The organism is Aestuariivirga sp. (assembly GCF_041738905.1).
In the GTDB taxonomy this organism is placed as follows: domain Bacteria; phylum Pseudomonadota; class Alphaproteobacteria; order Rhizobiales; family Aestuariivirgaceae; genus Aestuariivirga.
The window spans coordinates 1-55,470 of record NZ_JBGSOZ010000219.1 but is presented as its reverse complement, the minus strand read 5'-3'; the positions used below and the strand labels follow the sequence as shown (position 1 = coordinate 55,470).

The following is a 55,470-nucleotide window of genomic DNA, read 5'->3' as shown; positions in this document are numbered from 1 at the left end:
CAGCGGTCGCGGCGGCTCGAAGACGTAGAAATGACGGTTGAAGGGGATTTCATAACCCGTCTTCGTCTTGTCTTGATCGATCCACGCGTCCGCCGCATGAGGCAGCACCTCGCGGGCGAAGTAGGCCTCCACATCCTCGGAGAGCGGCACGTTCTCTGTGTCCCGCAAGCTGGCGTCCGGCTGGGGCTTGCCCTTGAGCTTGCCCTTCTCTCCCTTCACGATGTTGCCGTTCCCGTCACGCAGGGGCCGCTCCACCGTGATGGTGCGATAGCCGAATGCCTCGTTGGGGAAGATGCGCGAGAGCGGTGCCAGCTTCACCTTGCCGCCCTCCGGGGCATGAGGGGCCGTCTCACCTTGCTCAACCACCTGCTGGGCGATCTGCTTGCCGTCCTTGTCCAGCACGGTTGCCAGCCGCGCTTCCACGAATGCGCCGAACAGCCGGGTGACGATGCCGATGTGCTCCTCGCTCATCTCCTTGCGCTTGCTCCCCAGGCTCTTCCGCATCTTCTGCCAGAAGCCGCTGGCATCGATGAGCTGCACCTTGCCCTTGCGGGCCTCGGGCTTGCGGTTCGAGACAATCCACACGTAGGTCGAGATGCCGGTGTTGTAGAACATGTCGGTGGGAAGCCCGATGATAGCCTCCAGCATGTCATACTCCAGCACATGCCGCCTGATCTCGCTCTCCCCGCTTGCCGCCCCGCCAGTGAACAGCGGAGAGCCGTTGAGCACGATGCCGAAGCGCGAGCCGCCGTCCTTCGCGGGCCGCATCTTGGACAGCAAGTGCATGAGGAACAGCAGCGAGCCATCCGAAACGCGCGGAAGCCCGGGGCCGAAGCGCCCGGCGAAACCCTTCTTCTCGTGCTCGTCCCGCACCTGCTTCTCGACCTTCTTCCATTCCACCCCGAAGGGCGGGTTGGAGAGCATGTAGTCGAACTTCGTGGCCGGGTGGCCGTCATCCGAGAGCGTATTGCCAGCGACGATGTTGCCGACGTCCTGCCCCTTGATGAGCATGTCGGCCTTGCAGATGGCATAGGAGGCGTCGTTCAGCTCCTGCCCGTACATGACGAGGCTGGCCTTGGGGTTGAGCTGGGTGAGGTACTCACCCGCGACCGACAACATGCCGCCGGTGCCAGCGGTGGGGTCATAGATGGTGCGGACCACGCCCGGCTTGGTGAGCACGTCGCCATCCTCCACGAAGAGAAGATCGACCATGAGGCGGATGACCTCGCGGGGCGTGAAGTGCTCTCCCGCCGTCTCGTTCGAGAGTTCGGCGAATTTGCGGATGAGCTCCTCGAAGATCGCTCCCATCTGGGCATTGTCAACCGCCTTGGGGTGGAGGTCGATCTGGGCGAACTTCTCGGTGACCTGATAGAGCAGCCCGAACTTCGCCAGCTCCTCGACTTGAGCCATGAACTTGAACCGGTCGAAGATGTCACGGACGTTGGCCGAGAAGCCCTGAACGTAGGACTCGAGGTTCTCGCGGATGTGATCCGGGTCGCCCATGAGCTTGCCCATGTCCATCGGCGTGATGTTGTAGAAGGACTCGCCCGACTTCTTGAGCAGGAAGGGATCGAGGTTGACCCCCATCGCCTGCTTCGCCTTGGCCTCGGCCAGCACGGCCCCCTTGGTGGCCTCCAGAACGCAGTCCAGACGTCGCAGCACAGTGAACGGCAGGATGACCTTGCCATAGTCGGACTGCTTGTACTCACCCCGCAGAAGGTCTGCGACGGACCAGATGAAGGCGGACAGGGATTGATTGTTCATAGGCACTGCGACTCCTGACGAAGCGGCAGTGTCTCCCAATGCTGGACGATGGGCAAGCGAGAGAGAAAACAAGCCATTGTTGCTGGCTTGCCCCAAGCCAGCCATTCGCAATACCGGCGCTCTTGGGTACCATGTTGGGTACCAAGCTTGGGTACCAGCTTCCGCAGATACCAGACTAAGCTACTGGCAAGAAACGAGAAATCAAGGCTGTAAGAAAGATGGCGCTCCCTGCGGGAGTCGAACCCGCCTTTGCAACGTGAGAGGCTGCCGTCCTAACCGATAGACGAAGGGAGCTCTCCGAGGAATGAGCTTCCTATATATGGGCCGCCGGAGAAGTGCAAGCGCGGGGCTGCGCCTTGTTCCGGTTCAGGTATTCGCCAACTCGGTCTGCCCTTCGGGAGCCGGATCCGGTGATAGCGCGGCCAGCTTCTGGCGCACCGCTTCGCTCCAGCGCGGGTGATTGCGCCTGTCGCAATTCAGGGCAAGATGCTTCAGGTAGGAGGGGCTGCGGTGCCGGCCTGCGCGGACCAGAGCGCGGTACTCGCGATGGTCAACCTCGCCGCGCAACAGGCTAACGATGACCTGAGACAGAATTCCCATCTCCTGCAGGGAACGCAGGATCTTGTGCGAGGCGAACGGTGTCGGGAAACCGCGCACCGCCGGCAATCCGGCAATATGCTCGAAATGCAGGAGATCGCGCTGAAGGGCGGGATCGTACAGCACCATGACCTCGCGTGCGCCGCCAAGCCTGTTCCTGACGTCGTCGCGCAGGATGGGACGCTGCGCAATGAACGCGGCCCAGTTCTCTTTCAGTGGAAAATCGGGATTGCCGATGACGGTCTGCGGGGAAACAGCGAGCACATGGGTCGCCCCGACCGCATCCGCCGTGAGCAACGCCCCATAGCCCCCCATGCTCGATCCATAGGCGACCACCCGGTCAAACTGCTTTGAATATCGCCGGATGGTGGCGCACATCCCGACCAGCCCCTCGACCTGCCACCAGTGGTTCTGCTTGGCGACGATATAGATGGCCGGAATGCCCTTGGTGATGAGGAACGGGAAACCGAACCGGCTGGGGATTTCACGGTTTCCGGAAAAACTGCTGAAGGTGATGACCAGCGTTTGGCCTTGGGCCGGGAAGTACTCGGCCGAAAGATGGGGGTCGTCGAAGAGTTGCTTTCTTTTGACCTTCGCCACTGTCACGTTCCGTCACTTCCCGTTGACAAGACGCATACCGGATTCGCTCATGCCGCAGGTTAGATCAGCCCCTTTCCCGAAGGAACCACCGCGTTTCCACCGTACCGGGTCTTCCTTCTCCATGTTTCAGGGGCCGCCGATTGCGATCCGCGAGATCACCGCATTCTTGCGGATGTCGACCACGATGATCTCGGTGCTGGTGGTGATGACCAGCCGGTCGCCGTCGATCTGCGCGGGCTGCACGGCGGTTCCCGATGCCAGCCCGAGGTTGAGCGCGGCGGGCGGTGCAACGGCCTTCGGGTCGGCCTTGCGGGTGGATTTCCAGATGATGCCGCCCACCAGCGTGAGGAAGAGCAGCACCAGCACGATCCCCATGATATAGACGACGCGCAGCAACACCCTGGCCGAGGGCGGAACGCCCGCGGAGGTATCGTTGTCCTGCTGGAGATCGGCCGTTTCACTCATGTCAGTGCCTTCAGTTACCCTCGAAACCCGCGCCACCTTGGCAGACCGCCTCGACAAGGCGCTAGCCCAGGCGTTTCCCGATGTCAGCCGGGCCCGCTTCCAGGCCCTTATTGCGGAAGGCGCCGTCACTGTCGAGGGAAAGACCGTCACCGAAGCACGCCACAAGGTGAAACCGGGAGACTCCCTGAACGTTGTCGTTCCAGAACCCACAAATGCCCAACCCCAGCCCGAGACGATGGCGCTGGACATCGTCCACGAGGACAAGGACCTGATCGTGATCGACAAGCCCGCAGGGCTGGTGGTGCACCCCGGCGCCGGCAACGAGACCGGGACGCTGGTCAATGCCTTGATCGCCCATTGCGGCGAAAGCCTCTCCGGCATCGGCGGCGTGAGGCGACCCGGCATCGTTCACCGCCTCGACAAGGACACCAGCGGCCTTCTTGTGGTGGCCAAGAACGATAAGGCCCACCATGGACTGTCCGAGCAATTTGCCGCCCACGGCCGTGACGGGCGGCTGGAACGGAGTTATCTGGCGCTCGTCTGGGGCGTGCCTGAACGGCGGCAGGGCATGGTTTCGGCCGCCATTGACCGCAGCACATCCAACCGCCAGAAGATGGCCGTCTCGCGGGGCGCCAATGCGCGTGAGGCCGTGACCCACTATGACGCGCTGGAGACCTTGGGAACACCACCCGTGGTCAGTCTCCTGCGATGCCAGCTCGAAACGGGCCGCACCCATCAGATCCGGGTGCATATGGCTCATATCGGCCATCCGCTGCTGGGCGATTCCGTTTATGGATCTGGTTTCCGCACTTCCGCCAAGAAGTTGTCGGAAACTGCACAGATGGCGCTCAAGTCATTGAATCGTCAAGCTCTTCACGCTGCCATCCTGGGCTTCGAGCATCCACGGACGGGTAAACCGTTGCGCTTCGAAAGCCCCGCGCCAGAGGATTTTGCGAACCTTCTCACGGCGCTGAGATTGAACAACACGGAAGAGTGACTATCTGTAACTAGTCCAGTGTCTTATTTTCCGCGTAATTAAGAGCTATAAACAGGACGTATTCAGGAAAGGCTTTTGAACATGGCCAAGACCACTTCTCTCCCAGCGATTGCCTCCGGCGAGGCCGGCCTGCAACGCTACTTGCAAGACATCCGGCAGTTTCCCATGCTGCAGCCGGAAGAGGAATTCATGCTCGCCAAGCGCTGGAAAGAGCATGGCGACGCCAAGGCAGCGCAAAAGCTCATCACCAGCCATCTGCGCCTGGTGGCGAAGATCGCCATGGGTTACCGCGGCTACGGCCTTCCCATCGGGGAAGTCATTTCCGAAGGAAATGTCGGCCTCATGCAGGCGGTCAAGAAGTTCGAACCCGACAAGGGCTTCCGTCTTGCCACTTACGCCATGTGGTGGATCAAGGCGTCGATTCAAGAGTTTGTTCTGCGTTCGTGGTCGCTCGTGAAGATGGGCACCACCGCGAACCAGAAGAAGCTGTTCTTCAACCTGCGCAAGGTGAAGAGCCAGATCGAAGCGCTCGAAGAGGGCGATCTCCGGCCCGACCAGGTCAAGCTGATCGCGACGAAACTCGGCGTGACCGAGGAAGACGTGATCTCGATGAACCGCCGTCTCGGCGGGGATACTTCGCTCAACGCGCATCTGCGCGACGACAGCGAGGGCGAATGGCAGGATTGGCTGGTGGACGAATCCGACAACCAGGAAGAAATGCTGGCCCAGTCGGAAGAAAGCTCGATGCGCTCCGGCCTTCTCAAGGATGCGATGGGCAAGCTCACCGACCGAGAGCGCCGGGTCTTCGAGGCCCGCCGACTGCAGGACGATCCGATCACGCTTGAAGACCTGAGCCAGGAATTCGGCGTGTCACGCGAGCGTATCCGCCAGATCGAGGTCCGGGCCTTCGACAAGGTGCAGAAGGCGGTCAAGAACGCTTCGCAGCGCCTCATGGCGCCCAAGACCATGGCGGCGGGCGCCTGAGAGCGCCCTCCTCTTCCGGCTTCTACTGGAACAAGCCCTTCTCGCGCGGTGTGGCAAAGAAGATCTGGACGGCCCAGATCTTGTTGCCGCGCTGGATCACGCCCGTTGAAACGAACTGATAGCTGCGGTTGAGCAGCACCTTCCGGTGCGTGCGGCTCTTGACCCATTGGCTGAACAGCGCCCGCGCCTTCTTCGCGTCGACTGGCGTCTTCTGGGTATCGCGCGCCGCGTTCTCGCCGAGCGACGGGTACTTCGTGACATCGCCCACATAAGCCGTCATGCGGCTCTGGAAATCATGGCCAGTCGAGGCCTTGTGGCCCATGAAGTTGTTGATCATCATGTCGGCCGCATGCGCTCTGGCCGCCTCCAGGAAGGCCGGATCGGGGTTAAGCGGTTCCTTGCCCTCCTCGGCGCGGTAGGCATTCGCCAGGGCGGCAAGGGTCTCTTCCAGATCAGGCCGGAACTGCGATCCGTCTGGCGGACTGGCATTGAGGCCTTTGGCAAAGTCGAGATAGCGGCCCGCCAGGGCCTGCGGTGCTGTCGCAACCAACGCGATCATAAACCACAGGAAACAGGCTGAAACCGCCTTGGCCCAGCTCATCTCCTCAATTTTTGACGGCATTTCAAACACTCCGTAAACCATTAAGAATCAATTAGATATCGAATGTCAGGCCCACAACAGTTTCATTTACTCTTATTTCGTTCCCATGTGGTTAGGGTTTGATTTGGGCGCGAATTGGGTATTGGGGCAGTTTGAATGGCGTTCGACGTGATAACGGCACGGTTCGGCCAGAAGGGATTGACAGCAGCGGGACTCGTCGCGCTTTGCGTTGTCGTCGGCATACTCGGTTTCTTCTTTGTCCAGACTGCCACGTCGCGCCTGCTCGATGCCGAGGCCCGGATCGATGCCTCGCGCTGGTCAAGCTATCTCTCAGCCAATGTGCGCCAGTTGAAGAAGATCGCTGGCGGAGCGACCGCTACGCGTGACGACCGCGCCGCACTCGACCGCACCTTGGCCGGTGGCTACCTTCTCTCCTACCGCATCTACGATTCCCATGGCATCCTCAAACTGCAATCGTCTCCAGAACTTGGCATTGGCCCGATCGGCCAGAAACTCGCCACGCTGGATTCCGGCTTCGCCAAGGCCTTCATCGCCGGGACACCTGCCACTTCGCTGAAAAAGGGCACTTACAAAGGCCAGCCGGTCTATTACGCCTCCGCCTTGGTACCCATCAAGCTGGACACGGCCACGATAGGCTGGCTCGTCCTCACCATTGACCAGACCGAACGCGCCCAACTCTTCTTCGCGATGGCCACCCAAGCCTCGATAGCAGTCTGCCTTCTGCTGATCGCCGCTCCCATCTTCGGCTTCTGGTATCGCGCCCGCAACCGCGCCATGATGGAGCAGACTCTCGACGACATGTCGAAGCGCGACCAGTTGACGGGCTTCATGGTGAAGCCGACCCTCCTTGACGCGCTTGACTCAAAGCTGGGCGGCGCCCGGCCCGGAGACCCGCAGCTGGCCCTGATCTTCTGTGAAATGACCGGCGCGCCCGGCATAGCTCACATCCACGGCCAGCAGGCCGAGGAACAGGTCATAAGGCAGGCCGCGGCGCGGCTACCCGGCCTACTGCCGGACAATACAATGCTTGCAAGCGCGGGCCGGGGCTCCTTCCTGGTGCTGGTCGATAAGGTCACCGACCCGATGCTGGTGCTGAACTTGGCCCGCGACATTACGCAGGGACTCACAACCCACATCGAACTCGACGGCATGAAGCTGAGCTGTTCTTGTCACTCCGGCATCGCGCTGAGCTCGACCGATGGTGACACCGCTTCCCTCCTCATGCGCAACGCCGAACTGGCGCTGCTGACCGCCCGCGAACAGGGAACACCCGGCTATGGTTTCTACAACCCCGAACTGGCGCAGGATTCGCGCCGCCGGCTCAATGTTCAGCGTGCCGTCGCCGCGGCCCACGAACAGAAGAGCTTCCGGCTCGACTTCCAGCCCGTTTACAATATCCGCACCGGCGTGCTGAACGGCTTCGAAGCACTGATCCGCCTGGAGGACAGCGAACTGGGTGCCATCTCGCCGACGGAGTTCATTCCGATTGCCGAACAGGCCGGGCTCATCAACGAGATCGGCGGCTGGGCACTTGACGAAGCTTGCCGCGTGGCCGCGCAATGGCCCCAGCACCTGATGGTCGCGGTCAACCTGTCGCCCTCGCAGTTCATGTCCGGCACGCTGATCCAGGATGTGCGCCGGGCGCTGCAGAACCACTCCCTGCCAGGCTACCGTCTCGAAGTCGAGATCACCGAAGGCACGCTCATGAACGACAGCGAACTCGTGCTGGGCCAGCTCCGCGTGCTCCGCGACATGGGCGTCGCCGTCGCCCTCGACGATTTCGGCACCGGATATTCGAGCCTGGGCTACCTCTGGAAGTTCCCCTTCTCGAAGCTCAAGATCGACCGCAGCTTCGTCAACGCGCTCGATGCCTCGACATCGGCCAAGGGCATTCTCCGCTCGATCGTGAAGCTCGGCCACGGGCTTGGCCTCACCGTCACCGCCGAGGGCATCGAGAACACCCGCCAGCTCTCAACACTCCGCGAACTGGGGTGCGACCTGGCGCAGGGCTATCTGCTCGACCGGCCGGCGCGCGTCCCCGACCTTGCCGCCATCATCCTCCGCAACTTCGCCAATGGCCTGACCCGACGCCAGCGTTACTCCGTCTCCAGCAAGTCAGCCGCATGACGCATCGCAATTTCCGCCTTTCCTTCCTCATTATTGCCGTCTAGGTTCCGCCCGCCCAACTGCAGCGGACATCATGCGCAAGCTGTCACCACCCAAGGCCATTTCCCATGCCCTCAATTCGGTATTGACCTATCGCCGCGAGGCGATGCGGATCGGCATGTTCTGGATTCCGGTGCTCATCGTGCTCGGTCTGGGCAAGATCCTTGTGGGTGCTCCTGATCCTGAAGCAACCGAGTTCGATGGGCCGATGCTTGTCGAGATCGTCTCGACCGCCATCGCCTTCGTAGCATTTTCATCGATTGCCGTGAGCTGGCACCGCTTCATCCTGCGTGACGAGGCGGGCGTGCCCTGGCGGCTCGATGGGTCCGTGCTCCGCTATGCGGGCAACTCCCTGCTCATCGTGCTGATGGTCGGCATTCCGGTCGTGCTGATGCTGCTGGTCACGGTGCTGGTGCCGCAATTGTGGTTCATCCTGTTGCCGCTCAGCCTCCTCTGCGGCACGCTGATCACGGCGCTTTCGGTCAAACTTCCGGCCGTGGCGCTCGGTCGTACCGACTTTTCGTTCGCGATGGCCTGGCAGGCGACGAAAGGCAGTTTCTGGCCATTGCTGGGCGTGTTCCTCCTCAACGCCGCGATTATCATTGGCATGTACCTGCTGACCCTTTTGGCCGTCAGCCTCATCGGAACGGTGAACATGATGGCCGGCCAGTTCGCGCTGCTGATCGCCGATGCGGGCATGGCGCTGTTCGTCGCCTTGTTCAACGCATCGGTCTTCACGTCCCTCTACGGTTTCTTCGTCGAAAGCCGCGATTTCTGATCGCAAACCTTTGATCGAGGTCAAGGGCAAGGCCGCCGTGCGGGCTCAGTCTGCTGGCTTCAGCAGACGAACGGGGAACGCACCATGTCCGACACCACTGTTATCACCGAAACAGCAGAGAAGCCCGCAGCCGGGACTGTCGCCGAAGCGTCGGCGGCACAGACCGTGGCCGAACCTGCCGAGCCGCCCCGACTGACGCCCTCGCAGCTCCGGCACAATCCGGAAGCGATCCGGCACGCCTTCGAGTCGGGTGAGTTCCCCTACAAGACGCGCCTCAGCAACAAGCTCTACGAGGAACAGACAGCCCAGCTTCAGGTCGAACTTCTCAAGGTGCAGAACTGGGTGAAGGACACCGGCGAACGCATCATCGTGATCTTCGAGGGCCGCGACGCCGCAGGCAAGGGCGGCACCATCAAGCGCTTCATGGAGCACTTGAACCCGCGCGGCGCACGCGTGGTGGCACTCGAAAAGCCCAATGACCGCGAGCGCACGCAGTGGTATTTCCAGCGCTATATCGAGAACCTGCCGGCAGGCGGCGAAATCGTGTTCCTCGACCGCTCCTGGTACAACCGTGCAGGCGTCGAGCGCGTGATGGGCTTCTGCTCGCCCAACGACTATCTGGAATTCATGCGCCAGTGCCCCGAGCTTGAACGGATGTTCGTGCGGTCCGGAATCCGTCTCTTCAAGTTCTGGTTCTCGGTCACGCGGGAAGAGCAGCTGCGCCGCTTCAACGCGCGCCAGAACGATCCCCTGAAGCAATGGAAGCTGTCGCCCATCGACAAGGCCTCGCTCGACAAGTGGGACGCCTACACCGAAGCCAAGGAGGCAATGTTCTTCTATACGGACACCGCGGACGCGCCGTGGACCATCATCAAGTCCGACGACAAGAAACGCGCGCGCCTCAATTGCATGCAGTACTTCCTGTCGTCGCTCCCCTACCCCAACAAGAACAAGAAGCTTGTCACCGGACCCGATCCGCTCATCGTCGGCTCGACCGCGCACGTGATCGGCCGCGACGAGCATATCCTGGGTAAAACCTTGAGGCCCGGCAACGGCAAGAAACGGAGCTGATTAATCCTCGAACGGGTCCTTCATCAGGATCGTGTCTTCGCGTTCGGGCGAAGTCGAGAGCAGCGCCACCGGGCACTCGATAAGTTCTTCGAGGTACTTCACGTACTTGATGGCCTGCGCCGGAAGCTGCGACCAGCTTCTGGCGCCCGCCGTCGTGCCCTTCCAGCCTTCGAGGGTTTCATAGATCGGGATCACCCGCTTCTGCGCTTCCTCAGCCGCTGGAAAACGATCGTGGCGTTTGCCGTCGAGCATATATCCAACGCTGACCTTGATCTCATCGAGCCCATCGAGCACGTCGAGCTTGGTGAGCGCGATGCCATGGATGCCGGAGGTCTTGATCGCCTGCCGCACCAGCACCGAATCGAACCAGCCGCAGCGCCGCTTGCGGCCCGTGACGGTGCCGAACTCGCGGCCACGCTGGCCGATGTATTCGCCGACATCGTTCTCCTGCTCCGTGGGGAACGGCCCCGACCCGACGCGGGTGGTATAGGCCTTGGCGATGCCGAGAACATAGCCGATGGAGGAGGGTCCAAGGCCCGACCCCGCTGCGGCCTGCCCCGCCACCGTGTTGGACGATGTCACATAGGGATAGGTGCCATGGTCGATGTCGAGCAGGATACCTTGCGCGCCCTCGAACAGGATACGCTTTCCCTCGCGCTTCATGTCGTCAAGCAGCGACCACACGGCGTCAGAATAGGGAAGTACGCGCGGCGCGATTTCGGCCAACTGCTGCACGAGGTCAGACGCTTTCACCTCCGGCTGGCCGAGGCCGCGGCGAAGCGCATTGTGATGCGACAGCAGGCGCTCGACCTTGGGACCGATGGTGCCGAGATCAGCGAGGTCATTCACGCGGATGGCGCGGCGGCCGACCTTGTCTTCGTAGGCGGGCCCGATGCCGCGGCCCGTGGTGCCAATCTTGCCCGCGCCCGCTGCCGCCTCGCGGATCTGGTCGAGTTCGCGGTGCAGCGGCAGGATGAGCGTCGCGTTGCCGGCGATGCGCAGGTTGGCGCGTGAAATGTCCACGCCTTGCGACGACAGCTTGTCGATTTCAGCGCCCAGCGCCCATGGGTCGATGACCACACCATTGCCGATGACCGAGAGCTTGCCCGGCCTGACGATACCTGAGGGCAAAAGCGAGAGCTTGTACGTGACCCCGTCGATGACCAGCGTATGTCCGGCATTGTGCCCGCCCTGGAAGCGCACCACCACATCGGCCCGCTCCGAGAGCCAATCCACCAGCTTGCCCTTGCCTTCGTCGCCCCACTGGGCGCCGACCACCGCAACATTCGCCATTCCAGGCTCCTTTCAGACACACGAACGGCCCCGAAGCGGATTTCCGCCGGGGCCGTTGTGGGCTCATACACGATTGGAGCCCGGAGGCAAACCGGAGATGTGGAAAGAGCCCTCATCCGCCCTCCGGGCACCTTCTCCCATGGCTGCGCCACGGGAGAAGGACATGGGACCGGCCTTCTCCTGTCCGCAGGATGGGAGAAGGTCCCGACAGGGGGATGAGGGCCTGTTTCTAAGTCAATTAATATTCATGCCCACGTCCACGTTCTCGGGCCAGGTGATCTTAAAGCCGTGCTTCAGCACCTTGTCGGCCTTGGGTTCGAGGTCGAAGCTCCAGGCCAGCACGCCGCGCTTCTTCTCGAAATCCTTCACCGTGGCTGGCGTCATGCCCGAGAGCGTTTCGACCACGATGTCTTCCTGAGTGGAATAAGGCATCTGGTCGAGCACGGTGACGGGGATGGCGAAATCATGGAGGTTCTTCACCGTGATGTCATAAGCGCGGATATCGGTATTGGACGTGGTGAGCAGTCCCTCCTCGCCACGTTGCCGCTTCACCTCCACGCGCTTCACCTTGATGAGGTCATCGACGCCGAAGCCCAGCTTCGTCTCCTCGCCGGGTGACAGGAGCGGAAGGTACCCCTGCCCCATGAACACACCGTCGCGGTAAAGCATGGCTGTGCCGGGCAGCAGCGGAGTGTCGCCGGAGAGCACGAAAGCCGCCGTCAGATAGGCATTGGGATCGAGCTTCGGCACGGCGCGTGCTGAGAGCGTTGCGGTGATTTCGCTGGTGGCGATCCGCACGTTCTTGGCGGTTCCCGTATTGTCGACCGACACACGGCCCGGAATGGCATAGAGCGCCTGGAACCCGGCCGCTTCGATCGCGGCCTCGATCTGCTTTGCCTTCTTGAGTTCCGGCATTTCCTCCTTTGCCGCATCCTGCGCCACATCGCCGAGTGCTTCACTCGCAGGGGCGGGCGCTGAGAGTTGGGCATCGCCCCGCCGCGCGTAGTTTGCCGATCGGCCGGTCTGATAGCCATCGATGAGCTGCGGCAGGATATCGGGCGCCGCCGTAGCGCCTACGGGCCGCGCGGTCGAAAGGGTCAAGGAAACGTCAGTCCAGTCCTCCGTGGTTGATTGCGCGACCGAGGCCCGGCGCACCAGTTCGATGGTCGAAGCCTTGTCCTTGCCTGGCGAGGTAAGACGCGCGTCATAGACCGGCTGCCAGCCCGCCGAATTGATGCGATAGCGCAGGCGGAACGTGCCGCTCACTTCGGCGGGTGCCGCCAGATGGACGGTCACCTGCATCCGCGCCTGGTCTTGCGGGGCGAGCATCGCCATCTGGTTCTGGATATCCGCGATGGCTTGGTCGATCTGGCGCTGCCGTACCCGCGCGTCGAGCACCTGCTTCGACAGGGCCTGAAGCTTGCCGCCGACAAGGTCGAGGAGCTGGCCCAGGTCATGCGCGCCGAAACTCTTCGTTTCACCCTCTTTCGATGGAGCCGTGAATGCGCCCGATGCCAGGTGCTGCATCAGGCTCTTCTGGTATTCCGCGTCCGCGATGGTCTGGTCCAGCACGCCGCGCTCATCGGAGAGGCCTTGCACCTGTGCTTCCAGCACCTTGCGCTTCGCGTCGACGTCGGAAGACGGCACATAGACGAGCTTGGCATCGACGGAGCCAATCTCGACATCGCCCACTGCATCGCCCTCGACGCGGATCGTTTCCGGCATCAGGTCGCCGGGCAAGCCATCGAACACCAGCGCATGCTCGCCCGCAGGCAGCGTGGCCGTGGCCATGCGGGTGACTTCGGCGCCCGAGGGAAACACCGTGACGGCATCGACCTTCGAGGCCGCCGGAAAACTCGCGGCAAACACCGGGGTTGCCATGGTGGTGGCCAGCAGCACGGCTGCAAGACGCAAAGACTTCATGTGATTTCCTCCGCTCGGGGCCTCGTTGGCCTCACTGTGCAGTAGGAGGCACTGGCTGCGGCGGAATCACGGCTGGCGTGCGGCGGAAGACTGACATTTGGCTGACAGGTCAAGTCAGGAAGCTGACGCCTGCCCTCGTCTAGCCTGCACCTGCTTCAAGACGAAGCCGCAACATTCAGACCGCAGGAGAACGACATGCCGAAATCAGACATCATGAACCGCCGCAAGGCTTTCCTCCGCATTGGCGCCATTGCCGTGGCAGCCTATGCGATCCCCACCATCACGACCATTTCGACGGCACAGGCCAAGCGCTCAGGCTCGGGCAGGTCCACGTCTGGCTCCTCAACTTCGGGCCGTTCCACCTCTGGCCGTTCCACCTCTGGCCGCTCGACCTCTGGCCGTTCGTCCACCTCGGGCTCGTCCACATCGGGTTCGTCCACTTCAGGCTCCTCGACTTCTGGCTCGTCCACATCTGGATCGTCCACATCTGGATCGTCCAGATCGGGCAACAACGGTTCGCGCAAGAGCCGCAACCGCCGGAAAGTCATCAAGTCCAAGAGCTGAGAAGGCTAGCTCCGCTCATGAACCTCATGGCACCAGAAAGGAGGGACCGGACGGCCGGCCCCTTCTCCTCGCCTGCCGAACCGCCTGCTTTGCAGCGGCTCGTCTTCGGAAAGACTGGCTGGGCCATCGACTTCGAGGACTGTGCCGATATCGTCGACGGCGTGAAGGCTGTGATGCGTGGATGGAACCTGAAATCGGGACCGCCTTCCATTCATTCCCGCCATGCTCCGCGGGCGCGGATCAGCCACCATGATCAGCGTTGGCACTGGACCGAACTCGGCGCGCCAAAGGCTCGCGACTGGGACCGCATTCCACCGCGCACGCCGATGCGCGTCATCACGGACGTGCATGACGCCGCCATTCACTGGTATCTCGCGCACCATCCCGGCCTTCTCTGCCTGCACGGCGCCGCCGCCCGCATCGGCCGTACTCTGGTGTGCTTTCCTGCCCGTGGCTTCACCGGCAAGTCTACCCTGATGGCGTGTCTCGCCGCACAAGGCCACCGCATCTTCGCTGATGATGTTCTGGGCCTTGAGGGCAGGACGGGCATCGGCCTTGGATTTCTGCCACGCCTTCGCGCAACCCTGCCCGCACATCTCACGGCCCGCACCAGATCCTACATCGCCTCGCATCAGGGACCGGCAGACGAAGATTGGATCTATCTCGATCCCGGCCCGGAGCTCATGGCCCCACTTGGCACCCGCGCCCGCGTCGGCAGCATCGTGCTGCTGGAGCGCAGGGACGAAGGCCGGACACAGCTTTCGCTCGCCCGCACGGTGGACGTCCTGAAGCCGCTCATTGCCGAGAATATCACCCGCAAGCAGCCCATGACTCAAATCTTCGAGCAGTTGCATGCACTGGCAAAGCCATCCGGCAATCTCGTCCTGCGCTACAGCGACCCCGACTCCGCCGCCCGCCTTCTGGGAAAGCATTTCGGCTGATGGCTTCCGTCGTTTACCGCAGACGCCGCGGCACGCTCACGAAGCTGGTGGACGGTGAGGCCTTCATCATCACGAAGTCCACCATCCAGCACCTGAACGCATCAGCAACGTTCATCTGGATGGTGCTGAGCGCGGCGGCACCCCATCGCGACATCTTGGCCATGCTGCAGGAACTCTATCCGCAGGTGCCACGCGCCACCCTGTCCGCCGATGTGCGGCGCACGCTGGGCGCCCTCAGAAAAATGCGGCTGGTCACGGGATCGAAATCTGGCAGTTGACGTTCCAGGTACCGGGTGCTTGCCTGCGGCAATTCAATCTGACCGGGAACCGCGACATGAAACGATCCGCCGCTTTGCTCACCTTTGCCTTTCTCATCGGCACCAGTGCGTCCGCACTTGCCGCCGCGACGCCCGAAGAAGCTCAGCGCCTCACCACGCTGTTCCAGGCCTATCTCGGCAAGGAGCCTGGCGTGGTGACTGTGACACCGAACGGCGATTCCTATGCCGCCCGGTTCGACGTCAAGCCGCTTTTCGCAAAGATCAAGGAACCAGGCGTTTCCGCCAGCCTCACGCCCATCGAATGGTCGATCACCGATCAGGGCGGCGGCAAGTGGAAGGTCGATCAGGACCAGTCCCTGTCCTTTGCCTTCAAGGTCGAAGGTACGGTCGACATGAAGGGCACTATCGCATCGGTCAAGGGAACAGGCGTTTTCGACGAGGCGCTCGGCACCTTCGCTTCGACTGCCGCCGACTACACGCAGATTGCCTTCGAGCAGGTGATGATCGAGAGCGGGCAGACGTCGACGGTGAAATACACGGTCGCCTCCGTGAAGTCCGAATCCACCATGACTGGCACGGCGGACGCTGCCGACGGCACGTCGAAATACACCTACGCGGATTTTCGCGAGACTGTCGGCATCACTGGGGCGGCTGATGGCTCCACGTCGCCGATGGAGTTCGCGATTGCGTCGCCGGGCGGCATGCAGGATGCGACGGTGAAGGGACTGAAGCCCAAGGCCCTCACCGATCTTGCGGCATGGCTGGTGGCGCGGCCCGGCAAGGAAGCGATCGTCGCCGAACAGGCGGCGCTCAAGGACAAGCTGCGCGCCGTGCTTCCAGTGTTCTCCAACATTTCCGGCACATCTTCGATGGATGCCCTGACCGTCAACACCATGCTGGGCAAGTTCAGCATGGACAAGCTTGACGTGCTGATCGATGCAAATGGCGTGGTCGAGAATGGCGCGGTACGCGAGAAGTTCACCTTCAGCGGCTTCAAGGCGCCGGACGGCGTCATCCCGCCCTGGGCTGCGGGCCTCGTGCCGGCGAACATGACCATTGATGTGAGCGTGGCGGACTTCAATCTCGCAGCACCAGCGGCAATCATGCTCGACAAGCTCGACCTGTCGAAGGATCCGCCGCTGCCGCCTGACATGGAGAATGAACTCCTGCAGGCCTTGTTGCCGAAGGGTGTTGTGACCATCGGCATCGGCGCCAGTGAGTTCGTCGCGAAGATTTTCGATCTCAAGGCCGAAGGCAGCATGACGGCAGGTCCCGTTGCCATGCCTGCGGGCCAGGCCCTTCTCAGGCTCAAGGGCATCGACGACATCATGGCCGCGATTCAAGCTGCTCCGCCTGAACTCGGCATGGGCCAGGTTTCACCTGTGGTGATCGTCGCCAAGGGCATGGGCAAGCAGGATGCCGACGGTTACATGTCGTGGAAGATCGAGAGCACGCCCACGGGCAGCGTCACCATCAACGGCGTCGACATTTCGAAGATGGGCGGCCAGTAAAGGCCGCCTTCGCACACTCAACCGAACAGGAAATCCGCCGTGGAGAGCGTGAACGCCGCGGCGGATTTCACGATGATCGTGCCTTCCGCCATGGTGATCGTCACCATAGTGGTGCCATTGCCCGAAATGCTGAAATCCGCCGTGCTCGCCGCCACCTGAACGGCAAACCTGATCTTGTCGGTGCCGTCCTGGTAATCGGTGATCGTGTCGGTGCCGAAGCCGCCGGCGGACGTCGGATTGGTGAACCAGAAGACGTCTCCGCCGGTACCACCGGTCATGGTATCCGATCCACGCCCGCCATCCAACGTATCCGCGCCTTCGCGCCCCGACAGCATGTCAGTGCCGTCCCCGCCATAGAGCAAGTCAGACTTGGTACTGCCTGTCAATTTGTCGTTGCCGCCAAAACCGTTGAATGTGATGGCGAAGGTGTCACCCCTGAAGATATCGTTCGCGGTCGACGAACCAAAGAACGTCTCGATCGATGTGTAGGTGTCGCCTGCGGCAGCACCGGCGTGGGTGCCAGTGGCGAGATTGACAGTTGCTCCCGTGGCATGGAGCCTGAAGTCCATTGTGTCATTGCCGAGCCCGCCGATGAATGAATCGGCGCCGCCGCTGTCCACGAGGAACAGGTCACCGTTGTCCCCGCCCTTCAGCACATTGTCGAGGCCATTGCCTTTTGCGGCGATCTTGATGACGCCGTCATAGATCAGCTTCTCGACATTTGCCGGCAACACATAGCTCAGCAGCGTTGTCCGCACCGTGTCGCTACCTCCATTCGGCAGCTCGATGACCTTGTCACCAACATTGTCCACGAAGTAGACATCATCGCCAGTGCCGCCGGTCATCTTGTCGGCGCCCGTGCCGCCGTTCAGCTTGTCGCTGCCGGCGCCGCCGTCGAGTTTGTCATTGTTGGCGCCGCCGTCGAGAGTGTCGTTGTTGGAATCGCCGAACAGCAGGTCAATGCCGGCGCCTCCAAAGATGAAGTCGTTGCCGAATCCGCCCTTCAGCACATCATTTCCCGCAAGCCCGTCGAGCACGTCGTTGAATGTCGTGCCCTGATAGGCATCGGCTTGTGAAGTTCCATCGAGATCGATTGCTGCCAGCCGCGCATCATAAGTGCGGCTGCGGATCGAAAAGCCTTCGGTATCCGAACCCGTCTGGCTGTTGTCCTGCCACGAGACGGCGAAACGGCCATCCGCCAGGACGGCGATGACAGGATTTTCCTGTTCGAAGGTCGTCTCCTTATTGACGAGAATTTCCTTGCCGACCTTGGTGCCGAGAGCGTTGAACACCTGCATGCGCACCGCGGTGAAGCTCGCGTCCTCGCCCGCCGTGCCGCTCCTGTCGGTCCATGCCACCACGAATTGTCCGTCGGGAAGGCCCGCGATCACAGGATCGGTCTGGTCATTGCTCGTGGTGGTGTTGACAATGATGCGCGGCCCGAATGTCTCGGTGATCGGATTGAAGATACGCGCGCGGATTGCACCACCCGACCCATCGCCCGGTGGGTTGCTTGTCACATAGTCCGACCACACGACCGCAATCCGTCCGTCGGCAAGTTCGGAGACATGCACATCCTGCGGATCGCCCGCATTGGTGTTCGCCAGCTTTGCAGCACCTTGTGCGGAGCCCGCAGCGTTATAGATCCGGAGATAGGTATCCGTCTGGCCGCCTGTCTCTTCCGTGCTGTCGCGATCATCCCACACGACCGCAAATCCACCGGACTTCAGCGCAATGACTGTCGATCCCGATTGGTCGCCGATATCCTGGTTGGTGTTGATGATGAACTGGTTGCCCACCGGGCTGCCATCGGCATTGAAGACCCGCGCCATGATCTGCTTGGTGGAGGAGGCGTCAATGTCCTGGTTCGTCCAGGTCACCACGAACTTTCCACTGGAGAGGACGGAGACCGACGGTTCGTCCTGGCGCAGCTGCTCGCTGACAGCATCGGTTTGATTGGCATGTATTTCGCCGCCGGATTTCGAACCATCGGCGTTGAAGATCTGAAACTTCACGCCACCATTGTTCGAATCGATGTCGCCGTTACTGTCTGGCGCCGCACTGTAGTCGGTCCAGGCGATCACGAATTTTCCATCGCCGAAGGCCGCCGCAGCGCCTTGGAATTGCGAAGAAGCGGTCGCCGTATTCGCCAGCACATCCGCCTTCAGGCGCGTACCAAATGCATCATATAAGGCAAAGCGTGTGTCGTCAGCGGTTTGAGGGCCAGCTACCCCGCTCTCGTCCTGCCATCCTACGATATACCCGCCCGTCGAAAGGGCGGTCGTGAACGGCCGGTATTGCTTGCCGTCGGCAATGACATTGACGATGCGTTCGGGACCCGATGGGACAACGGCCATAGTTCTACTCCAGAGTTCGCCCCCTCCGGTTGAAGGGCCTTCTCTTAGACCAGATCGGACGTTGCCTCAAGTAGTGTGGAAAATCGGTAGTGTCTCAGTTTGAATTTCCGGGGTGGGTTGAAAGCGGTCCTAAAGCGTCATGCCCGTGCGCCATTCCCCAAGGGTTTTGCTCATGTATACCCGCCGCAATCCCCTCTCTTCGACCCTGTGCGTCTCGGTGTAGCCGATGCGGGAATACAGCGAGAGGTTCTCCGTCATCTTCTCGTTCGTGTAGAGCTTGATCGTATGATAGCCCGCCTTGATCGTTGCATGCTCCGCAAACTCCAGCATTTGGCGACCGAGTCCCACGCCCTGTGCCTGGGGCGCAACAGCCACGTTGTCTAGCAGCATTGCTTCCTCCTGCGGGATGAGCACGAGAATGCCTTGCACTGCGCCATCTCGTTCGGCCACATGGACGTGGCCTGCATCAATCAGTGCACCGTAGTCGTCAAGCATGGGTCCGGGCTCCCGTCCGATACGCGCAATATAGGCCGTGTAAGCGGCTCGGACGATCTCTTTGACCGCTTCGAGGTCTGCGCGGGTGGCAACGCGAAGGTTGGATGTCATGATAGAAATATGTCCCAACGCATGCGTCCAAGGCAAGTTTGCAGTTGACGGGAAGCAGGTAGACGAATCCGACCGGACTTCAAAATGAGACACTACTGGAAATCAGAACTCTAATGGCTTCGCCTGCTTCACCTGCGGCAGTTTTGACAACGCGTGAAGCACGGAGGCGGGTGTCGGCTCGTCGATCGACACGAGGCAGATCGCCTCGCCGCCTTGCGCCTTGCGGCCTAGATTGAAGGTTGCGATGTTGACGCTGGCATTGCCCAGCAGCATGCCGAGCGCGCCGATGAAACCCGGCTTGTCTTCGTTGGTGATGTAGAGCATGTGCGGGCCGAACTCGGCCTCCATGTCGATGCCCTTGATCTGGATGATGCGCGCCTTGCCGTCCGAAAACACAGTCCCCGCCACCGAGCGTTCCATGGTCTCGGTCTTCACCGTCAAGCGGATATAGGTCTCATAGGCGCCGCGTTGCGTTTGCCGCACTTCGTCCACCTTGATGCCGCGCTCGCGCGCGACCACTGGCGCCGATACCATGTTCACGGTGCCCAGCATCGGCTGCAGGATTCCGGCGAGTGCAGCGGAGGTCAGTGCGCGTGTGTTCATCTCGCCCACGTCGCCCGCGTACTCGATCACGATCCCGGTAACGGGTTCTTCCGTGATCTGGCCCGCAAACGAGCCAAGCCTTTCCGCAACGCCGATGAATGGCTTGAGGCGCGGCGCCTCGTCGGCGGAAATCGACGGCATGTTGAGCGCGTTGGAGACCGCACCCGAGATCAGGTAGTCCGCCATCTGTTCGGCGACCTGCAGCGCCACGTTCTCCTGCGCCTCGCCGGTCGATGCGCCGAGGTGCGGCGTGCAGACCACGTTCTCCATGCCGAAGAGCTTGTGGCTGGTGGCTGGTTCCACCTCGAACACGTCGAGTGCTGCTCCCGCCACATGGCCCGACTTCAACGCATCGTAGAGTGCATCCTCGACGACGAGGCCGCCGCGTGCGCAGTTGATGATGCGGACACCCTTCTTGCACCTGGCAAGTGCTGCGGCATCGACGATGTTGCGCGTCTTCTCGGTCAGCGGCGTGTGCAGCGTGATGAAGTCGGAGCGGCGGAAGATCTCGTCAAGCTCGACCTTCTCGACGCCTATCTCGATGGCGCGTTCGGGCGACAGGAACGGATCGAAGGCGATGACCTTCATGCGCAGGCCCAATGCCCGGTCGGCAACGATCGAGCCGATGTTGCCGCAGCCAATGATGCCCAGCGTCTTGTTGAAGAGTTCAACACCCATGAAACGGTTCTTTTCCCACTTGCCGGCATGGGTCGAGGCATTGGCTTCCGGAATCTGGCGGGCCAGCGCCATCATCATCGAGATCGCGTGTTCGGCGGTCGTGATGGCATTGCCGAAGGGCGTGTTCATCACCACGATGCCGCGCGCGGTGGCGGCAGGAATATCGACATTGTCGACGCCGATGCCGGCGCGGCCGATCACCTTCAGCCGCGTCGCGGCCGCGATGATCTTCGGCGTCACCTTGCTGGCCGAACGGATCGCGAGGCCATCGTAATTCGGGATGGCGGCAAGCAGCGCGTCCTTGTCCTTGCCGAGGTCGGGAAGATAATCGACGTCGACGCCACGGTCGCGGAAGATCTGGACGGCGGTTTCGGACAGCTTGTCGGATACGAGTACGCGGGGAGCCATGGGGCTACTCCTGAAGTCAGAGGGAAATGGGAGGAAATGAATTAGGACGCGGTGGCCTGGGCATAGGCCCAGTCGAGCCACGGCATCAGCGCTTCCAGGTCGGATGTTTCGACCGTGGCGCCGCACCAGATGCGGAGGCCCGGAGGCGCGTCGCGGTAGGAGCCGATGTCGAAGGCAGCCTTCTCGGTCTCCAGGAGCTTCGCCATCTTCTTCGGCACGGCCTCTCCGCCTTCGAGCGTCAGGCAGACCGACGTGTTGGACCGCGTGGCCGCGGCCTTGGCCAGGTTCTTCGCGAAGTCATTGGCATCGATCCAGCGCTGGACCACCGCGGCATTGGCATCGGCCCGCGCCATGAGGCCTGCGAGGCCACCCACGGACTTCGCCCATTCGAGCGCCACGATATAGTCCTCGACGCAGAGCATGGACGGCGTGTTGATCGTCTCGCCTTCGAAGATTCCGGCGATGATCTTGCCGCCGCTGGTGAGGCGGAAGATCTTCGGCATCGGCCAGGCCGGGGTGTAGCTCTCAAGCCGCTGCACGGCGCGCGGCGAGAGGATGAGCACGCCATGCGCGCCCTCGCCGCCCAGCACCTTCTGCCAGGAGAAGGTCACGACATCGAGCTTGGGGAAATCGAGGTTCTGCGCGAAGGCCGCGGAGGTGGCATCGCAGATCGTGAGGCCGGCGCGGTCATCCGGGATCCACGAGCCATCGGCCACGCGCACGCCCGAGGTCGTGCCGTTCCAGGTGAAGACAACATCGTTGTTGAAATCGACCATCGCGAGATCGGGAAGTTCGCCATAGGCCGCGAGCAGCTTCCGCGCATCCTTGAGCTTCAACTGCTTCACGACGTCGGAGACCCAGCCTTCACCGAAGCTTTCCCAGGCGAGCATGTCGACCGGGCGCTGTCCCAGCAGCGACCACATGGCCATCTCGACAGCACCCGTGTCGGAGGCCGGAACGATGCCAATGAGATAGTCGTCTGGAACTTCGAGCACCTCACGCGTCAGCTGAATCGCCAGCTTGAGACGCGCCTTGCCCTCGCCCGATCGGTGCGAGCGGCCCACGAGTGCGTTGCTGAGGGATTGTGCTGTCCAGCCCGGGATCTTCGCGCAGGGGCCGGAAGAAAAATTCGCGCATGCCGGCTTCACGCCTGGCTTCGTCATCGTCATATTGTGCTCCATCCTTGCAGATGAACTGGCCTTCGGTGGGGAAGGCTAGCCCGGAAGCGCGTATGCCGTAATTCCGGAGCCGGCGCAAGTCCGCCAAAAGAGAAAGGTGACCGCGCCCTTAAGCCCGGTCACCCATGCTGCTTGTCTGCCGAAAGGAAGAGGGTTCAGAAGCCGACGCGCACGCCGGCCGTGAACTGATTCTCATGTGTCACATCGTCGGCCTGAATTCCGCGGAAGCGGTAGCCGAAGTCGAGGCTCACCTGGTCGACGACCTTCATCTCGACGCCCGCCATGGCCGCGAATGCGAAGCCACTGCTGTCGAAGCCATGCGTGTCGACCCAGCCATAGCCGGCGCCAGCGCCAACATAGGGCGTGAAGACCTCCGTGACCGGAATGTCATAATAGACGTTTGCCAGAGCCGTGGTGATCGACACATCGTTGTTGCCGGCGATGGCATCGAACATGCCGCCGAAATCGGCGCGGATGTCGGCGCGGATGTGTTCGCTGTAGCTGTAACCGGCGCCTACGCCGCCAACGGGCTCATAGTCGTCCCGGCGATCCCAGGACAGCCACGAATAGCCGATGTCGCCGCGGAGATACCAGCCTGAGGTGGCATAGCTCTCGGGCGGCAGATCTGCGGCATGGGAGATGCCTGTCGTTGCTGCAATCATGAACAGTGCGGCGCCCGCAGTCATTGCTTTGAACATCATACCCGAAAGCCCCTTGATTAGCCTTCAACTGATTACGTCACTTATGGTTACTGCTTTCTTAAGCGCCACGAATCGAAAGAGCGGAGCACATTGCTGTGCGCCGCCCCGTCAGATCAATCGCGGAGATATGGGGCTCAGAACTTGTAGCGCACACCCACCAGAAGCTGATGCTCCTGCGGGTCGGCCTGGTCCGTCACCACCTGGCGGTAGCGGTAGCCCACATCGGCGGCGAAATTGTCGGTGAGCTCGATCGCGGTGCCGGCCATCAGCGCAAAGGCGAAGCCATCGCGGTCCTTGCCATTCTCGACAGTGCCCCAGCCGTAACCGGCGCCCGCGCCAAGATAGGGCGTGAACATCGTCTCGGTCGGGATGTCGAAATACATGTTGCCGAGAACCGTGGTGACATCCATGTCGCGGCCATTGTTGAGCTCGAAATTGCCCGACCAGTCGACGCGAAGATCGCCGCGGAGGTTCTCGTTATACTGGTAGCCGAAGCCGCCGCCGACGGCGAGCGCATCATCGCCATTCTCGCTCCAGGCAAGCCACGACCAACCCGCGTCGCCGCGCAGATACCAGCCCATCGCCGCATAATCGGTGGCGGGAACTTCCGAATCGGCGGCCAGCGCCGCGCCCGAAACACCAGCCAGCATCGCGATGCTCAACAGTGCAGTTGTAAAACGCTTCATGGTACAAACTCCCTTGCAAACCAACGTTCTTGAATGACGAAAATCCTAGGCGGGATCCGTGTCACAACACGGGCGCCAATGAGGCCAAAACGTGATGCCCGCCCGCTGTTGCACGGAAGACACAGCGTTTTGCTCCAATTCGACATGTTCTGTTGACGGTTCACCCACCATAACGCTAGGGCTGCCTCAACATGAGGCAAACCCCGCTCCCCATTGACTGGCTGCTGCTGGCTCTGCTCGTCGTGGTGTGGGGATCTTCCTTCGCATTGAGCAAGCATGCCCTCGAATTTCTCGACGCCGGCTGGATCATGGCGCTGAGGCTCGGTGTCGCCGCAGCCGTTCTCGTGCCCTTCGCCTACGTATCGGGCCAGACGATGAAAGGCTCGTCGGCCTCATGGATGAAATTCACCTGGCTGGGTTTCATCGGAAATGCCTTTCCCTTCTTCCTCATCACATGGGGCATGCATTTCGTGACCTCGGGCGTGGCGGGCCTTCTCATGGGTGCCATTCCCCTCTTCGTCGTGGTGCTTGCCCATTTCACGCTGCCCGGCGAACGGTTGACACTTCCCAAGGCTGTGGGTTTCGTCCTCGGCTTCTGCGGCATCGTGGTGCTGATCGGTCCCGAGGCCATCTTCACCTTTTCGATGTCCGGCGATGAGCTGATCGGCGAACTGGCCGTGATTCTCGGATGCCTATGCTATGCCATCCATGGCATCAGCGCCAAGCGGCTGGGCGTGGAACATCCCGCGAAGCAATCCGCCGCCGTCTGCCTCACCGGCGCCGCCATGGGGCTGGCCTACGCGGCCCTCGCCAATCCGGGTGGCCTTCAGGGCGTTCCGGTTTCGGCTTATGGCGCCGTTGCGGGCCTCGGCCTGCTGCCCACGGCCTTCGCCACCCTGCTCGTCTACCGTCTCATGGCCCGCACCGGCCCCAGCTTCGTGTCGCTGTCCAACTATCTGGTGCCTGTCTTTGCCCTGGGCCTCGGTGCGCTTGTACTGGGTGAGACGCTGGACTGGAATGTCCTTGCCTCCCTGCTCTTGATTCTGACGGGGATCGCCATCAGCGGGATGGCACCCGCACGGGAGAAGGAAGCCCAAACATGATGCGGCATCTCGCTGCCGCAGCCCTGTCCATCGTGCTTGTTGCACCGGCCTCGGCGGACTGCGAGATCGGCAGGATCGAAGCGGCACTCGGCTCACCCGTCAATGGACTGAAGAAGCTGGAGCGCGAGGTGACGGATGTTCAGTCCACTGAAGGCGGCTTGTGGGAGAACTATCGCGAGGCCGATGGCCGCGTGCATTCCATCATCCGCATCGATGGCGGAGAGTCGGGGATGAGCGAGCGCCGCCTCAGCGTGGTAAACCGACGGACCTATGGCATCACGGTGACACGCGTCGACGACATGCGCCATGCGTTCGTTGAGGACGGCGGCCCCAATGGAACAGCTTCCCGCAGAACGGACTATTACTACTTCTGCGAGGGCAAGCTCTAGCAGCGCATTGGGCGAGCAAGTGGAATCACTTGCGAAGCGGAAAATGCTCTGGATTCAAAGGTTTCGAGCAACTTGTCGGCGGTCAATTGACCGCCGGTTGCTCTATGTGCCTCCGGAAGCCTATGCCATGTTTGACATCAAGGCCTATGCGGAAGCGGGAAACGCCGCGCAGGACGTGATGGTGCTCGACAAGGACGTGGCCGACTTCACCCAGGGCCTCGCCCGCTGAGGCTCAGGCCGCTGCCTTCGCGATGACGCCGCAGAGTTCATCCACGATGTTGCGGACGAGCTGCTCGTCGTCGCCTTCCGCCATCACGCGAATGACAGGCTCCGTGCCGGACGGACGGATGACGAGGCGGCCAGAATTGCCGAGCCGCTGCTCGGCATCCGCGATCATCTTCTGCACCTGATTGTCCTGCAGCGGTGCACCCTCCTTGAACTTCACGTTCTTGAGGATTTGCGGCAGCGGCGTGAACAGGTTGCACACCTCGCTCACCGGCTTGTCCGCCCGCTTCACTTCGGCCAGCACCTGCAAGGCCGCCAGCAGCCCGTCGCCCGTGGTCGAGAAATCCGACAGCACGATATGACCCGACTGCTCGCCGCCCACATTGAAACCGTGCGCGCGCATGTGCTCGACCACATAGCGGTCACCCACCTTGGTCCGCACGAGTGACAGCTTCTGGTCGACGAGATAACGCTCGAGGCCGAGGTTCGACATGATTGTGGCGACGAGGCCGCCGCCCTGCAATTCGCCACGGCGCGCCCATGAGGTCGCCATCAGGGCCATCAACTGGTCACCATCGACCACCTTGCCCTTGTCGTCGGCGATGATGACGCGGTCGGCGTCGCCATCGAGCGCGATGCCGATGTCGGCGCGCAGTTCCTTCACCTTGGCGCACATCGCCTCGGTATGGGTCGATCCGCATTTCTCGTTGATGTTGATGCCGTTCGGCTCATGGCCGATCTGGATGACCTCGGCGCCAAGCTCCCACAACGCGGTCGGCGCCACCTTGTAGGCAGCGCCATTGGCGGTGTCGATCACCACCCGCAAGCCATCGAGCGTCATGTCCTTCGGGTAGGTGCGCTTGGCGAATTCGATGTAGCGCGCCTGCGCATCCTCGATCCGCTTGGCCCGGCCGATCTTGTCCGGCGCTGCGAGCGCCATCAGTTTCGGATCGTCCAGCATCGCCTCGATCTCAAGCTCCTGCTCGTCGGAGAGCTTGAAGCCGTCGGGTCCGAAAATCTTGATGCCATTGTCCTGGAAGGGATTGTGCGAGGCGGAGATCATGACGCCAAGGTCGGCGCGCATCGAGCGCGTCAGCATCGCCACGGCAGGCGTCGGCAGCGGGCCAAAGAGAAACACATCCATCCCGGCGGCGAGCAGCCCGGCGGTCAGTGCCTGTTCCAGCATGTAGCCCGAAAGCCTGGTATCCTTGCCGATCACCACGCGATGGCGGTGATTGCCGCGCCGGTAGAGGTTGCCGGCGGCCATCCCGATCTTCAGAACCATCTCGGCGGTCATCGCGCCCGAATTGGCCGTGCCGCGAACGCCGTCCGTCCCGAAATATTTCCGTGCCATACTATGTCCCAACGCTCAGAGCCCGCTTCCATCCGGGTTTGCCGCGGCAAGTGCCACGGCAAGGGCTTCAACAGTTCCTTTTACATCATGAACGCGAAGAATGTGCGCTCCGTTAAGCGCAGACCACACCGCCCCTCCGACCGAGCCGTGGACGCGGTTGCCGGCCACCTTCTCGCCCGTGAGCGCGCCGATGAACCCTTTTCGCGAGAGGCCCATGAGCAGCGGCACGCCCAGCCCATGATAGAGCGTGAAGCGGTTGAGAACATCGAGATTGTGCCGGAAGCTCTTGCCGAAGCCGATGCCGGGGTCGGCAATGATGCGATGGCGCGCAATGCCCGCCGCCTCGCAGGCCGCGATGCGGGCCTCCAGCCAGTCAAACACATCGAGCGCCACATCCTCGTAGGAGGGACTGAGCTGCATGGTCTTGGGGTCGCCCTGCGCATGCATGAGGATGACCGGGCATTCCGCTTCGGCCATGGCCTCCATCGCTGCGGGTTCGTAGGTCAGCGCCGCCACATCGTTGACGATCTGCGCACCCGCTTTTAGCGCCTCGCGCATCACCCGCGCCTTACGCGTGTCGACGGACACCCTGAGGCCCGCCTGCGCCAATCCGGCGATGACCGGGATCACGCGGCGGAGTTCTTCGTCCTCGGCCACGCCGTCAGAACCGGGCCTTGTGGATTCGCCGCCGACATCGAGGATGTCGGCACCCTCCTTCGCCAGCTGCAATCCATTTGCGATGCCCCGGGCGGCCTCGGCATTGCGGCCGCCATCGGAGAAGGAATCAGGCGTGACATTGACGATCCCCATCACCAGAGGCCGGTCATCCGGCCAGCGGATCGCCGGGACCAGTCCGTCGCGGAAAGGCTCGAAGCGCCGGGTGATGGCGGCACCTTCACGCTTAACGACTTCGACCAGCGTATAGGCCATGGCAGGAAGGCCGCCGAGCAGTGCTCCGCGGCCTTCCTTGATCACTTGCCCGGCATCGGGACCATGAACGATCCCGGCCGGGCGATGATATGTCTTGCGCATCTAGGCCTGCGGCTGGGGTTCCATGCCGCCGGCACCGCCCGTCTTGGGCTGGCCCGCCGAAGGAACCGACGACGTCGGCTTCGATGACTTGCGGCTGCTGTCGTCGTCACGCTTGGGTGGCGTGCCGTTCAGCAGGTTCTTGATCTCCTCGCCGGACAGCGTCTCATATTCAAGTAGGCCCTGCGCCAGCGCGATCAGATCATGGTTCTTGTCGGTCAAGATCTGGCGCGCCGTGGCAAGCCCCTCCGACACCAGGCGCTTCACCTCCTGGTCGATCTTCTGCGAGGTCTCTTCCGAGATGTTCTGCGTGCGCGACACGGAATGGCCGAGGAACACTTCTTCCTGGTTCTCGCCGTAAGCGACCGTGCCGAGTTCATCGGAATAACCCCAACGCGTAACCATGGCGCGGGCAAGCCGCGTGGCCTGCTCGATGTCGGACTGCGCACCCGAGGTGACATTCTCCTTGCCGAAGGTGAGTTCTTCAGCGATGCGGCCGCCCATCATGATGGCAAGGCGGGACGTCATCTGCGTGAAGCTCATCGACAAGCGATCGCCTTCAGGCAACTGCATCACCATGCCGAGCGCACGTCCGCGCGGAATGATGGTCGCCTTGTGGACGGGGTCCGACTTCGGCACGTTCATAGCAACCAGCGCGTGACCGGCCTCATGATAGGCCGTCAGACGCTTCTCGTCTTCAGACATGGCCATGGAGCGGCGCTCCGCACCCATCATCACCTTGTCCTTGGCTTCCTCGAATTCGGACTGAGTCACGATCCGCTTGTTGCGGCGCGCGGCAAGAAGTGCCGCCTCGTTGACGAGGTTGGATAGATCGGCGCCCGAGAAGCCGGGCGTTCCGCGGGCGATGGTCTTGGCATCGACATCGGGCGCCAACGGCACATTCCGCATGTGAACCTTGAGAATCTTCTCGCGGCCCATGACGTCCGGGTTCGGCACCACGATCTGGCGATCGAAGCGGCCCGGACGCAGCAGCGCCGGATCGAGAACGTCGGGGCGGTTAGTGGCGGCAATCAGGATCACGCCCTCATTCGCCTCGAAGCCGTCCATCTCGACAAGCAACTGGTTCAGCGTCTGCTCACGCTCGTCGTTGCCACCGCCGAGGCCGGCGCCGCGATGGCGGCCAACTGCGTCGATTTCGTCGATGAAGATGATGCAGGGCGCATTCTTCTTGGCCTGCTCGAACATGTCGCGCACGCGGCTCGCACCGACACCGACGAACATTTCAACGAAGTCCGAACCCGAGATCGTGAAGAAGGGAACGTTGGCCTCGCCCGCGATCGCACGCGCCAAAAGCGTCTTGCCGGTGCCCGGAGGGCCGACGAGCAGCGCACCCTTCGGAATTTTTCCGCCGAGGCGCTGGAACTTGTGGGGGTCCTTCAGGAAGTCGACGATCTCCACGAGGTCGTCCTTGGCTTCCTCGACACCGGCCACGTCTTCAAACGTCACGCGGCCATGGCGCTCGGTCAGGAGCTTGGCCTTGGACTTGCCAAAACCCATGGCCTTGCCGGAACCCGACTGCATCTGCCGGATGAAGAACACCCACACGCCGATCAGCAACAGCATCGGCAGCCAGTAGATCAAGGCGTTGGTGAGGATCGAGTCGTTCTGCGCGGTGCGGAACGAGATCTGCACGTTCTTGTCGCGCAGTTCCTTCAGCTGGTCCTCGAAGATCATCAGGGGACCAGTGGTCTGCACCGTCGAGCCATCCGCCAGCTTGCCGGTAATGGTCTCGCCGGTGATCACGATCGACTGGATCGACCCGGAATTCGCCCGGTCGAGGAAGTCGGAATAGCTGATCTCGGAGGAGGCCGAGCGCCCGACCTGGCCCTGGAACAGGCTGAACAGCGCAAACAGCAGCAGTGCAATGACGATCCAGACGGCAAAATTACGGAATTGGTTCACGTGTTCCCTCGAATCTCGCCGGGGCCCGAAGTCCGCCACGGCACGTCTATTCCTAGAATGAACCCTAACATAGGTCGCCGCCAAGTTTTTTCCAAGGACGTCAATAGTGTAAATGTGCCGTTAGGACGGCGAAAGCCGCACGAACGTCACCCGCACCGGTTGCTCCGACCCGGCAGGCCGGTGGACGGAAGGATAGGCGCGACGCGCATGGATCGGGATACTCTCCCCGAGGTCTGGCGGATCATCCCCGGATTGGGTCACGATCGAGCCCTCCGGCGCCTCGATCAGGAACCTGCCATCCCAGACGACAGCACCTTCTCCCATGATCCGAAGCGGCATTCGTGCGATGCGGCCGGCCTCGCGCGTGACCCAGAAGCTTTCCTTGCGGCGGCCGAGCACGGCGCCGCCCAGCGTGCAGCGAACCGGGCCCGACCGGACCCATTCCGCCAGCCGCCGCAATTCGTGAGGTTCAGGCCTCGATCCGCCACCGCCATAGTGTGACACGATGAGGAGAAGAATTCTCTGCTGCAGGGCAGCGGGCAGCGCGAGAATGGCATTTCCTGACACATGGCAAAGGCCGGCGTCGCCTTCGGCGACATGAAGCCCGATCCATCGTCGCGCACACTGTTCCAGCAGCGCGGCGGTTCGCGCGCTCGTCTCGCTCAAGCCCGCGAGCCGCTCAACGGAAATCCCGGCCCGGCCAAGCGCCTCGAGGCCTGTCCGCGCCCTCACCCGCTCGAAGCGCGGATCGGCATTGCTCGGATCATCGATCCAATCCTCCCCCCGTGCCGCGAGCGAGGCCCGCAACCACGCCCGCCTCACCTTGAGAAGCGGACGATAGAGCCTCAGACCGTCCCATTGGCCCTCGATGGGAATGCCTGCGAGGCTCCAGGGACTGTCCGTCCGCTGCAACCGCATCAGCACGGTCTCGGCCTGGTCATCGAGGGTATGGGCCGTCAGCAGCATCCCCGCTCCGGCCGCGCGGCACCATCCGGCCATGAGCCGGTAGCGCGCATCCCGCGCCCGCGCCTGCAAGGCGCTCACGGGCTTTGGCCCTTCCCATCGAAGAATGTGATGATCGAAGCCCAGCGCCCCGGCACGCTCTCGCACCATGCGCGCTTCCGAATCGGACGCGGCTCTGAGGCCGTGATCAACCGTCAGTATGGAGACCTGGGGTGGCGAAAGCAGGCCGGTAGCCCAGTCAGCCACCAGATGCATCAGTGCGGTCGAATCCGACCCGCCGGACACAGCCACGGCCACATGGCGATGCTGGAGAAGGGGAGAAAGATCGAAACCGGGCTCAGGAGGCGCAGCCGGCACGCTTGGCTTCGGCCTGCGCCCGCTTGCGGGCGTCGACCGCCTTGGGATATTCCGCGCTGACGGCGGCATAGGCCGCACAGGCCTGTTCCGGCTGGCCCAGCCGTTTCAGCGAAATGCCGAGCTTCAGAAGGCTGTCGGGCGCGCGGCGGCTCTTGGGATATTTCTTGTAACCCCGCAGGAAGTTCTGCGCTGCCCGCTTGTAGTCATTCTGGGCATAGTATGTTTCGCCAAGCCAGTACTGCGCGCTCCCCGCGAGGCTGTGCTCGGGATACTTCTGCAGGAAATTGGAGAAGCCTGCCTCGGCATCGCCGAACTGGCGGCGCAGCAGGCTTTCGTTGGACTGCTCGTAAAGCGACTCCGGCGATTCGGGCGACAGCGCCACGTTCTCGATCGAATCGGATGTACCGCCGACGCTGCCGGGATCCTGCTGGGTAGAGAGGCTGCCCTGCTGGATGAAATCATCGTCACCCGGTTCCTGCTGGGACGGCGGAACCAGAACCTTGCCCTGGAAACCGCCATCGTTTGGCTGCGCGGCCCTGTTGTCGAGCGAGCCGAGGATCTTCGGGGCGGGTGCCGCATTGGCATCGGGAAGTGAATCGATTGGCTGTTGCTCGATGACTTCGACACCGGTTTCGGCCGGCAACGGAGCACCGGCTGAAGCTGCCGCAAGGCGCTTCTGCTGGGTGGGCTTTGCCTGGGTCTGCGACGCGACAGGCGCGGGCTGCTGCTGTTGCAAAGCGCCGGCCTTCTGGCCGGGCTGCGAGCGCAACTGCTTCACTTCGTAGGAGAGTTCTTCCACCTGCCCCATCAACTGGCGAACCTGCTCTTCGAGCTGTTGCATGCGCACCGCCATCTCGGCGGCATCCTGCGCCATGGCGGGCGAGAACAGGCCGGCGCCGATGAGGGCGGCGACGGCGACGGAGGATTTCACGATCTTCAGCATGATGCACACCACACACGCCCCAGGAGGGCGGTCTCTTATTTCTCAGCCTCGGAACTGAACCGGAATCACGGTGAAATTGAGGCTGGAGACTGTGTTCCGCGCATTGGAAATGGCCGGTGTTGCTAGTTGGCACCACCGGTGATGACGGTCACCGCGCGGCGGTTCTGCGACCAGCATTGCTCGGCATCGCACAGCGCCGCGGGACGTTCCTTGCCATAGGCGATGGAGGAAATGCGGCTGCCCTTCACGCCCTGCGCGATGAGGAATTCACGGGCCGCGGTGGCGCGGCGGGCCGAAAGCGCAATGTTGTATTCGCGGGTGCCGCGTTCGTCGGCATGGCCTTCGACCTGCACGGTCACATTGGAATACTGGTTCAGCCACTGCGCCTGGCGGCGGAGGGTTTCCTGGGCCTCGGCCGCAAGCGTGGACTTGTCTTCGGAGAAGTAGACACGGTCACCGACATTCACGGTAAAGTCCTGCTCGGATCCCGGGCGCACATCGCCGGCTCCGGGCCCCGTGCCTGAATCCAGGTTGGGCGTGTTCTTCTTCGAACAGGCGGCCAGAGCCAAAAAGCAACTGAGCACCGCCACAGTCTTGAAGCTCGCCATACGAGAAATCATCTAACCACTCCTCTTCCGGACCCCATTACCGGCCGAAATGCATCCGAAACGTCCCGAAACCGGGACTTACACTTTATTTACCCTGCCGCAACAGGGTTAATTTTCCCTGACTTCCACTTTTGCAATCCCGATCGGGACAACCCTTTCCGGTCCGCTGGTGCCCTGTTCCCCGGACGCGAACCCGGGGAACTCGGCAAGACGAGGGACGGGAATGGAACATCAGACCGGCTTAAGAGGTCTTGGCGCCGCCGGTTATGACAGTGACCGCGCGGCGGTTCTGTGACCAGCACTGCTCGGCGTCACACAGGGCGGCGGGCCGTTCCTTGCCATAGGCAATGGAAGCCACACGCGACTTCTCGACACCCTGGGCAATCAGGAACTCGCGGGTGGCGGTGGCGCGGCGGGCAGAGAGTGCGATGTTGTATTCGCGTGTGCCGCGCTCGTCGGCATGGCCTTCGACCTGAATCATGACATTCGGATACTGCTGCAGCCACTGGGCCTGGCGGCGCAGCGTTTCCTGGGCTTCAGACGACAGCGTCGACTGGTCCTCGGCGAAGAAGATGCGGTCGCCCACATTGACGGCGAAATCCTGCTCGGAGCCGGGCATGGCCTGGCCTGCACCCGGTCCGGTGCCGGCATTGAGGTCGGGCGTGCTCTTCTTCGAGCAGGCGGCCAGCGCCAGCACACAACACAGTGCAAGGGCAAACTTGTAACTTACGCTCTTCTTCATCGTCTACTTCCCGTTTTGCTTTGGACTTGAGGCGGCCCGGGCATCCCCTGCCCCGGCCACCGCTGCGCGAGGCCCCCCGGCCCCAATTCGATTTCAGTTGAGTTTTGGAGACCACGCGGGGTCAGACCCGAAACCCGGTGTCGGTACCTTCTGTTCATTGTATCCGGTGATGTCGACGGACCACAGCTGCGGTCCGCCGCTCGGCCCCTGCGTGTCGCGGAAGAACATCAGCACGCGGCTGTTCGGTGCCCATGTCGGGCCTTCGTTGTGAAAGCCTTCCGTCAGGATGCGCTCACCCGATCCATCGGGCTTCATCACGCCGATCGAGAACTTGCCGCCACCCTGCTTCGTGAAGGCGACGTATTGCCCATCCGGCGACCACACCGGTGTCGAATAGCGGCCGTTGCCGAAGCTGATCCGGTTTTGTCCGGAGCCATCGGAGCCCATCACATAGATCTGCTGGGTGCCGCCGCGATCGGACTCGAACACGATCTGGCTGCCGTCAGGTGAATAGGAAGGTGCGGTGTTGATCGCCGCCACGTTGGTGATCTGGCGAAGCTGGCGCGAACGTAGGTCCAACTCATAAATATTGGAGTTTCCCCCGTCCTGAAGGCTCATGATCACGCGCTGCCCGTCGGGTGAAAAACGCGGCGAGAAACTCATGTTGGGGAACTCGCCAACGATCTCGCGCTGCTTGGTATCGATGTTCATCAGGTAGACGCGCGGCTCGGCATTGCCGAACGACATGTAGGTGATCTCGTTGGTGGAGGGCGAGAAGCGCGGCGTCAGCACAAGGTCCTTGCCATCCGTCAGGGCGCGCACGTTGAAGCCGTCCTGATCCATGATCGCCAGCTTCTTGATGCGCTTGTCCTTGGGGCCATCCTCGGTGACAAACACGATGCGCGTGTCGAAGTATCCGTCGATGCCGGTCATCCCCTTGTAGATGATGTCCGAAATCATGTGACCGATGCGGCGCGCGTTCTTCGGAGTCGTGGTGAATTGCTGGGCCGCGAGTTGCTGCTGGGTATTGACGTCCCACAGCCGGAATTCGACGCGCATCTTGCCGCCTTCGAGATAGGCCTGTCCCGTCACCAGCGCCTTGGCCTGGATCTGCCGCCAACTGGCGAAGTTCGGCATCTGCTCGAAATTCGATATCTGCTCGATGAAAGTGGCCGGATCGAGCGGTGCGAAATAGCCCGAGCGCCCGAGATTGTTGGTGATGACGCCTGATATGGTCGAGCCGGATTCTTCAGCACCGCCGCCCGCCAGGAACGGCGCGATGGCGATCGGCAGCGGATCGACGCGGCCACCCGTGATGTCGATCTCGGTCTGCGCCATGGCGCCGCGGCTCAAGGCAAACACCGCCAGCACGAGAACCGCCCAGGTGATGGCGAGACGCATCTTGTGGAAATGGAAGTCAGTGGCTTTCATGTGAAATCTTCGTCTCGTTGCCGGTCACTGGGTTGTCGCTGAAGCACCGAACATGTTCGGGTTGAAATTGAGGACGAGGTCCTTCCAGACCTCGTATTGTTCCTGCGGCAGGAAGTCGTAGTTCTGGCACCCGAGTATGGCGGCGACAGTCGAGCGCGCCATCGTCTCGAAGACGAAGTCGCCTGGCCCGTTCATCACCTGGGGTTCGCCGAGGATGGAACCGTCCGGATTGATCTGTATACGGATCTTCACCGTGATGTTGCCTTCCCGCGCGCCCGGCGGAATGACCCAGCACTCCTTGATCCTCTGCACGAAGGCCGAGATCGTGGTTGCCGAAAGCATCATGTCCTTGCCTTGCAGGTTTTTCTCGCCCTGCGTTGGGTTGCCGTCCGCCGTGGCTTCGGAGGCATTCGTGGTTTTTTCGTCGTTCTGCTTGTCGAGCTGCGCGTCGTTGTTGATCAGGTCCTCGATCGCGGCAGTATCGAGCTTCGCCACGGCCTTCTTCTCCGGTTTCTTCTTTTCCGGTTTTTTCTCGGGCTTCTTCTCGGCCTTCTTCGGCTCTTCCTTCTTCGGCGGTGGAGGCTCCTCCATCGTCTTTTTCAGAAGTTCGGCCATGGCATCGGGATCGGGCGGCGGAGGCTCAACCTTCTTGGGCTCTTCCTTCTTCACAACGGGCTTGGGCTCAGGTTCAGGCGGCGGAGGCGGCGGCGCGGGCTTGGCCTCCTTGGCGGCCTTCTTTTCCTTGTCGGCCACCTTCAGCGTGGGGTCGACCTTCTTCTGGACTTCGGCCTTCTTGGGCGCGGGCGCCTCGGTGGGCTTCTCCGCCTCCTTCGACATCGCCATCAGCTTGTTGGCGTCGGCTATGTTCGAGATGTCAACCGTGATCGCTTCGACGGGCATCACCTCATGCTTGGGATTGGGCAGCACCACAAGCGCCGCGACCAGGATCGCGGCGTGAAAGACGAGTGATCCTGCGAGGCTCCCCTTCATGCTCAGTTGGACCCATCCGCAGGTGCGTCAGCTGGTTTCGGGGCTGCCGCGGGAGCGCCACCGCCGGGAAGGGTCTCGAGTCCGATCTTCTTGAAGCCCGCGCTGTTGATGGCGCCCAGAACTTCGGCAATCGGGCCATAGGTTGCGGCGAGATCGCCGCGCACGCGGATTTCCTTTTCGGGATCGACGCCATAGAGCGCCTTCAGCTTCTCGGCGAGCTGCTCCATGTTCATCGGCTCTTCCATGAGATAGATGGAACCGTCGGGCCGGATCGACACGCTCAAGGGTTCGACCTGGCTGGTGAGCGGCTTGGCATCGGTCTTCGGCAGGTCGATGGGAACGCCCACCGTCATAAGCGGCGCCGCGACCATGAACACGATCAGCAGCACGAGCATCACGTCGACGAGCGGCGTCACGTTGATGTCGCTCATTACACCGGCACCGCTGCGGCGCCTTGCGTTGCGCCGCTGGTAACCGCCCTTAGCTCCCCCCGCCGAAGCGCCCATCCCTACACCCGTTCGTCAAGCTGGCGAGAAATGATCGCCGAGAATTCATCCGCGAAATTCTCGAGACGTGCACCGATCTTCCCCGCATCGGCGGTGTACATATTGTAGAAGATTGTCGCAGGTATGGCGGCAACAAGGCCGATGGCCGTGGCGAACAGGGCCTCAGCGATACCGGGCGCCACCACGTTGAGGCTGGTGTTCTGGGAGTTCGCAATCGCCTGGAACGACACCATGATGCCCCATACCGTGCCGAACAGGCCGATGAAGGGAGCAGCCGAACCAGTCGTGGCGAGGAAGAGAAGCCGCGACTCGACGTCGTGCATTTCCTTCTGGATCTGCACGTCCATCACCTTCTCGATGCGCTTCTGAACGCCCTGGAACCCGGCCCTCAGCGCTGCATCCTGGCTGCGCTTCCACTCGCGCATGGCCGACATGAAGATGGCGGCCAGCCCGACACTGTTGCGATTGCCCATGGAAAGGTAGAGGTCCTCGAGCGACTGGCCCGACCAGAAATACTGTTCGAAGCGGTCGTTGGCGGCGTTCATCTTGCGGACCGCGAAGAACTTCTCGATGATGATCGCCCAGCACCACACGGAAGCGAGAGCCAGGCCAAGCATCACGAGCTTGACCACCCAGCTTGCCTGAATGACCAGGTGCCACAGGGAGATTTCGCCTCCCGGGGCCGCGGTAACTGCAAACGCTATCATCCTGTCCTTCCATCACCCGCGAGGCATTTTTTCCGCCTTCGTGGCCATCCTGCACTGTCTCTTGTGGGAGAGAGCGCCGTGAAACATGCGAAATCTGTCGAAACTGCGGCGATTCGGATGCGATCCCCAACTGGCCGCGCAGCCGCGCCATCGCTAGCCCGCCACACCTTCACATGAATCAAACATGGTTAAGGGATTGTTACGATTGTGAATCCGGAAATGACTTGAGACGCTCTGCCATGAAATCGGGCAGCCGCTTTGGCCGTCCGCGCCCGTCGATCAGGGCCACAGTGACCAAAGCCTTGAACTGAGTGTTGCCGTTCAGCATCACCCGTTGCTGGAGTTCGAGGCGGGCGCCGGCCATCTCGATGAACCGCGTCTCGACTTCGAGGAGATCGTCAAGGCGGGCGGGTTTGAGGAAGTCGCAAGTCATGCGGCGGACCACGAAGAACATGTCCTCGAGACTGTTCTGGTGGATGCCCAGAATGCGCAGGCAGTCGGAGCGCGCCCGCTCGCAGAACTTCAGGTAGTTCGCGTGATAGACGACGCCGCCCGCATCCGTGTCCTCGTAATAGACGCGGACCGGGAGCACATGGACCGACCCCTGTTGCCGCCCGGCCAGATCGGGCCAGCGCTCAGTCATCGCTATCGTCCAGCGGCAGGATGCCCTGCGTGATCGCCGGGTCCTGCGGAACGGCGAGGCCCAGATGGCGGAAGGCGTGGGCCGTCAGCAATCGCCCACGCGGTGTGCGGTTGAGGAAGCCCAGTTGCAGCAGATAGGGCTCGACGATGTCTTCCAAAGCATCGCGGGCCTCGGAGAGCGAGGCGGCGATGGTGTCGATCCCCACCGGCCCGCCGCCGAAGTTGATGGCGATGCTGCGGAGATAACGATGGTCGAGCGAGTCGAGGCCCCGGGCATCGACGTCGAGGGCGGAGAGCGCCATGTCTGCGAGCTTTGCGTCGATGACCTCGATTTTGGACACCGCCGCGAAGTCGCGCACGCGGCGCAGCAGCCGCCCCGCAATGCGTGGCGTGCCACGCGCGCGCCTTGCGATCTCGCGCGCGCCATCTTCCGAAATGCCGATCTGCATCACGCGGGCACCCCGCTTCACGATGTCGAGCAATTCCACTTCCGTATAGAAGTCGAGACGCACAGGAATACCGAAGCGGTCGCGGAGCGGCGTCGTCAGGAGCCCGGTGCGCGTGGTAGCGCCGATCAGCGTGAACTTGGCGAGGTCGATCTTCACTGATCGTGCTGCCGGCCCCTCGCCGATGATCAGGTCGAGCTGAAAATCCTCCATCGCCGGATAGAGCACTTCTTCCACGGCCGGATTGAGCCGATGGATTTCATCGATGAAGAGCACGTCGCGCTCTTCGAGATTGGTAAGCAACGCTGCAAGGTCGCCCGCCTTGGCGATGATCGGGCCCGACGTCGCCTTGAAGTTCACGCCCAGTTCGCGCGACATGATCTGCGCCAGCGTCGTCTTGCCAAGGCCCGGAGGCCCCGCAAACAGCACATGGTCCAACGCCTCGCCACGGACCTTGGCCGCCTCGATGAAGATCTTGAGATTCTGCTTGGCCTTCGACTGGCCGACGAATTCGTCAAGTTTCTGCGGCCTCAGATGCGTGTCGATGGCATCCTCAGGCACCATTTCGCGGGTGGTGATCTTGGTGGTCATGACGACGCCGTCCGCCAATAGGTGCGGATGATCAGCCAGCAGAGGAGTGTGGGCACGACATGCACAAGGACCATGACGGGAAGAACCTCCCCCTCATCCGCAACGCCAGCGAGATAGGCGCCCGCGAAAACCACGGCACTCACCAGCAATGCAATCCTCAGCGAAGGCCTGCCCCTCGCCATGCCATAGGCAGCAAAGGCCAGTCCCGTCGCGGCGGCCTGCAAGCCGCCGATGAGATAGGAGAAAGGAACCGCGAAAAGCCCCAGAAACAGTGCCGACATCAGCGCCTCGCCGATGCCGGTTCCGGGCGCGTGCGGAACACCGCCCAGCCCGGGATTCAGGGTGAGGGCCAGCGTGAACACCAAGCCGCCGATGGGTGGTCCCAGCGCGAGACAAGTGAAGAACGTGGCAATCGCCTCGCCCCATGGCTTCCGGCTGACAGGCGGGAAAGAGACGTCGCTCATGCCAGCGCCAGCTCCTTCAGCGCCAGGCGGATCAGTTTTTCCGTAGGCTGATCATCTCCCGACTTCCTCATCGCGGCGGAAACGGCGGCACCCGCCTGCGCCTGCCCATAGCCAAGGTTGACCAGCGCCGACACGGCATCAGCGGCAGCCGTGGGGCGCGGGGCATCGAGTTCGGCAGCGAGCTTCGAGAGTGAGGCATCGGCGACCGCGAAGGCTGGAACCTTGTCTTTCAGTTCCAACACGATCCGCTCGGCCAGCTTCTTGCCCACGCCATTGGCGCGGCCGATCATCGCCTTGTCCTGCAACGCGATGCAGTTGCCGATCTCCGCCGTAGACAGCGTCGAGAGAATTGCGAGCGCAACCTTGGTGCCCACCCCCTGCACCGATTGCAGCAGCCGGAACCATTCGCGCTCCGACACGCTGGCGAACCCAACGAGCCGGATCATGTCCTGGGAAACCAGCATTTCAGTGTGGATTTCGGCGAATTCGCCTTGTCCGGGGAGCGAGCCCAACGTTCTGGACGAGCACGAGACATGATAGCCCACACCATTAACGTCGATCACCAGCCAGTCGGCCCCGGTGGCGTCGATCCGTCCCTTCAGCTTGGCTATCATGGCGTGGCCCTCACCTGATCCTTGCTAGAGGCAGCACGAGAACAAGTCAAGAACGCGCCAGCATTTCGGACAACCGGTGGCTGCCGCGATAATGCGCGTGGCAGATGGCAACCGCGAGCGCGTCAGTCGAGTCGGCGCTGCGCATCCGGGCCTTCGGCAGAAGCAGTTTCACCATGTGCTTCACCTGGTCCTTCTCGGCATGTCCCGCGCCGACAACAGCCTTCTTCACCGTGTTGGGCGCGTATTCCGAAACAGGCAGCTTCAGCATGGCAGGCGCCAGCATCAGCACGCCGCGCGCCTGCCCCAGCTTCAGGGTGGCCCGCGCATCGGTATTGACGAAAGTTTCCTCTACCGCCGCCTCGTCCGGCTGCATCTCGCGAATGACATCGATCAATTGCGAATGGAGTTGCAGCAGGCGCTCGGCCAGCGGCGCGTCGCCTTCGGAATGGATCGTGCCATCCGCCACGTAGGACAGCCGCGAACCTTCCTGCGAGATGACGCCCCAGCCAGTGTTGCGGAGTCCCGGATCGATGCCGATGATTCGTACCATCGGCTGAAGTTACCAGATCATTCCGGGTTGAGGGCTGCCATGATCTCGTCCGAGATATCGGCATTGGAAAAGACCACCTGAACGTCATCGTCCTCATCCAGCGCGTCGACGAGCTTCAGCAGCGTCTCCGCCTTCTCCTGGTCGATGGGCGTCATGGTCTGCGGCTTCCACACCACCTTCACCGTCTCGGCATCGCCGAACCTGGTGGCCAGCGCGGACGACACCTCGCCGATCGATTCGAAGGCGCAAGTGATGGTGTGGCCAGTCTCGTCGGAGGTGACATCATCGGCGCCCGCGTCGATCGCCGCCTCCAGCATTGTGTCGGCGGAGGCCTTCGCTGGCGGATAGACGATCTCGCCGACGCGCGCGAACATGAAGGCAACCGAGCCGGTTTCCCCCATGTTGCCGCCGTACTTCGCGAACAGCGAGCGCACGTTGGAGGCCGTGCGGTTGCGGTTGTCTGTCAACGCCTCGACGATGACGGCAACCCCACCCGGCCCATAGCCTTCATAGCGGACAGCATCATAGGTCTCCCCCTCGCCGCCCGACGCCTTCTTGATGGCGCGTTCGATGTTGTCCTTCGGCAGATTCTCTGCACGTGCATTCTGGATGGCGAGCCGCAGCCGGGAGTTGGCGGCTGGATCGGGAAGCCCGGCCTTCGCCGCGACGGTGATTTCACGCGACAGCTTGGAGAAGCTCTTGGCGCGGATCTTATCCTGCTTGCCCTTACGGTGCATGATGTTCTTGAATTGCGAATGACCGGCCATGAAACTCCCTCGGCGTCTGGAAAGACTGGATTTGGGACCGCCTTATAGACAGGGGTGGCCCAATGAAACAAGCCGCTTAACCCGGCATTAAGCCAGCCTGCGCAAAGCTTGCACCGTCAGTTGGCTTTGGGAGTTTCCGGGAATGACGCTGGGACGCGGATCGGTAAGTGAACTTTGTTATGCGGCAGAAGGCATGTCGGGCACTGCTGCGGCAAGTTCGCTCCGCAAGCTCGGAAGCCTCGCCAGCAGCGCGCCCACGGGCCGGCTTTTCGGCGCGATCTCAACCCTTTCCGACATGTCGGCCAAGGCCACGAAGGCGCTCGAAGACGGCAGCCGCGCGCTCGATGCGGGCGATGACCACAAGGCCGCCGTCAAGCTGGCGCGCGCCGTGACCCATATGGATGACATGGCGACGGCAGCAACCGGAACCGCAGCGGCAGACGGCACACCCGCCTTCCTGCGCAAGGCCCGTTGAGATACCCTCAGACCTGAACGCCGCGCAGGCGTTCCGAGCGCCGGCGCAGCATTTCGACCGTCACCAGCATCGCCGTCGAGATCAGCACCAGCACGGTGGCAGCCGCCGTGATGGTAGGTGAGATCATCTCGCGGATGCCGGAGAACATCTGCAGCGGCAGAGTGCGCTGTTCGGGGCTCGCCAGGAAAAGCACCACGACCACCTCGTCGAACGAGGTTACGAAGGCAAACAGCGCGCCCGAGATCATGCCCGGCAAAATGAGCGGCATCACCACCTTGAAGAACACCGTGTGGGGAGCCGCACCACATGATGCGCCAGCGCGCATCAGCGTCTTGTCGAAACTCGACAGCGTGGCGGTGACCGTGATGACCACGAAGGGCGTGGCCAGCGCGGTATGTGCGAGAACGACGCCGAGGAGCGTGCCGGCGACTCCCATCTGCGCGTAGAACTTGAACATGCCGACGGCGGAAATGATCACCGGCACGATCATCGGCGAGATCAGCACCGCCATCACGCTTGCCCGCGCCGGAAAATTTGCGCGCGCTAGGCCCAGCGCCGCGAGGGTGCCAAGGAATGTCGCGAGGATCGTCGTTGCGATCGCGATGAAGAAGCTCATCTTCAAGGCGCCCGTCCAGCGCTCGTTGAAGAAGAAGTCCTCATACCATCGGAGCGAATAGCCGGGCATCGGATAGCTGAAGAAGGTCTCCGAATTGAACGACAGCGGCATCACGGCGATGATGGGCGCGATGAGGAAGAGCAGGACAACGCCGACGAACACCCGCACGGCGTAATGCGCGACCTTCTCTCCGGTGGTGAAATAGGATGGAACGGCCATGTCTCTTACCCCAGTTTCATCCGGTCGATGCCGATCAGCTTGTTATAGACATAGTAGAGGATGAGCGTCGCGATGAGCAGGATGACGCCGAGAGCCGAAGCCTTGCCCCAGTTGTTCTCGGTATTGATGGCGCTGGCGATGAAACCCGACACCATCTGGTCCGTCGGCCCGCCAACCAGTGCTGGCGTGATGTAGTAACCGAGGCACAGGATGAAGGTGAGGAGGCAGCCTGCCGCGACTCCCGGCAGTGTCTGCGGCATATAGACTCTCAGGAAGCAATAGAATGGCGTGCCGCCCAGCGATTTCGCCGCGCGCATGTAATTGGGCGAGATGGTCTTCATCACCGAGTAGATCGGCAGTAGCGTGAAGGGCAGCTGGATATGCGTCATGGCGACGATGGTCGCAAAGCGCGTCTTGAAAAGCTGCGGCGTGCCCTCAACGAATCCTGTCACGTTGAGCAGCCAGGTAATGCCCGTGATGTTCAGGAACTGCGCGAAGACGCCGCCATCCTGCATCAGGATGGTCCATGCCGTGGTGCGGACGAGAAGCGATGTCCAGAATGGCAGGAGCACGAAGATCATCAGGATACTCGCTGTCTTCTGCGGCGTCGTCGCCAGCATGTAGGCGACGGGATAGCCGAGAATGAGCGTTGCAATCGTCACCAGCAAGGAGATGCCCAGTGTACGGATCAGGATGTCGATATAGATCGACCGGTCGGCCGGAACCGACTCGACCGAGCCATCGGCACCCTGCCGCATGTCCACCATGGCGAGAAGATAAAATGGTGTATAGACGGAGGACGACCGTTTGATCGTCGCCCAGGTATCGGGATTGCCCCATACCTTGTCCATCCCGATGACGGCCTCCTTGTAAGGTCCGGCCTCAAGCGCCTTCACCTTTCGCCCCGTGGCAATCACTTTTGAACGGATGCCGGAAATCTCGTAGTTCAGCCGCTTGCCGATGAGCGCAATGGCATTGTCTGACTTCGGATTCTTCAGATCGGTGACGAAGGCCGCGAAGACCTCTTCCGGAGGCAGGTCCTTGCCGTCCCACTGCTGCAGCGCCGCCACGGTCGTCGGAAGGTTCTCGGCCACATCCGGGTCATAGACCGCGTTGTAGAGCATCACGAAGATGGGGATGAGGAAGGAGAGCACGATGAAGGCAAAGAGCGGCGTAACCAGCCCCAGGGCCTTGATTCTCTCGCGGCGTTCGGCGCGCGCCAAGGCAGTTTTCAGGGGCGTGCCGTCCGCCGAGCGCATCACGCCATCATTGGGCAGTGCCTGGGCCATCGCCATGATATGTGCTCCCGCATACGGGTGGAAAGAAAACGGGAAGAAGGCACGAAGCCCTCTTCCCGCTTGTTGCGGTTATTACTGGGCGAGCCAGGCGTTGAAGCGCTCGCGCAGTTCGTCGCCCTTGTCACCCCAGAACTGCGGGTCCGGATAGAACACGGTCTTGAGGTTGTCGGGAGCCGACGGCAGGTCGGGGAGGATTGCCGGATCGACAAGCGGAGCGGAGTCCTTGTTGGCCGGGCCATAGGCAATATACTTGGTCTGGTCGGCCATGCGCTGTGCGTCCGACGCGAAGGCGATGAAGCGATAGGCGCCATCGAGCTTCGGCGTACCCTTCGGGATTGCCCACCAGTCCCAGTCCGGAGCCTGGAAGTCCCAGATGATCTGGAAGGGCTTCTTGTCGGCCTTGATCGCGGTGTCGAAACGGCCGTTCCACGAGGTCGTGAACACCACCTGGCCATCGGCCAGCAGCTGCGGGCCCTGGGCGCCCGATTCCCACCAGATGACGTCCTTCTTGATGGTGTCGAGCTTCTTCAGGGCGCGTTCCACGCCTTCATCGGTGCCCAGCACCTTGTAGACGTCAGCCGGAGCGACGCCATCGGCCATCAGCGCCCATTCCATGTTCACGAAGGGGCTCTTCTGGAGGCCGCGCTTGCCGGGATACTTCGCCGTGTCGAAGATCGCTTCGAACAGGCTCGCCGGAGCAGCCGTCTTGGTCGTGTCATAAGCGGCGACCGTCGAATAGAGAATGTTCGGGACGGCACAATCCGTCACGTCGCCGCCGATAAACTTCGAACGGTCGAGGCCAAGCTTTGCCCAGTCGATCTTCTCGAAGGTGCCTTCGGCGCAACCGGCCAGAGCCGTCTGCGTGTCGACGTCGACGACGTCCCACGTCACGGCGCCGGCTTCCACCATGGCGCGGATCTTTGCGATTTCACCATTGTACTCGGCTTCGGTGATCTTGTTGCCGGCGGCAATGAAGGGCTCGTAGAATGCCTTGCGCTGGCTTTCCGAGTAGGAACCGCCCCAAGACACGACGGTGAGTTCATCGGCGGCCTTCGCCTGAACGGCGAACATGGCTGTTCCGGCCATCAACGCCGCACCAAACACTGTAGCGAATTTCTTCATACGTCTGCTTCCTCCTGATACGCCGGCATTCCGGCTTCAAACTTGAAAGGGAGGCTGCAGATCCGCCTGCACGCCTTCTGAGGCGCGCCTGACGGAAATTCGATTCCTCCCCATATTCTCACGCTTTCCTGGCTTTCCGGCACTGCTCGCAACCCTGTGCGGAACACCGGTGCAGCCAATTGTTTTTATAAGCGCTGCACAAGATACTAGCGGCTTTTTTGCGTCCGTCACTAGAGTTTTTTTGGCATCTGCCGGGAATTCGAGTCATGCCGCATTTCACGGCACTTCAATTTCCCAAGCGGAAACGATGGCCTGCGATAGCCTGCCGCCCACGCGGATCGGCGCAACCATGCGGGCAAGGCCCGTGGCATCGTCGGTCTCGACCGCAACGCCGCAGATCGTTGCGGGGCCTTCCGCCGGGCGCATGCGCTCTACCGGCAGCTTCCGCAGGAAACGCTGGATGGGCTCCGACTTTTCCATGCCGATGACGGAATCGAAGTCGCCGCACATGCCGGCATCCGACATGTAGGCCGTGCCGCCGGGCAGGATCTGGTGATCGCCCGTCGGCACATGCGTATGCGTGCCGACGACGAGGCTGGCGCGGCCATCGCAGAAATGCCCGAAGGCCATCTTCTCCGATGTGGCCTCGGCATGAAAATCGATCAGCACGGCATCGCAGGCCAAACCCATCGGGCAGGCCTCGAGTTCACGCTCGACCACCGGAAACGGATCGTCCAGCATCGGCTCGATCATCACGCGGCCCATCGCCTGCAGCACCAGCACGCGGCGGCCAGAGGGCGTATCCACCAGCGCGGAGCCGCGGCCGGGGCAGCCCTTTGGCCAGTTCACGGGCCGCAGCAGGTTGGGGTAGCGTTCGATGAAGATCAGCGCGTCCCGCTGGTCGAAGGAATGATTGCCGAGCGTCACGACGTCGGCGCCCGCCGCGAGAAAGCCGAGGAAGATGTCCTCGGTGATGCCGAAGCCATGCGCGGCATTCTCGCCGTTCACGACGACGAGGTCGGGCCGGTAGCGTTCCCGCAGCAGGGGCAGCTCGCGCGCGATCGCATCGCGTCCGCTCCGCCCCACCACGTCTCCCAGAAAGATCAGCCGCACGCGAAGGTCTCTTCTTCCGTCATCACATAGTCGAGCGGCGCGTCATGCTCGCCCAGCGGCACTTCGTCAACCATCTGTGCGTGATAGGCAACGCCGATAGCCACGACGGTCTTGAAGGCGCGAAGCCTTTCGAGCGTCCGGTCATAGAATCCGCCGCCATAGCCGAGCCTGTAGCCCCGCCTGTCGAAGGCCAGCATTGGCACGAGAAGCACGTCCGGAAACATTTCCGGCGAATGATCAGGGGGAATGGGAATGTCCCACACGCCCGGCACCAGCGCATCACCCGGCTTCCACGCGCGGAACACCAGCGGCTGGCCCTGTTCGATCACCACGGGCAGGCATGTCTCCCAGCCCTGCCGCCGCAACGCGTTCATCAGCGGCACAGTGTTGATCTCGCTCTTGTAGGGGATGAAGCCCGAGACGATCCTGGAGGCGAAGGGCAACCCTTGCGGCAGGCCACGCTCCGCCAGGGCAATGCCAGCGCTGTCCTTGAGGGCCTCATGGGCCTCCGCCCGGCGCTTCGAGGCGGCGCTGCGCGCCTTGCGCTTGATCTCGGCGATGTCCATGAAAACCCTCGGGCGGCCAGGAATGGAAGTGGCGAGCCACCATGGGCCGTGTTGAAGACTGACGATCCCGGGTCCCTACAGTTGTAGGTGGGCGCCGTTTGGACAAGGCCACGGCCAAGCCCAGGGACAGCTCCCATTCAGAATCGCATAGGCCCCAGGGAAAAAAGTCCAACACGCACCGGGCAGCCCGCCGGAAGCCAATCTAGGGAGGCATCGGGCAATTGTCCATGAATGGATCGGTGACAAGGATCAGTATCCGGACGCCGATCCGGCGGACCGGCGGTCGTCGTGCCCGCCATAAATCAGTCCCGGCTCCAGCGTGGACTTGGCAGCAGCATCGTTTCCGGAACTCTCAACCCCTTCCTTCGGCACCGGAGCCACCAGAATTGCTTCCGCCGCTCCCCATGGAGACTGCTCGACGATCTTGTGGCCCTTCGCTTCGAGATTGTCCCGCGCATCCGGTGAAATCGCGAAGGGCTCGGCCGAGATCTGGTCGGGCAGCCACTGGTGGTGGATTCGCGGCGCATTCACAGCCTCCTGGATCGTCATGCCGTGCTCCACGACGTTGAGGAACACCTGAAGCACGATCGAAATGATTCGTGAGCCGCCGGGACTGCCCATCACCATGAAGACCTTGCCATCCTTCATCACGATGGTCGGGCTCATCGAGCTCAGAGGCCGCTTCCCCGGCGCGATTGCATTGGTCTTGCCCTGCACCAGCCCGAAGAGATTGGGAACACCGGGCTTCACTGTAAAATCATCCATCTCGTCGTTGAGAAAGAAGCCCGTGTCGCCTGCGATCACCTTGGCGCCGAACAGCGCGTTGATGGTGTAGGTGACGGACACCGCATTGCCCTTTCCGTCGACGATCGAATAGTGCGTCGTCTCGGTGCCTTCATGCGGCGCCACGCCGGGCTGCACGTCTTTCGATGACGTGGCCTTCGCCAGATCGATCCGTTCACGGATCAATGCGGCATAGTCCTCCGATAGGAGCCGCTCCAGCGGATTGTTGACGAAGGCCGGGTCGCCCAGCTGGAAGTTGCGATCAACGAAGGCATGCCGCATCGCCTCCGCCATCACGTGCAAGGCTCTGCTCGAATTGAAGCCGAACTCGGCGATGGGATAGCCCTCGATGATATTGAGGATCTGGCAGATGGCGGTGCCGCCGGAACTGGGCGGCGGCGCCGAGATCAGTTCATGGCCGCGGTAGTTGCATCGCACCGGCTTGTCTTCCGTCACGGTGTATGATTCGAAATCCTGCTTCGACAGGATGCCACCCTGCGCCGCGCTCGCCGCGACAACCCGGTCGGCAATCGAGCCCTTGTAGAAGGCATCCGGCCCCTGCTGCGAGATCAGCGTCAACGTGGCCGCAAGGTTCTTCTGGACCAGCAAGTCTCCGGCGGCCCATAGCTTGCCGCCGTTTCCATAAACACTTTCAACATTGGGCTGCCCGGCAAAACCCTTGGCGGACCCGTTGAGAATATCGGCATCGCCCTGCGTCAGGGCGAACCCCTCCTCCGCGAGCCGGATCGCAGGCGCCATCACCGTCGCGCGCGGCAGCGTGCCATATCTGTTTAGAAGCGTGTCGAGACCCAGCACCGTGCCGGGAACCGCGACGGCGAGATAGCCATTGAGACTCAGTCCTTTCACGACCTCGCCCTTGGCATCGAGATACATTGTTTCAGTCGATACCAGCGGCGCCTTCTCGCGGAAGTTCAGGAACACATCGCGGCCATCCGCCAGACGCAGCGTGGCAAACCCGCCGCCGCCGATGTTTCCGCAGCACGGGTTCGTCACCGCCAGCGCATAGCCGACAGCCACCGCGGCATCGATGGCATTTCCGCCTTGCCGCATGATGTCGACCCCGACATCGGACGCAATGTGCTGCGACGTCACCACCATGCCGTTTTCCGCCGTCACCGGCGCGCGGGTATAGGCCAGCGCGGAAGGGAGAGAAGGAAGACTTATGACGCACAGGCCGAGAACGAGAACAAGCTTCAGGCGAAATGTCGTCATGGCAAGGCGCTCCGTGAGGTGAAGTCACACCACGGCCAGACTAACACCAAATCGAAGCTGTTACTTGCCCAAACCCCGGGCCAGCGCCTCAAGCCGTTTCGAGGCGGCATCGAGCCTCAGGCCGAAGGCTTCCTCAAGCGCCTGCGTCTCGATCTGCGCGGCGGTCTTCGCCTCGCGCAGGCCCGCAACTTGTTCTTCAAGCGACTGGATGCGCTGGATGGCCTCCGACAGCCGGTCGGCCACCATGAGGCCTGCCATCACCAGCATGCGGATGTCGCCCACGTTGCCGACGCTATGCTTGACCCGCATCACCTCGGCGTCGAGCAGTTCTGCCAGTTCCTTCAGATGCTCTTCCTCGCCCTCGGGGCATTGCATCGTGTAGGGACGGCCGTTCACCTGAACGATCACATGGGCCATGGCATCACTCCGGGCTGTTGGAGTGGAGGACGGCACGGATACGCGACATCGCGGCATCGATCTTGCCGGCCGCGTTCTTGCTCGTGTCCACCAGTTCGGAGGCCTTCGAGCGCACGAGTTCGAGTTCATGCGCCAGCCTGGTCCGGTCGCGTTTCAGCAATTCCGACTCGCTTTCCAGTTCCTGCACGCGCCTCGCGCCCTCAACCTTGACGCTCACCGCGTCCTCGATTTGGCGCAACGCCGCCTCGAACCGCTGGAATGCTTCATCCAGTTTCTGAGTATCTGCCATCAAAGCCCCTGGTAAGATTACAGAATCTGTAGCCCACTTACCGTTACGCAGCATAGGGCCAATGCGTTCCAGGTGCAATGCGGCTGAAATGGTTTTCCGAGGGGCTTCCCTTCCGTGGTTGCAATTGACTCTGGGGCGCAAGGCGCTATCAGAAGCCCCAATCGCCAGAGCCCTCCAGAAAGCCGGACACATGACCCATTTTTCCACCGAACAGACCCGTTCCATGGCCAATGCCGTTCGCGTCCTCAGCATGGACGCCGTGCAGGCCGCCAACTCCGGACATCCCGGCATGCCGATGGGCACCGCCGACGTGGCCACCGTTCTGTTCACGCAGTTCCTGAAGTTCGACGCCGCCGACCCCCACTGGCCGGACCGCGACCGCTTCATCCTGTCGGCAGGCCACGGCTCGATCCTGCTCTACGCGCTGCTGCATCTCCTGGGCTACCAGGACATGACGATGGACGAAATCCGCAAGTTCCGCCAGATGGGCGCCAAGACGGCGGGCCACCCGGAATATGGCCATGCCACCGGCATCGAGACGACAACCGGCCCGCTGGGACAGGGTATCGCCAACGCGGTCGGCTTCGCGCTGGCCGAGCGTCACCTCAACGCCCGCTTCGGTGATGATCTCGTCGGCCACCGCACCTATTGCCTCGCGGGCGACGGCTGTCTCATGGAGGGCATCAGCCAGGAGGCGATCACGCTGGCCGGCCACCTGAAGCTCAACAAGCTCATCGTGCTGTGGGACGACAATGGCATCTCGATCGACGGCAAGATCTCGATTTCCGATTCGACCGACCAGCTCGCCCGCTTCCGCTCCGCCAACTGGAACGTCCTGAGCGTCGATGGCCACGACGCCGACCAGATCGGGGCCGCCCTCGAAGCGGCACAGAACTCCGACAAGCCGGTGCTCATCGCCTGCAAGACCATCATCGGCTATGGCGCGCCCAACAAGCAGGGCACCTCCGCCACCCATGGCGCAGCACTCGGCGCTGATGAAGTCGCCGCCACCCGCAAGAACCTCGGCTGGAGTTATGAGCCCTTCGTCATGCCGAACGACACGCTGGATGCCTGGCGCAAGGCTGGTTCGCTGGGCTCCGAAGCCCGCGCCGCCTGGAACAAGCGTCTTGCCGCATCGCCCCACAAGGCCGAGTTCGAGCGCGCCATGTCGGGCGCCCTTCCCGCCGACTTCGATGCTGTGATGGCCGCCTACAAGCAGGAGCTCGCCAAGAGCCCGCCGTGGATCGCCACGCGCAACTCATCCCAGAACACCCTCGACGTCATCAACGCCGCCGTTCCCGAAACGGTAGGCGGCTCGGCCGACCTCACCGGCTCGAACAACACCAAGTCCAAGGACATGAAGCCGCTGACCTCTGCCGACTACGGCGGCCGCTACGTCTATTACGGCATCCGCGAGCATGGGATGGCCGCGGCCATGAACGGCATGGCGCTCCATGGCGGCATCATTCCCTATGGCGGCACGTTCCTGGTCTTCACCGACTATTGCCGCCCGTCGATCCGCCTGTCCGCGCTGATGGGCATTCGCGTGATCTACGTGATGACGCATGACTCGATCGGCCTCGGCGAAGATGGCCCCACGCACCAGCCCGTCGAGCATGTGGCAGCGCTCCGCGTCATGCCGAATGTTGCCGTCTACCGTCCCTGCGATGCGGTCGAGACCGCCGAGTGCTGGCAGCTGGCCCTCCAGAACCAGAACGGCCCCGCCGTGCTGGCCCTCACGCGCCAGAAGCTGAAGCCCGCGCGCCTCACCTATTCCGCGGAAAACCTCTGCGCGCGCGGCGCCTACGAGATCGCGGGTTCGGACAAGCCCGCCGAAGTGGTGATCTTCGCGAGCGGTTCCGAAGTCGAGATCGCGATTGCCGCCAAGGAGAAGCTTGATGCGGCGGGCAAGCCCACGCGCGTCGTCTCCGTGCCGTCGATGGAAAACTTCGAGAAGCAGGATGCCGCCTACAAGGCGAAGCTGCTCGGCAAGGAAACGACCCGCATCGCCATCGAGGCGGGTGTGCGTACCGGCTGGGACCGCTTCATCGGCGTGGAGGGAACCTTCATCGGCATGACCGGCTTCGGCGCATCGGGTCCGGCCGAGACCCTTTACAAGCACTTCGGCATCACCGCCGATGCCGCCGTGAAAGCAGCGGCCAAGTAAGGAGACCAGCCATGCCCGCCTTCCGCACGCTCGATGATGCAAGTCTCTCCGGCAAGCGCGTATTGTGCCGGGTGGACCTCAATGTGCCGATCTCCGATGGGGTGGTGACGGACGCCACCCGCATCGAGCGCGTGGTGCCGACGCTGCGCGAGATCATGGACAAGGGCGGAGCGCTGATCGTGCTCGCTCACTTCGACCGACCCAAGGGCAAGGTCGTTCCGGAAATGTCGCTGAAGCCCGTGGCCATGGCGCTTGAGAAGCATCTGGACCGCCCGGTGCGCTTCGTGTTCACCGATTGGCGCGATGCGCCGAAGGTAGACGTCAAGCCCGGCGAATGCGTGCTGATGGAGAACACGCGCTATCATCCGGGCGAGGAGAAGAACGACGAGGCCTTCTCGAAGATGCTGGCCTCGCTCGGTGACATCTATGTCAACGACGCCTTCTCCGCCGCCCACCGCGCGCATTCCTCAACCGAAGGCATCGCACATTTCATTCCGGCCTATGCGGGCCGCGCGATGGAAGCTGAACTGAAGGCCCTGCAGCTTGCACTCGAAACGCCAAAGCGCCCGGTGATCGCCATCGTCGGCGGCGCCAAGGTCTCGACCAAGCTCGATCTTCTGGGCAACCTTGTGAAGAAGGTCGATGCGCTGGTCATCGGCGGCGCCATGGCCAACACCTTCCTGCTGGCACAAGGCTATGGCGTCGGCAAGTCGCTGGCTGAAAGGGACCTCGTCGAGACCGCGCGGAAAATTCTCCGGACCGCCGAGGATTCGAAATGCGCCATCCTGCTGCCGCTGGACGGCATCGTGGCGAAGGAATTCAAGGCTGGTGCCGAGAGCCATGACTACGGCATCGACGCCATCCCCGCCGACGGCATGATCCTCGACGTGGGCCCCCTGACGATCGACCGCGTGGCCTCCGCCATCGACGACGCCCATACGCTGGTCTGGAACGGCCCGCTCGGCGCATTCGAGATCGAGCCCTTCGACCAGGCGACGGTGGCCGCCGCGAAGCATGCGGCAGAGCGCACGAAGGCCGGCAAACTCGTCTCGGTGGCCGGCGGCGGCGATACGGTGGCCGCGCTCAATCACGCGGGCGTAGCCGAAAGTTTCACTTACATTTCAACAGCAGGCGGCGCATTCCTCGAATGGCTCGAGGGCAAGCCCCTGCCCGGCGTCAAGGCACTGGAGGTAACGACATGAACATCGACAAACTGAACGACATTGCCAACCGCATGGTTGCTGCCGGCAAGGGTATCCTCGCCGCCGACGAGTCAACCGGCTCGATCACCAAGCGCTTCGAATCGATCAAGCTCGACTCGACGGAAACCAACCGCCGCGATTATCGCGAGATGCTGTTCCGCTCGGCCGATGCGATGAAGTCCTATATCTCGGGCGTCATCCTGTTCGACGAGACGCTGCGCCAGAAGGCCGCCGACGGCACGCCGCTGGTCGACGTGATCAAGGCCGCAGGTGCGGTTCCCGGCATCAAGCTCGACAAGGGCCCGAAGCCCCTCCCCTTCTGCCCCGGCGAGACCGTCACCGAAGGCCTCGACGGCCTTGCCGACCGCGTCGCTGAATATGCCAAGCTCGGTGCCGAGTTTGCCAAGTGGCGCGCCGTGATCGACATCGTCAATGGCCGCGCCTCGCACAACGCCATCCACGCCAATGCCCATGCGCTGGCCCGCTACGCCGCGATCTGCCAGGCTGGCGGCATCGTCCCGATGGTCGAGCCGGAAGTGCTGATGGACGGCGCCCACGACATCGACACCTGCGCCGAAGTCACCGAATGGGCGCTCAAGGAACAGTTCCAGGAACTCTACTATGCGGGTGTCAAGCTCGAGGGCATCATCCTGAAGCCCAACATGGTGATCTCCGGCAAGAAGTGCCCGACGCAGGCCTCGCGCGAGGAAGTGGCGGAAAAGACCCTCAAGGTCCTGAAGCGCTGCGTGCCCGCCGCCGTTCCCGGCATCGCCTTCCTCTCGGGCGGCCAGTCGAGCGAAGACGCCACCGCGCACCTGCACTACATGAACGCCGCGGGCCCGCTGCCGTGGAAACTGACCTACTCCTATGGCCGTGCGCTTCAGGCGGACGCGCTGAAGGCCTGGGGCGGCAAGGCGGAGAACGTCGCCGCCGGCCAGAAGGCCTTTGCCCATCGCGCCAAGATGAATGCCCTCGCCGCCAGCGGCAAGTGGGCCCAGAACCTGGAGAAAGTGGCCTGATACCGCGCCTCTTCCTCGTCGCACCGGAGAATATGCCCGTTGCCCACCTCGTCGGCTGCCTGAAGGCAGCCTGCGCGGCGGGTGACGTGGCAAGCCTCCTCGTGCCCGGGTCCCTCGCCAGGGATCTCACCGCACCAGCGCAAGCCCTGGGCGTTGCCGTGCTCGTCTCGGGCGATCCGCGCGAGGCTCCGCGCAACGGCGCCGATGGCGTCCAGATCGACGCCACGACCGAGGACGTGGGCGATGCCCGCCAGTCGGTCGGCAAGGACCGTTTCGTCGGAGCCTTCGCCAGCGCCTCGCGGCACTTTGCCATGGAGGCCGCCGAAGCAGGTGCTGACTATCTGGCTTTCGACCAGAACGGCGCGAGTGTCGGCGGCGAGCCCATCGTCAAGTGGTGGTCCGCCATGATGGAAATCCCCTGCGTGGCCTTCATGCCGGTGGAGCCGGAGGATCTGGACATATTGCTGCCGCAGAAGCCGGACTTTATCCGCCCCGCAGACGCGATGTGGCAGGACGAGGAGTCCGCGGCGCGCATCGTGTCGGCGCTGACGCAACGCCTCGGACAAAAATGAAATCTGCCACAGCCCTCCTGGCGCTGCTCCTTTTCGTGACACCCGCAGAAGCCGCGACGCTCGATGAAGCCCGCAAGGCGCTCGACTCGGGAGACTACTCGACCGCGCTCAGTTCGGCGCAGCAGCTCGCCGACTCCGGCGACCCCAAGGCCATGACCATGCTGGGCCTCATGTACCGTCAGGGCCAGGGCGTGGAGACGAATGTCGACAGCGCCATCGACTGGCTGGGCCGCGCCGCCGAACTAGGGGACCAGACGGCGCAGCTGGCGCTCGGCATGGTCTATCTTGATCCCGTCGCGGGCCGGACCGACTATGGCAAGGGCGAAGGCTGGGTGCGCCGCGCGGCGGATTCAGGCCTGGCCGAAGCGCAGTTCAACATGGGTCTTCTCGCCTCGGGCGCCTTCGGAAACCCGCCGGACCTCGTCAACGCGGCCGAGTGGTTCCGCAAGGCCGCCGAACAGGGCCATGCCAATGCCGAGTACAATCTCGGCGTCCTCTATCTCGAAGGCAAGGGCGTGGAGAAGAACGCCATCGAGGCCGCGACCTTGATCGGCCGGGCCGCACAGAAGGGCCATGTCGATGCCATGCTGGATTATGGCGTGCTCGTCTTCCGTGGCGAGGGCGTGCAGCAGAACGAGAAGATCGGCGCACAATGGCTGGTCGTATCGGCGCGGCGCGGCAACGTCATCGCACAGAACCGCGTGGCGCGCATCTTCGCCTTCGGCAAGGGTGTTCCCCCTGACCCCGTCGAAGCCCTGAAGTGGAACATCCTCGCCACCCGCGGCGGCCGCACCGATGCCGAACTGGATTCGATGCTGGCGAAGCTGAGCGACGCCCAGAAGGCCGAGGCGCAAGCCCGCGCCGATACGTTCAAGCCAGTGACCGCAACGCCGTAGTTTCGATCACTTCGGCTGGATCAGGTCCCAACCGTTGCCATGGACATTTTCGAACACCGCCACGGTGCCATAGGCCTCTTGGCGTCTATTTTCGCGGAACCATGCGATCGCTTCGTCATAGTCCCGAACCAGACAGGTGACGGCATGAAGAGCGGCACTCATGCCTCGCCAAGCCTCTCGTCGAATCGGAACGGCATCGTCTCCTCCACCTTCACCTGCGCCATGAGCGTATCCCTTCGCTAGCGGCCGCCTGGCATTGATTTCGATGTTGGAGATAGTTGTCTGAAGAGTGGCGCGATGATCGTGTCCACTATCTGATGATGGACACCATTTGTGATGTCGGTTGGCAATGACGGTGATTTTGCGCC

At 62.4% G+C, this 55,470-nt stretch carries 55 protein-coding genes, 1 tRNA gene and 1 other RNA gene (1 of these 57 only partly in view); 17 read left to right on the top strand and 40 right to left on the bottom strand.

Annotated features, from left to right (window positions below; genetic code table 11):
* From ACEW8Q_RS22090 to ACEW8Q_RS22075, 4 genes are all read right to left on the bottom strand, one after another.
* Window positions 1–1,764 carry the 5' portion of an N-6 DNA methylase gene (locus ACEW8Q_RS22090; RefSeq protein ID WP_373506233.1) on the bottom strand. 72 nt of this gene lie to the left of the window's left edge, so 1,764 of the gene's 1,836 nt are visible here — the first part of the coding sequence; it begins with the start codon at window positions 1,762–1,764; the stop codon falls past the left edge of the window.
* A 219-nt stretch (window positions 1,765–1,983) separates the two neighbouring features.
* Window positions 1,984–2,058 (bottom strand) — tRNA-Glu (locus tag ACEW8Q_RS22085).
* A gap of 72 nt (window positions 2,059–2,130) precedes the next feature.
* Window positions 2,131–2,961, bottom strand: coding sequence for a hypothetical protein (locus ACEW8Q_RS22080; protein ID WP_373506232.1), 831 nt, complete (start codon window positions 2,959–2,961; stop codon window positions 2,131–2,133).
* A 126-nt stretch (window positions 2,962–3,087) separates the two neighbouring features.
* Entirely contained in the window at window positions 3,088–3,426 is a 339-nt protein-coding gene (locus ACEW8Q_RS22075) for a hypothetical protein (RefSeq protein ID WP_373506231.1), read from the bottom strand.
* On the opposite strand from ACEW8Q_RS22075, the gene ACEW8Q_RS22070 reads away from it, so the two are divergent.
* Both ACEW8Q_RS22070 and rpoH read left to right on the top strand, forming a co-directional pair.
* Window positions 3,425–4,423, top strand: coding sequence for an RluA family pseudouridine synthase (locus ACEW8Q_RS22070; protein ID WP_373506230.1), 999 nt, complete (start codon window positions 3,425–3,427; stop codon window positions 4,421–4,423). The genes ACEW8Q_RS22075 and ACEW8Q_RS22070 overlap by 2 nt on opposite strands.
* Window positions 4,424–4,504: 81 nt before the next feature.
* Window positions 4,505–5,407, top strand: coding sequence for an RNA polymerase sigma factor RpoH (gene rpoH / locus ACEW8Q_RS22065; protein WP_373506229.1), 903 nt, complete (start codon window positions 4,505–4,507; stop codon window positions 5,405–5,407).
* Window positions 5,408–5,429: 22 nt separating this feature from the next.
* On the opposite strand, the gene ACEW8Q_RS22060 is transcribed toward rpoH, so the two are convergent.
* Entirely contained in the window at window positions 5,430–6,029 is a 600-nt protein-coding gene (locus ACEW8Q_RS22060) for a CAP domain-containing protein (protein ID WP_373506228.1), read from the bottom strand.
* A gap of 135 nt (window positions 6,030–6,164) precedes the next feature.
* Here ACEW8Q_RS22060 and ACEW8Q_RS22055 point away from each other — a divergent pair, with 135 nt between their 5' ends.
* The 3 genes from ACEW8Q_RS22055 (at window position 6,165) to ppk2 (ending at window position 10,044) form a co-directional block, all read left to right on the top strand.
* Complete coding sequence (locus ACEW8Q_RS22055) at window positions 6,165–8,156, top strand: putative bifunctional diguanylate cyclase/phosphodiesterase (RefSeq protein ID WP_373506227.1); 1,992 nt, start codon at window positions 6,165–6,167, stop codon at window positions 8,154–8,156.
* 73 nt (window positions 8,157–8,229) lie between these two features.
* Window positions 8,230–8,973, top strand: a complete 744-nt coding sequence (locus tag ACEW8Q_RS22050; RefSeq protein WP_373506226.1) for a hypothetical protein — start codon at window positions 8,230–8,232, stop codon at window positions 8,971–8,973.
* 84 nt (window positions 8,974–9,057) lie between these two features.
* On the top strand, window positions 9,058–10,044 hold the full coding sequence (ppk2, locus tag ACEW8Q_RS22045; protein ID WP_373506225.1) for a polyphosphate kinase 2: 987 nt from the start codon (window positions 9,058–9,060) through the stop codon (window positions 10,042–10,044).
* On the opposite strand, the gene ACEW8Q_RS22040 is transcribed toward ppk2, so the two are convergent.
* Both ACEW8Q_RS22040 and ACEW8Q_RS22035 read right to left on the bottom strand, forming a co-directional pair.
* A complete protein-coding gene (locus ACEW8Q_RS22040; RefSeq protein ID WP_373506224.1) occupies window positions 10,045–11,337 on the bottom strand; it encodes an adenylosuccinate synthase in 1,293 nt (430 codons plus the stop codon).
* A gap of 234 nt (window positions 11,338–11,571) precedes the next feature.
* On the bottom strand, window positions 11,572–13,260 hold the full coding sequence (locus ACEW8Q_RS22035; RefSeq protein ID WP_373506223.1) for a mucoidy inhibitor MuiA family protein: 1,689 nt from the start codon (window positions 13,258–13,260) through the stop codon (window positions 11,572–11,574).
* Between the two features lie 195 nt (window positions 13,261–13,455).
* On the opposite strand from ACEW8Q_RS22035, the gene ACEW8Q_RS22030 reads away from it, so the two are divergent.
* Genes ACEW8Q_RS22030 through ACEW8Q_RS22015 form a run of 4 tightly spaced genes read left to right on the top strand, consistent with a single transcriptional unit; the run spans window position 13,456 to window position 16,554 of the window.
* The gene (locus ACEW8Q_RS22030; protein ID WP_373506222.1) at window positions 13,456–13,824 is read left to right on the top strand and encodes a hypothetical protein; all 369 of its coding nucleotides are present in this window, start codon (window positions 13,456–13,458) and stop codon (window positions 13,822–13,824) included.
* A gap of 17 nt (window positions 13,825–13,841) precedes the next feature.
* A complete protein-coding gene (locus ACEW8Q_RS22025) occupies window positions 13,842–14,765 on the top strand; it encodes a hypothetical protein (protein ID WP_373506221.1) in 924 nt (307 codons plus the stop codon).
* On the top strand, window positions 14,765–15,043 hold the full coding sequence (locus tag ACEW8Q_RS22020; protein WP_373506220.1) for a PqqD family protein: 279 nt from the start codon (window positions 14,765–14,767) through the stop codon (window positions 15,041–15,043). The genes ACEW8Q_RS22025 and ACEW8Q_RS22020 overlap by 1 nt, the downstream gene beginning before the upstream one ends.
* Before the next feature lie 56 nt (window positions 15,044–15,099).
* Window positions 15,100–16,554, top strand: coding sequence for a hypothetical protein (locus ACEW8Q_RS22015; RefSeq protein WP_373506219.1), 1,455 nt, complete (start codon window positions 15,100–15,102; stop codon window positions 16,552–16,554).
* A 17-nt stretch (window positions 16,555–16,571) separates the two neighbouring features.
* Here ACEW8Q_RS22015 and ACEW8Q_RS22010 read toward each other — a convergent pair whose 3' ends face one another.
* The 6 genes from ACEW8Q_RS22010 to ACEW8Q_RS21985 form a co-directional block, all read right to left on the bottom strand.
* Window positions 16,572–18,911: a calcium-binding protein gene (locus ACEW8Q_RS22010; RefSeq protein ID WP_373506218.1), complete on the bottom strand. Its 2,340-nt coding sequence runs from the start codon at window positions 18,909–18,911 to the stop codon at window positions 16,572–16,574.
* A gap of 129 nt (window positions 18,912–19,040) precedes the next feature.
* Window positions 19,041–19,517 (bottom strand): GNAT family N-acetyltransferase, encoded by a 477-nt coding sequence (locus ACEW8Q_RS22005; protein WP_373506217.1) that lies wholly within the window; start codon window positions 19,515–19,517, stop codon window positions 19,041–19,043.
* Between the two features lie 102 nt (window positions 19,518–19,619).
* Window positions 19,620–21,206 carry a phosphoglycerate dehydrogenase gene (gene serA, locus ACEW8Q_RS22000; protein WP_373506216.1) on the bottom strand — a complete coding sequence of 529 codons (1,587 nt, stop codon included), beginning with the start codon at window positions 21,204–21,206 and terminating at the stop codon, window positions 19,620–19,622.
* Window positions 21,207–21,247: 41 nt separating this feature from the next.
* Entirely contained in the window at window positions 21,248–22,375 is a 1,128-nt protein-coding gene (locus ACEW8Q_RS21995) for a phosphoserine transaminase (protein WP_373506215.1), read from the bottom strand.
* Between the two features lie 164 nt (window positions 22,376–22,539).
* Window positions 22,540–23,085, bottom strand: coding sequence for an outer membrane protein (locus ACEW8Q_RS21990; RefSeq protein WP_373506214.1), 546 nt, complete (start codon window positions 23,083–23,085; stop codon window positions 22,540–22,542).
* 134 nt (window positions 23,086–23,219) lie between these two features.
* Window positions 23,220–23,771 carry a porin family protein gene (locus tag ACEW8Q_RS21985; protein WP_373506213.1) on the bottom strand — a complete coding sequence of 184 codons (552 nt, stop codon included), beginning with the start codon at window positions 23,769–23,771 and terminating at the stop codon, window positions 23,220–23,222.
* 191 nt (window positions 23,772–23,962) lie between these two features.
* Here ACEW8Q_RS21985 and ACEW8Q_RS21980 point away from each other — a divergent pair, with 191 nt between their 5' ends.
* Both ACEW8Q_RS21980 and ACEW8Q_RS21975 read left to right on the top strand, forming a co-directional pair.
* Window positions 23,963–24,874, top strand: a complete 912-nt coding sequence (locus tag ACEW8Q_RS21980; protein ID WP_373506212.1) for a DMT family transporter — start codon at window positions 23,963–23,965, stop codon at window positions 24,872–24,874.
* Window positions 24,871–25,263 (top strand): hypothetical protein, encoded by a 393-nt coding sequence (locus ACEW8Q_RS21975; RefSeq protein ID WP_373506211.1) that lies wholly within the window; start codon window positions 24,871–24,873, stop codon window positions 25,261–25,263. Before ACEW8Q_RS21980 ends, ACEW8Q_RS21975 begins: the two co-directional genes overlap by 4 nt.
* Window positions 25,264–25,495: 232 nt before the next feature.
* On the opposite strand, the gene glmM is transcribed toward ACEW8Q_RS21975, so the two are convergent.
* The 17 genes from glmM to ACEW8Q_RS21890 all read right to left on the bottom strand — a co-directional run bounded on the left by glmM (window position 25,496) and on the right by ACEW8Q_RS21890 (window position 41,115).
* Window positions 25,496–26,842, bottom strand: a complete 1,347-nt coding sequence (gene glmM, locus ACEW8Q_RS21970; RefSeq protein ID WP_373506210.1) for a phosphoglucosamine mutase — start codon at window positions 26,840–26,842, stop codon at window positions 25,496–25,498.
* Between the two features lie 15 nt (window positions 26,843–26,857).
* The gene (folP, locus tag ACEW8Q_RS21965; protein ID WP_373506209.1) at window positions 26,858–27,874 is read right to left on the bottom strand and encodes a dihydropteroate synthase; all 1,017 of its coding nucleotides are present in this window, start codon (window positions 27,872–27,874) and stop codon (window positions 26,858–26,860) included.
* Entirely contained in the window at window positions 27,875–29,794 is a 1,920-nt protein-coding gene (gene ftsH / locus ACEW8Q_RS21960) for an ATP-dependent zinc metalloprotease FtsH (protein WP_373506208.1), read from the bottom strand. It abuts the gene before it with no gap.
* A gap of 120 nt (window positions 29,795–29,914) precedes the next feature.
* Window positions 29,915–31,114, bottom strand: coding sequence for a tRNA lysidine(34) synthetase TilS (gene tilS, locus ACEW8Q_RS21955; RefSeq protein ID WP_373506207.1), 1,200 nt, complete (start codon window positions 31,112–31,114; stop codon window positions 29,915–29,917).
* Window positions 31,095–32,057: a tol-pal system protein YbgF gene (gene ybgF / locus ACEW8Q_RS21950; RefSeq protein ID WP_373506206.1), complete on the bottom strand. Its 963-nt coding sequence runs from the start codon at window positions 32,055–32,057 to the stop codon at window positions 31,095–31,097. Before ybgF ends, tilS begins: the two co-directional genes overlap by 20 nt.
* 122 nt (window positions 32,058–32,179) lie before the next feature.
* Window positions 32,180–32,677 (bottom strand): peptidoglycan-associated lipoprotein Pal, encoded by a 498-nt coding sequence (gene pal / locus ACEW8Q_RS21945; RefSeq protein ID WP_373506205.1) that lies wholly within the window; start codon window positions 32,675–32,677, stop codon window positions 32,180–32,182.
* A 229-nt stretch (window positions 32,678–32,906) separates the two neighbouring features.
* The gene (gene pal / locus ACEW8Q_RS21940) at window positions 32,907–33,407 is read right to left on the bottom strand and encodes a peptidoglycan-associated lipoprotein Pal (protein ID WP_373506204.1); all 501 of its coding nucleotides are present in this window, start codon (window positions 33,405–33,407) and stop codon (window positions 32,907–32,909) included.
* A gap of 93 nt (window positions 33,408–33,500) precedes the next feature.
* A complete protein-coding gene (gene tolB, locus ACEW8Q_RS21935) occupies window positions 33,501–34,838 on the bottom strand; it encodes a Tol-Pal system beta propeller repeat protein TolB (RefSeq protein ID WP_373506203.1) in 1,338 nt (445 codons plus the stop codon).
* Between the two features lie 24 nt (window positions 34,839–34,862).
* The gene (locus ACEW8Q_RS21930; RefSeq protein WP_373506202.1) at window positions 34,863–35,828 is read right to left on the bottom strand and encodes a hypothetical protein; all 966 of its coding nucleotides are present in this window, start codon (window positions 35,826–35,828) and stop codon (window positions 34,863–34,865) included.
* 2 nt (window positions 35,829–35,830) lie between these two features.
* Window positions 35,831–36,334 carry an ExbD/TolR family protein gene (locus ACEW8Q_RS21925; RefSeq protein ID WP_373506201.1) on the bottom strand — a complete coding sequence of 168 codons (504 nt, stop codon included), beginning with the start codon at window positions 36,332–36,334 and terminating at the stop codon, window positions 35,831–35,833.
* Window positions 36,335–36,336: 2 nt separating this feature from the next.
* Window positions 36,337–37,041 carry a protein TolQ gene (gene tolQ / locus ACEW8Q_RS21920; RefSeq protein WP_373506200.1) on the bottom strand — a complete coding sequence of 235 codons (705 nt, stop codon included), beginning with the start codon at window positions 37,039–37,041 and terminating at the stop codon, window positions 36,337–36,339.
* A gap of 199 nt (window positions 37,042–37,240) precedes the next feature.
* Complete coding sequence (gene ybgC, locus ACEW8Q_RS21915; protein ID WP_373506199.1) at window positions 37,241–37,684, bottom strand: tol-pal system-associated acyl-CoA thioesterase; 444 nt, start codon at window positions 37,682–37,684, stop codon at window positions 37,241–37,243.
* Entirely contained in the window at window positions 37,677–38,720 is a 1,044-nt protein-coding gene (ruvB, locus tag ACEW8Q_RS21910; protein ID WP_373506198.1) for a Holliday junction branch migration DNA helicase RuvB, read from the bottom strand. The genes ybgC and ruvB overlap by 8 nt, the downstream gene beginning before the upstream one ends.
* Window positions 38,717–39,184, bottom strand: a complete 468-nt coding sequence (locus ACEW8Q_RS21905; protein WP_373506197.1) for a hypothetical protein — start codon at window positions 39,182–39,184, stop codon at window positions 38,717–38,719. Before ACEW8Q_RS21905 ends, ruvB begins: the two co-directional genes overlap by 4 nt.
* Window positions 39,181–39,798, bottom strand: coding sequence for a Holliday junction branch migration protein RuvA (ruvA, locus tag ACEW8Q_RS21900; protein WP_373506196.1), 618 nt, complete (start codon window positions 39,796–39,798; stop codon window positions 39,181–39,183). Before ruvA ends, ACEW8Q_RS21905 begins: the two co-directional genes overlap by 4 nt.
* 46 nt (window positions 39,799–39,844) lie before the next feature.
* Window positions 39,845–40,348, bottom strand: a complete 504-nt coding sequence (ruvC, locus tag ACEW8Q_RS21895; RefSeq protein WP_373506195.1) for a crossover junction endodeoxyribonuclease RuvC — start codon at window positions 40,346–40,348, stop codon at window positions 39,845–39,847.
* A gap of 17 nt (window positions 40,349–40,365) precedes the next feature.
* Window positions 40,366–41,115: a YebC/PmpR family DNA-binding transcriptional regulator gene (locus tag ACEW8Q_RS21890; RefSeq protein WP_373506194.1), complete on the bottom strand. Its 750-nt coding sequence runs from the start codon at window positions 41,113–41,115 to the stop codon at window positions 40,366–40,368.
* Window positions 41,116–41,257: 142 nt separating this feature from the next.
* On the opposite strand from ACEW8Q_RS21890, the gene ACEW8Q_RS21885 reads away from it, so the two are divergent.
* On the top strand, window positions 41,258–41,590 hold the full coding sequence (locus ACEW8Q_RS21885; RefSeq protein WP_373506193.1) for a hypothetical protein: 333 nt from the start codon (window positions 41,258–41,260) through the stop codon (window positions 41,588–41,590).
* Window positions 41,591–41,597: 7 nt separating this feature from the next.
* On the opposite strand, the gene ACEW8Q_RS21880 is transcribed toward ACEW8Q_RS21885, so the two are convergent.
* From ACEW8Q_RS21880 to ACEW8Q_RS21840, 9 genes are all read right to left on the bottom strand, one after another.
* Entirely contained in the window at window positions 41,598–42,425 is an 828-nt protein-coding gene (locus tag ACEW8Q_RS21880) for an ABC transporter permease (protein WP_373506192.1), read from the bottom strand.
* Window positions 42,426–42,430: 5 nt separating this feature from the next.
* Complete coding sequence (locus ACEW8Q_RS21875; protein WP_373506191.1) at window positions 42,431–43,720, bottom strand: ABC transporter permease; 1,290 nt, start codon at window positions 43,718–43,720, stop codon at window positions 42,431–42,433.
* Between the two features lie 75 nt (window positions 43,721–43,795).
* Window positions 43,796–44,845, bottom strand: a complete 1,050-nt coding sequence (locus ACEW8Q_RS21870; RefSeq protein WP_373506190.1) for a polyamine ABC transporter substrate-binding protein — start codon at window positions 44,843–44,845, stop codon at window positions 43,796–43,798.
* A 276-nt stretch (window positions 44,846–45,121) separates the two neighbouring features.
* A complete protein-coding gene (locus ACEW8Q_RS21865; RefSeq protein ID WP_373506189.1) occupies window positions 45,122–45,958 on the bottom strand; it encodes a YmdB family metallophosphoesterase in 837 nt (278 codons plus the stop codon).
* Complete coding sequence (locus ACEW8Q_RS21860; RefSeq protein ID WP_373506188.1) at window positions 45,949–46,524, bottom strand: 5-formyltetrahydrofolate cyclo-ligase; 576 nt, start codon at window positions 46,522–46,524, stop codon at window positions 45,949–45,951. The genes ACEW8Q_RS21865 and ACEW8Q_RS21860 overlap by 10 nt, the downstream gene beginning before the upstream one ends.
* Window positions 46,525–46,553: 29 nt before the next feature.
* A non-coding RNA gene (gene ssrS / locus ACEW8Q_RS21855) (6S RNA) lies at window positions 46,554–46,716 on the bottom strand.
* A gap of 57 nt (window positions 46,717–46,773) precedes the next feature.
* Window positions 46,774–48,540 carry a gamma-glutamyltransferase gene (ggt, locus tag ACEW8Q_RS21850; RefSeq protein ID WP_373506187.1) on the bottom strand — a complete coding sequence of 589 codons (1,767 nt, stop codon included), beginning with the start codon at window positions 48,538–48,540 and terminating at the stop codon, window positions 46,774–46,776.
* A gap of 60 nt (window positions 48,541–48,600) precedes the next feature.
* Complete coding sequence (locus tag ACEW8Q_RS21845; protein WP_373506186.1) at window positions 48,601–48,957, bottom strand: cell division protein ZapA; 357 nt, start codon at window positions 48,955–48,957, stop codon at window positions 48,601–48,603.
* A gap of 4 nt (window positions 48,958–48,961) precedes the next feature.
* A complete protein-coding gene (locus ACEW8Q_RS21840) occupies window positions 48,962–49,246 on the bottom strand; it encodes a DUF4164 family protein (RefSeq protein WP_373506185.1) in 285 nt (94 codons plus the stop codon).
* 190 nt (window positions 49,247–49,436) lie between these two features.
* Between ACEW8Q_RS21840 and tkt the strand changes: the two genes are divergently transcribed.
* From tkt to ACEW8Q_RS21815, 5 genes are read left to right on the top strand one after another with little or no spacing between them, the layout of a single operon-like run.
* Entirely contained in the window at window positions 49,437–51,413 is a 1,977-nt protein-coding gene (gene tkt / locus ACEW8Q_RS21835) for a transketolase (protein ID WP_373506184.1), read from the top strand.
* A gap of 11 nt (window positions 51,414–51,424) precedes the next feature.
* A complete protein-coding gene (gene pgk, locus ACEW8Q_RS21830; RefSeq protein WP_373506183.1) occupies window positions 51,425–52,615 on the top strand; it encodes a phosphoglycerate kinase in 1,191 nt (396 codons plus the stop codon).
* Window positions 52,612–53,634 carry a class I fructose-bisphosphate aldolase gene (locus tag ACEW8Q_RS21825; RefSeq protein ID WP_373506182.1) on the top strand — a complete coding sequence of 341 codons (1,023 nt, stop codon included), beginning with the start codon at window positions 52,612–52,614 and terminating at the stop codon, window positions 53,632–53,634. The genes pgk and ACEW8Q_RS21825 overlap by 4 nt, the downstream gene beginning before the upstream one ends.
* A 32-nt stretch (window positions 53,635–53,666) precedes the next feature.
* The gene (locus tag ACEW8Q_RS21820; protein ID WP_373506181.1) at window positions 53,667–54,206 is read left to right on the top strand and encodes a thiamine phosphate synthase; all 540 of its coding nucleotides are present in this window, start codon (window positions 53,667–53,669) and stop codon (window positions 54,204–54,206) included.
* Window positions 54,203–55,102, top strand: coding sequence for a tetratricopeptide repeat protein (locus ACEW8Q_RS21815; protein WP_373506180.1), 900 nt, complete (start codon window positions 54,203–54,205; stop codon window positions 55,100–55,102). The genes ACEW8Q_RS21820 and ACEW8Q_RS21815 overlap by 4 nt, the downstream gene beginning before the upstream one ends.
* A gap of 6 nt (window positions 55,103–55,108) precedes the next feature.
* On the opposite strand, the gene ACEW8Q_RS21810 is transcribed toward ACEW8Q_RS21815, so the two are convergent.
* On the bottom strand, window positions 55,109–55,462 hold the full coding sequence (locus ACEW8Q_RS21810; RefSeq protein ID WP_373506282.1) for a hypothetical protein: 354 nt from the start codon (window positions 55,460–55,462) through the stop codon (window positions 55,109–55,111).
* Window positions 55,463–55,470 lie beyond the last annotated feature (8 nt).

Excerpts from the sequence above, each read along its gene's own strand:
- ACEW8Q_RS22070 (WP_373506230.1), top strand. The coding sequence starts at position 3,425 with ATGTCAGTGCCTTCAGTTACCCTCGAAACCCGCGCCACCTTGGCAGAC.
- ACEW8Q_RS22075 (WP_373506231.1), bottom strand. The coding sequence starts at position 3,426 with ATGAGTGAAACGGCCGATCTCCAGCAGGACAACGATACCTCCGCGGGC.
- rpoH (WP_373506229.1), top strand. The coding sequence starts at position 4,505 with ATGGCCAAGACCACTTCTCTCCCAGCGATTGCCTCCGGCGAGGCCGGC.
- ACEW8Q_RS22060 (WP_373506228.1), bottom strand. The coding sequence starts at position 6,029 with ATGCCGTCAAAAATTGAGGAGATGAGCTGGGCCAAGGCGGTTTCAGCC.
- ACEW8Q_RS22055 (WP_373506227.1), top strand. The coding sequence starts at position 6,165 with ATGGCGTTCGACGTGATAACGGCACGGTTCGGCCAGAAGGGATTGACA.
- ACEW8Q_RS22050 (WP_373506226.1), top strand. The coding sequence starts at position 8,230 with ATGCGCAAGCTGTCACCACCCAAGGCCATTTCCCATGCCCTCAATTCG.
- ppk2 (WP_373506225.1), top strand. The coding sequence starts at position 9,058 with ATGTCCGACACCACTGTTATCACCGAAACAGCAGAGAAGCCCGCAGCC.
- ACEW8Q_RS22040 (WP_373506224.1), bottom strand. The coding sequence starts at position 11,337 with ATGGCGAATGTTGCGGTGGTCGGCGCCCAGTGGGGCGACGAAGGCAAG.
- ACEW8Q_RS22035 (WP_373506223.1), bottom strand. The coding sequence starts at position 13,260 with ATGAAGTCTTTGCGTCTTGCAGCCGTGCTGCTGGCCACCACCATGGCA.
- ACEW8Q_RS22030 (WP_373506222.1), top strand. The coding sequence starts at position 13,456 with ATGCCGAAATCAGACATCATGAACCGCCGCAAGGCTTTCCTCCGCATT.
- ACEW8Q_RS22025 (WP_373506221.1), top strand. The coding sequence starts at position 13,842 with ATGAACCTCATGGCACCAGAAAGGAGGGACCGGACGGCCGGCCCCTTC.
- ACEW8Q_RS22020 (WP_373506220.1), top strand. The coding sequence starts at position 14,765 with ATGGCTTCCGTCGTTTACCGCAGACGCCGCGGCACGCTCACGAAGCTG.
- ACEW8Q_RS22015 (WP_373506219.1), top strand. The coding sequence starts at position 15,100 with ATGAAACGATCCGCCGCTTTGCTCACCTTTGCCTTTCTCATCGGCACC.
- ACEW8Q_RS22010 (WP_373506218.1), bottom strand. The coding sequence starts at position 18,911 with ATGGCCGTTGTCCCATCGGGTCCCGAACGCATCGTCAATGTCATTGCC.
- ACEW8Q_RS22005 (WP_373506217.1), bottom strand. The coding sequence starts at position 19,517 with ATGACATCCAACCTTCGCGTTGCCACCCGCGCAGACCTCGAAGCGGTC.
- serA (WP_373506216.1), bottom strand. The coding sequence starts at position 21,206 with ATGGCTCCCCGCGTACTCGTATCCGACAAGCTGTCCGAAACCGCCGTC.
- ACEW8Q_RS21995 (WP_373506215.1), bottom strand. The coding sequence starts at position 22,375 with ATGACGATGACGAAGCCAGGCGTGAAGCCGGCATGCGCGAATTTTTCT.
- ACEW8Q_RS21990 (WP_373506214.1), bottom strand. The coding sequence starts at position 23,085 with ATGATGTTCAAAGCAATGACTGCGGGCGCCGCACTGTTCATGATTGCA.
- ACEW8Q_RS21985 (WP_373506213.1), bottom strand. The coding sequence starts at position 23,771 with ATGAAGCGTTTTACAACTGCACTGTTGAGCATCGCGATGCTGGCTGGT.
- ACEW8Q_RS21980 (WP_373506212.1), top strand. The coding sequence starts at position 23,963 with ATGAGGCAAACCCCGCTCCCCATTGACTGGCTGCTGCTGGCTCTGCTC.
- ACEW8Q_RS21975 (WP_373506211.1), top strand. The coding sequence starts at position 24,871 with ATGATGCGGCATCTCGCTGCCGCAGCCCTGTCCATCGTGCTTGTTGCA.
- glmM (WP_373506210.1), bottom strand. The coding sequence starts at position 26,842 with ATGGCACGGAAATATTTCGGGACGGACGGCGTTCGCGGCACGGCCAAT.
- folP (WP_373506209.1), bottom strand. The coding sequence starts at position 27,874 with ATGCGCAAGACATATCATCGCCCGGCCGGGATCGTTCATGGTCCCGAT.
- ybgF (WP_373506206.1), bottom strand. The coding sequence starts at position 32,057 with ATGCTGAAGATCGTGAAATCCTCCGTCGCCGTCGCCGCCCTCATCGGC.
- pal (WP_373506205.1), bottom strand. The coding sequence starts at position 32,677 with ATGATTTCTCGTATGGCGAGCTTCAAGACTGTGGCGGTGCTCAGTTGC.
- pal (WP_373506204.1), bottom strand. The coding sequence starts at position 33,407 with ATGAAGAAGAGCGTAAGTTACAAGTTTGCCCTTGCACTGTGTTGTGTG.
- tolB (WP_373506203.1), bottom strand. The coding sequence starts at position 34,838 with ATGAAAGCCACTGACTTCCATTTCCACAAGATGCGTCTCGCCATCACC.
- ACEW8Q_RS21930 (WP_373506202.1), bottom strand. The coding sequence starts at position 35,828 with ATGAAGGGGAGCCTCGCAGGATCACTCGTCTTTCACGCCGCGATCCTG.
- ACEW8Q_RS21925 (WP_373506201.1), bottom strand. The coding sequence starts at position 36,334 with ATGGGCGCTTCGGCGGGGGGAGCTAAGGGCGGTTACCAGCGGCGCAAC.
- tolQ (WP_373506200.1), bottom strand. The coding sequence starts at position 37,041 with ATGATAGCGTTTGCAGTTACCGCGGCCCCGGGAGGCGAAATCTCCCTG.
- ybgC (WP_373506199.1), bottom strand. The coding sequence starts at position 37,684 with ATGACTGAGCGCTGGCCCGATCTGGCCGGGCGGCAACAGGGGTCGGTC.
- ruvB (WP_373506198.1), bottom strand. The coding sequence starts at position 38,720 with ATGACCACCAAGATCACCACCCGCGAAATGGTGCCTGAGGATGCCATC.
- ACEW8Q_RS21905 (WP_373506197.1), bottom strand. The coding sequence starts at position 39,184 with ATGAGCGACGTCTCTTTCCCGCCTGTCAGCCGGAAGCCATGGGGCGAG.
- ruvA (WP_373506196.1), bottom strand. The coding sequence starts at position 39,798 with ATGATAGCCAAGCTGAAGGGACGGATCGACGCCACCGGGGCCGACTGG.
- ruvC (WP_373506195.1), bottom strand. The coding sequence starts at position 40,348 with ATGGTACGAATCATCGGCATCGATCCGGGACTCCGCAACACTGGCTGG.
- ACEW8Q_RS21890 (WP_373506194.1), bottom strand. The coding sequence starts at position 41,115 with ATGGCCGGTCATTCGCAATTCAAGAACATCATGCACCGTAAGGGCAAG.
- ACEW8Q_RS21885 (WP_373506193.1), top strand. The coding sequence starts at position 41,258 with ATGACGCTGGGACGCGGATCGGTAAGTGAACTTTGTTATGCGGCAGAA.
- ACEW8Q_RS21880 (WP_373506192.1), bottom strand. The coding sequence starts at position 42,425 with ATGGCCGTTCCATCCTATTTCACCACCGGAGAGAAGGTCGCGCATTAC.
- ACEW8Q_RS21875 (WP_373506191.1), bottom strand. The coding sequence starts at position 43,720 with ATGGCGATGGCCCAGGCACTGCCCAATGATGGCGTGATGCGCTCGGCG.
- ACEW8Q_RS21870 (WP_373506190.1), bottom strand. The coding sequence starts at position 44,845 with ATGAAGAAATTCGCTACAGTGTTTGGTGCGGCGTTGATGGCCGGAACA.
- ACEW8Q_RS21860 (WP_373506188.1), bottom strand. The coding sequence starts at position 46,524 with ATGGACATCGCCGAGATCAAGCGCAAGGCGCGCAGCGCCGCCTCGAAG.
- ggt (WP_373506187.1), bottom strand. The coding sequence starts at position 48,540 with ATGACGACATTTCGCCTGAAGCTTGTTCTCGTTCTCGGCCTGTGCGTC.
- ACEW8Q_RS21845 (WP_373506186.1), bottom strand. The coding sequence starts at position 48,957 with ATGGCCCATGTGATCGTTCAGGTGAACGGCCGTCCCTACACGATGCAA.
- ACEW8Q_RS21840 (WP_373506185.1), bottom strand. The coding sequence starts at position 49,246 with ATGGCAGATACTCAGAAACTGGATGAAGCATTCCAGCGGTTCGAGGCG.
- tkt (WP_373506184.1), top strand. The coding sequence starts at position 49,437 with ATGACCCATTTTTCCACCGAACAGACCCGTTCCATGGCCAATGCCGTT.
- pgk (WP_373506183.1), top strand. The coding sequence starts at position 51,425 with ATGCCCGCCTTCCGCACGCTCGATGATGCAAGTCTCTCCGGCAAGCGC.
- ACEW8Q_RS21825 (WP_373506182.1), top strand. The coding sequence starts at position 52,612 with ATGAACATCGACAAACTGAACGACATTGCCAACCGCATGGTTGCTGCC.
- ACEW8Q_RS21820 (WP_373506181.1), top strand. The coding sequence starts at position 53,667 with ATGCCCGTTGCCCACCTCGTCGGCTGCCTGAAGGCAGCCTGCGCGGCG.
- ACEW8Q_RS21815 (WP_373506180.1), top strand. The coding sequence starts at position 54,203 with ATGAAATCTGCCACAGCCCTCCTGGCGCTGCTCCTTTTCGTGACACCC.